Genomic DNA, 57,671 nt, shown 5'->3' with positions numbered 1-57,671 from the left:
CCCAGCAACGTCTCCACCCCAACCCGTTGCATCCATCCTGCTGACCCGGTGTACCAAGACCATCCCCCACGACCGACATGCGGGTCAGAGGAATACACGTCTGCCACCACGGCATATGGTTCGACCTTGTAGCGATCCGCTGCCGCTTGATCCCTGGAATGGTGAACGGGATTGAGCGTAGCAAACATCTCGTGTGCCGCATCGCCGTCCCCTAGAAGGGCAGTCGCCATAACCGTCCAGAGAGCAGCATGCGTGTACTGACCGCCATTCTCCCGGATACCTGGCGGATAACCCCGAATATAACCCGGATCAGGCTCTGACGTATTGAAGGGAGGTGTCAAGACCATGATGATCTCCTTGTCCAGATCAACAAGCTGCTCCTGAACGGCCCGCATGGCCTGTCGGGCTCTCGCGGGAGATCCGGCCGCTGAAATTACTGCCCAGGACTGAGCAATGGCATCAATTCGCCCCTCGCTGTTTGCATGACTACCTAGAGGGCTACCGTCGTCAAAATAGGCGCGCCGATACCAGGAGCCGTCCCACGCTGCCTCCAGCGCACTCTCAAGTTCTGCCATGATCCGTGTCCACTTCGTGACGTGCTCAGTATCCTGCCGAGCTCGGGCCAGTGGAAGAAATGCGGACAGCGCAGCATGCGTGAACCATCCCAGCCAGACGCTTTCTCCGCGCCCGGCTTCGCCAACGCGGTTCATCCCGTCGTTCCAGTCGCCGGTTCCCATAAGCGGGAGGCCATGCGCGCCTCTTTGCAGGCTGTGATCGAGCGCAAGAACGCAGTGAGCATAGAGAGACGCTGTTTCGTCCGTGACTTCCGGCTGGAGAAAACGCTCATGCTCTCCATCTGCCAGAACTGGAGCCTCCAAAAATGGAATTTCCTCATCCAGAACAGTCGTGTCACCACTCACGCGAACGTAGTGCGCAACTGTGTAGGCCAGCCAGGCACAGTCATCAGAAATCCTTGTCCGAACACCATTTCCCTTTTGGGGAAGCCACCAGTGTTGGACGTCTCCTTCAGGAAACTGTCTGGATGCAGCCCGAAGAAGATGCTCACGCACCAGTTGAGGAGCCGATAGAACAAGAGACATCCCATCCTGAAGTTGGTCCCGGAACCCATAGGCGCCGCTGGCCTGGTAAAAGCCCGCCCGTGACCAGATGCGGCTGGACAGGGACTGATACAACAACCAGCCATTCAGCATGATATCCATGGCGCGATCAGGTGTGTGGACCTGTACGGCCCCCGTGATCTTGTCCCATCTGCGATGAACTGCATCCAGAACCATATCCAGATTTTCTGTTCTATACTGCCGAACCAGTTGACGGGCATGCTCAGCATTTCGTCCCTGACCCAGCAGGAAGACAATTTCCGTGCTTTCCCCCGGCTCAAGCGTAATGAGAGTCTGCAATGCAGCACAGGGGTCAATACCTGCCCCGACAATACCCTCAAGCGGGCCTCCACGGACAATGGCTCTCGGGGCAGAAAGAGTGCCATTGCGACCGATGAATGTACGCCTGTCATCCGTGCTTGAAGTCTGCTGACTGGCCAGATCCGCAAATGCGATCTTTTCCCCAAACGTCTCGCCCCACTTGTTCCTGACAAACAGCGCGCCCGTGTCAGGATCCTGCTCGGTAAACACAAAAGGTGCCGTCGTGCTGCGAGACTGCCCTAAAACCCACTCGGTATAGGTGGTCACCCTCAAAGTGCGGGACCGTGAGGACGTATTGGTCAGTTTCAGTCTGGAAATTTTTACAGGATCTTCAAGCGGAACATATTGCAGCAGGCTCGCGGCAATCTCGTTGGCATGACGATCAAACCGGCTATATCCGCGCCCGTGTCGGCAAACATAGACAGCATTGTCATCAGAGCAGACGGCGGCCAAAGGGGACCAGAACTGACGACTTTCTTCGTCGCACAGATAAAAGGCCTCGCCAGTCGGGTTAATGACCGGATCATTAGACCAGGGTGTTAGCTGATTTTCTTTGCTGTTTTCAGCCCAGGTGTAACCGCTACCTTCCGCCGAGACCTGAAAGCCAAAATGAGGACTGGAAACAACATTGATCCAAGGGGCAGGGGTCCGGGTTTTTCCGCGGATGATAACAGCATATTCCTTGCCGTCTGACGTGAACCCTCCATATCCGTTTGCCAGTTCAAGCTGGGGTGCTTCAGGCGCTTCCTGTGGTCCATGGTAGGCTTTGCAGGGACGTACAGCAGTCTGCACAACTTTTGTGCGCTGCATCATCTCGATATGGGTTATCTGATGTTGCAGGTTTCCGCCTTTCCCCGTCAAAACGACGTAGGCCACCGAGAACAGAAGCTCCCTGACTGTCTCTGACATGAGACTTCCGCGCAGAAGACGAACCGTTCCAGTCTGCCCGGATGATCGAACAAGCGCTTCGAGAGCATGTTGTAAATCCTGGGCATAAGACGTCGGATGGTCATTCAGAATGACGAGATCAAACGCCAGTCCCTTGAAATTCAGATAGTCATGCGCCGTGAGAAGGGTACGGGCGAGATCGAAATCCTCGTTTTCAGTGATGACCAACAGCAGGATCGGCAAATCACCCGAAACGCCCTGTCCCCATAGGTCTGCCTGTTTACCTGCGCCCCGTTTGATACGGACAGCAGATGAGCGCAGGGTGGGCCCCGGAAACAGAAGATAACCCCCAAGCTGCTGAAACAGGTCTGCCTGTACGGGCTGGATATCGAGATGCCTCAAGTGAACCTGAGCATGCGTCCAGGCCAGTGTCAGGGCACGATCGAGATCAGCTTCACTCTGGTGACGCTCAATACTCTGCATGAGCGCCTCACGTGTGGACGCAACGATTGTCCAGAATGACACATGCCGAGTAGAGCGTGCAGGAATTGTCAGCTTACACCGAGCAGAGAAAATGGGATCCAACACCGTTCCGGTTGATCCAGAGAGCGGGCCTTCCTGAATTACGGCAATCGGCGCCCGCAAATCCCGTCCACGGCCAATGAAACGAGAGCGATCAGTCTCGATGGAAAGAGTGTTACCCCCAACAATCAGATGCGCGGCCCAGATCTCCGCATCAGAGGGATTTCTTTTTCGCCGGGTTGCAATGATTGCCCGGGAGGAAGGAAGATATTCCGTCTGTACAAACATCTTGGCAAACGCAGGATGGCTGATGTCCATACCAGGTGGGCACAAGGCAAGTTCAACGTAAGAGGTTACGTTGACTTCAACTGTTGATGTACCGGAGTTCCGCAACGAAACACGCCGAAGTTCTGCGTCGTCTTCCGCTGAAACCAACACCTCCATCGTCGTCGTCAGTTTGTTGTCTTGCCGCGTATAGGTGGCACGATCTTCCCGGAATTCGATATCGTAGCTTTCGGCTTCTGCTCCGGAAGGCTGTAATCCCGCGGTCCAGAAGTGATTGTTTCCGGGGCTCTGGAGGTAAATATAGTTCCCCAGGTTATCGAGTGTAGGGTCCTGTCTCCATCTCGTAACAGCCTGTTCACCCCACTTGCTGTATCCGGACCCTGCGGCCGTCAGCATCACGCTGTAGCGTCCATTCGAAAGAAGATGAGTCACAGGAGCGCTTGTGTCTGCTGTCCGCAGATGACGACCTCCAGACTGGACCTGTACAGTCAGCGCGGCAGGCGCGAACTCTTCTTCCTTCAATGGTGTTGTAATCGCACCGCCTGTTGGTGCGCGCTCCTGAAGCAGGAGCTCCGCAGCCCCGATAATAGGCTCCGCATGGAAGCGGGATCGCATGAGGCCCTTCAGAACCGTGTCAGCTATTGCAAGGATCGACATGCCCTGATGATGGGCCATGTAAGAGTGAATAATTGCGACGGTCTGATTGGGTTGCAGGCGGGCCTTTGTATAATCCAGTGCCTCATAAAACCCATAGGTGCCCTGAGCTCCAGCCGCCTGCAAAACCCGAAAATTTTCCGTAGCCAGCCGTGCATCAACCATAGTGGCCAAGGCAGTGGCGTAAGGAGCGATGACCAGATTTTGCGCCAGTCCTCTTTTCATTCCTAATCCGGGGACGCCGAAATCGGAATATTGATAATTATAGTCCAGATCCCGCGCATTGTAGGCAGATTCCGAAATACCCCAGGGTACACCGCAGAACTGGCCATACTCAATCTGACGACGGACAATCTGGCGGCTGGTTTCTTCCAGAAGACTGTCAAAGGGGGCTGCCATAATCAGGGAGGGCATAAGATATTCGAACATGGACCCCGACCAGGACACCAGAGCCTCCCCATGGGCGACTGCGGCGAGGGGCCTTCCCAGACGGAACCATTCCCACGCAGGGATATCGCCTTTTGCAATGGCAAAAAAGACAGCGAGCCTGGCTTCCGAAGCCAGCAGATCGTAGCAGTTATTGTCGAGAGTGCCTTCATTGACGACAAACCCGATTGAGAGCAGTTTCCGGTCGGAATTTCTGAGAAAACCAAACTCCATTTCCAGTGCCATGGTTCTGGCGATCTGTGCAATTTTACGGAGTTCGTCATGAAGTAAAGGATTGTTCTCCAGATCCTTGCGTTCACTCTGAATGCAGGTTTGCGCAGCGTGCAGCCAGAACAGAAGGTTTTCGGCTCCTGTGACAGACGAGCCTTTTCCCGCACTCCCTGCCATGGCACGCCTTTGCAGCAGATGCGCCAGTTCTTCCGCCTGACTGACAAGCATCTGCACTCGGTACGCAACCGTGATCTGGCTGGCATGACCTTCCTTCATATTCTGCAGAAGGGTCTCTACGAGTTGAGCGATTTCGGAAGAGCGGAAGGTTCCACTGCCTGACGTAGCTTCTTCAAGTGCCAGGTTGAGAGCATCCTGCACACCCTCCCGCCAGGTATCGGACTTCCTTCCTTTTTGAATCCACTCTTCGCAGGCACCAGCCAGCGTGATCAGATGGCCAGCAAGGTTTCCGCTATCGACCGTCGAGACGTAAATGGGAGGAAGCGGAGAGAGGTCAGTAGTACTGTACCAGTTATAGAAATGTCCCCTGAAACGAGGAAGCTTCAGCATGGTGTCAAGGGTAGCCCTTAGACGCGAGGTTGCGTCAGCAACACCGATCCATCCAAAATCGCATGCTGCGACGATTGCGAGAAGATAAAGTCCCATATTGGTGGGAGACGTACGATGCGCGACCAGAGGGGCAGGGGTTTCCTGGAAGTTATCTGGCGGAAGCATATGATCAGCGTCAGAAACGAATGTTTCGAAATACCGCCATGTTCGCCGTGCCTGCATTCGCATGAAAATGGTTTCGGCTTCAGTAGCCTCAAGCCTGCGAGCCGAAGGACGATACTGGCTGACCTTCCATGCAATCGCTGGTGACAGGCTCCAGGCAAGGGCAAATGGAAGAATGACGATCCAAACCCACGGCGCTGCCACGAACATGACGCCCACCGCAAGAAAAGCAGTCAGAACAGCCCCGCTCATCTGACGGCAATATCCCTGCATCTCTTCACGTGGAGCCTCTGCCGCCTGCGCGGCCGTCACCCATTGGAGAAGGTGCTTTCTGGTGACGAAAACACGTCCTAATGTTCGGGTAATGGCATCGCCCATCAGGCACGCCTGATCAGCCAGAAACGCAAAGCATAGAGCAGTTGTCAGAGCGGTACGTTTGAGATCGACTGTCAGAAGAGAAAAATAGCTCCGAAAAGTTTCTCCTCGTCTCCGCCTGATAATATCAACCAGAAGAGGTAAAGATGCCGGAATGGCGAGCGTCGAGACAATGCAGAGGCTCCAGACGACTGCATTATGTAGCCCGAGGAACCAGCCTGCAAACAGGGCGCTGACAGCCATGGGGGCTGAAAGGCTGCGACGTAGATTATCCAGCATCTTCCAGCGCGCAATGCCCGTGAGAGGGCGGGTTTTTATCCGAATGGTTGGAAAATAGCCCATCCATGAGAATATCCATGGAAGAAGCTGCCAATCTCCCCGCACCCAACGATTGAGACGGGCCACAGAGACCAGATAGTCCGTGGGATATTCCTCAATAACCTCAATATCGGTCACGAGACCTGCGCGGGCAAAAACGCCTTCGAAGAGATCATGGCTGAGAAGCGTTCCATCTGGAACCCGGCCAGCTAACGCAGCTTCGAAAGTGTCAATTTCGTAAATACCTTTGCCTGCAAAAGAACCCTCTGCAAACATATCCTGGTACAGGTCGGATACGGCGGCCGTATAAGGTTCTATTCCATTCGGGCTTGAGAAAACCCTCTGAAAAAGTGTGCTCTGTCGCGCTTCCGGCAAGGATGGCGTAACCCGCGGCTGGAGAACCGCATATCCCTCCGTGACGCGCCCTTCTTCTGGATCAAAACGGGCATTATTGAGCGGATGCGCGATCTTGCCGACGAGCCGCCTGACAACCTCATGTGGCAGACGTGTATCGGAATCCACAGTCACGATATACCGTACGTCCTGAGGGATGCTCTGACCGGACAGGGTTAGAAAACTGGTATCCGTTGCGCCACGGAGAAGGCGGTTCAACTCATGGAGTTTGCCACGTTTACGCTCCCATCCGATCCATTTCTCTTCGCTTGCGCTCCACACCCGCCTACGATGGAGAAGGAGAAATCTTGTCCCGGCAGGCCCCGCTTCATAAGTCTGATTCAGGCGCGCAATCTCTCGCGTAACAACATCAAGAAGATCCTGATCTCCTTTCCGGCTTTCTATGGGAGAGTCCGTCCAGTCTGTCAGTAGTGCAAAATAGATCTCACCATCGCGGCTGGAGAGATAATGCTTCTCAAGGCGGTTCACCATTTCCACGATGGAGGACCGCTTTGTCAGCAGGGTTGGGACGACCACCATGGTTCGCAGATGCGCTGAGACGCCTTCTTTAAGCTCCAGCGCAGGAAGCTCTGACACTCTGATGGCCCACATCAGGAAGCGGTTCACACCGGCCACAACAGCATCCGTAGCCGGAATAAATCCTAAAATAATCAGGATGAGAGCTGCATGACCTGAGAGGTTTCCGCTCATGAAGGACAGGAAGGCTGACAAGAGCAGGAGCGTCAGTAACGTAACGCCCAGGCTGTATCCTGTGATGCCCAGCTTGCGGCATGCCTGTCCGACTTGGACACGGAGGGGTGCGTGGAACTTCAGCTGCGCTTCGAGCCACGGACGCCCTTCTGCCAGAAGGTAATAGCCGGGGTCTGACCGACGAGGATCAAAATTCTTCTCCTCTTTCGCCATCGCCGCGAGAGACGTCACCTTCTGCGCGATTTCACATTCCGTATAGTTAGATCCCTTGGCAAGCGCCTCAACAGCTTTGCTGTATAAATTCCGGGTTGCAGCATCCATCTCGGCAAAGCCGGCATGTCGATAAAGTATTTGGCTTACTGCGCTAATTTTTTCGACAATGCTGTTCCAATCCAGCATGGTCGTTAGCCGCATACTCGTGATAATATTTCTGATAGTGGCGTTTAAAGAGCTTTGTTCTTGTAATTCTTCATGAACGATCTGATCCAGATCTGTTCCTTTTTCCTGCAATATTCCTTCCAGCCACAAAAATGCCGGATCTTTCTGTGGATCTCGCCCTTTCAAACGATGCGCAAATTGTACAAGAAACGCCGGGCTTAATATTTCCGTATTGATTTTGGAAAGGCTTTTAAGGATTTTTGCATTGCTGGCCTGAACATCAAGAAACAACATATTGGCAAGATTATCAGCCTGCTTCCGTTCTTTCAGGTTCTGACAGATTTTGTCTGCTACGCGCCGCAGGTTCTCAATCAGGACTATTCTGATCTGCGTGGGGATGGCCCAAAGCTCTCTGATTAAGAGAGGTCTGTTTTTCTGATAGGCACCCAAAAACTGACATATCGTTTTAGGCTCAATATGGCTGTCCGTATGAGCCACAAGCGCCCAGGCTATTTCGAACACCCTCGGTAAACCGGAGAATGGCCCAAGGGAAAGTTCAGGGAGGTCTTTGTAATATCTGGAGGGAAGATCAAATTTAATGGCCTGTATCTGGGCGTCCATCAGGTAATAATTGTCGATCAACCATCCTCCGGCGGGGGTAATCTGTTCCCCTCTCTCGGAGGCCTGAGATAAAATAATGTTTGATTCCAGAAGAACCTTGGCATTTTCGTCTAATCGGCCAGGCAATATATTGTCGTGCGTGGCAACAACAATATTTTCATGATTTTCTGCCAAGCTTTGAGCATGCTGCAACAGTCGATCACCACTAAAAAGATCGGACCGAATAATCCTTCCATCATGAAACCGAAACGAATTTGCGGCAGTTTTCCTGGAAAAAATAGCCATTTCTGCGGTTCCTTTAGGCGGGAAGCATCCAGCCATTGTTAAGACTGTGTTGCAGAGGTACTTCTAGGATGTATATTTTTCGTTATATTTCTGGTCGTTATGTATTACGAAATTAACAATTTTACGGAAGTTATGATTACCTAAAACGACACACTAAAAACATAACGCGCGATCAGGATGTTAGTTAGCGGTCTGAAAATATTTCCTGAGAAAACAGAAGCAGGCTCAGCTCACGCTCCTTCGATCTGACGAGGAACGCTGTTTCAGATCAAAAATATCAATTCCTGCTGGGCCTAAGTAATGCGGGAATAAAAGACCTGCAGACAGACAGGTTATGATCAGTGAGAGACAGCAGCTACATAAAACGTGTCGCTGAACCGTGTTATTTGATTTTTGACTGCCTCTTCTCTCTTTTGGGCCCATATGAGCCTAAAAGACTACAAAACTCAGCTTCCAGGGATGATAGGAAGATTGCGATAGCGGTGGCCTGTTGCATGAAAGATGGCATTTGCAATCGCCGCAGCAGTCCCACACATACCAATCTCTCCCACACCCTTGACGCCAAGAGGGCTCACTTCCGGATCGTTTTCCTCAACAAAGAGTACATCCATGTCCGGAATGTCTGCATGTGCCGGGATATGGTATTCGGAAAAGTTGTGATTCATGAAGCGACCGACGCGCTCGTCCATCAGGGATTCCTCGTGAAGGGCCATCCCGGTTGCCATCACCATGGCACCACGAACCTGACTGGCTGCCGTCTTGGGGTTCATTATACGGCCAGCCGCAACGGCATTGACCAGCCGGGTTACACGTATGATGCCGAGGTCCTCATCCACACGAACCTCGCAAAAGACTGCGCTATGGGTGAAACGGGCCTTTCTCATCTGGTTAAGAGTTCCGCGCAGTCCCGGTTTCGCAGTTTCTTCAACTTCGAGCATTTCTTGACCAGTCAAAGAAATGGCTTCCGGTAGGGAAAGTTTAAGTGTTTCACTTGCCTCTGCGCTTTGAAGGAACCCATCTTTAAGCACTATAGTGTTGTTCGACAGCCCTTCGGTCAGCCACGCGGAAGTACTCCCATTTTTGCTGAGCGTTTTGAACAGCTTCTCTCGCAAACTCTGACATGCAAGCCAGACCGCAGCGCCAGCCGAGGCGGCTGTCCACGAGCCGCCTTCTGTCGGGCACTCAGGGAGAGTTGAATCCCCCAGTTCAATATCAATTTTTTCGATAGGGATGCCGAACGCCTCGGAGGCTGTCTGAGCCAGGATCGTATAGGTTCCTGTCCCGATGTCAGATGCGGCTGTTGCAATACGCAGACGCCCATCAGCGGTTAGGGTGGCGCGAGCAGAAGTGGGGGAGAACATCGCATCCCAGATGCCTGTTGCCATACCCCAGCCGACCAATTCCTTGCCATCTCGCATGCTTTTGGGCGCCATAGGACGATCATGCCAGCCAAAACGGTCCGCGCCCTGAACCATAGCCTCTTTCAAGGCTTTGCTGGTCAACGGCATGTCATGCATGGCATCGACATCGGAATAGTTGTGCAGGCGGAATTTCAAGGGATCCATGGTGCAGGCATAGGCCATTTCATCGATGGCCATTTCAAAGAGATTAACCCCCGTGGCTGCACCCGGTGCCCGCATATCGCTGGATGTATAGGTATCCCGTGGCGCGACTTTGTAATCGGCTGTTGCATTGGGACATTTGTAATTGATCAAGCCCCAGACAACGAGATTTTCCATATTATGCTCAAAGCGGGAAGTATCTGTAACGCCTTGGACAATCATGGATTGCAGGGTTCCGTCCAGCGTGGCGCCGAGCGCAATGTCCATAATAGCCTCCGGGCGGAAGACATGCGTAAACATTTGCTGGCGTGTCAGGGAAACGCGTACCGAACGCTTCAGCATTTTCGCACCTAGTGCTGCCAGAAATACATTGTGCTGCGCACGTAGGCCTGATCCAAAAGCGCCTCCCACATAGGGATTACGAACGCGTACTTGATCTTTCGAGAGAGAAAGCGCGCTTGTCAGGTAAGCCTGTACGGCCTGCGGGCCCTGCGTTTTGTCCCAGACTGTAAACGTCCCATCGTCCTCGACAATAACGGTGGTAGCGTGCATTTCCATGGGATTGTGATGCTCAGGCGCCAGATGATAATGACCTTCAACCTTCACAGGGCTTAAAGCGTATGCCTCCGCTGCATTCCCGCGTGATTTGGGAGGCACGTAATTGCTACGAGGTTTCTCGGGCATGTATTTCTGATGCAGGGCGGCTTCGAAGTCCGCATTATGGGGCCAGCGCTCATAATCGACTTCCACGAGCATCGCGGCCTCGCGCGCGGCTTCGAATGTTTCTGCAAAGACCACAGCCACCGGCTGACCATTAAAACGAATTTCCCCATCGTGGAGGGGCCGGTAAGGCGAGCCAGGAACGCCAAGACCATCGACGTAGGATTTCTCGAAAAGAGCCGTGTGCGGTCTGTTAAGGTGGGTCATGATCTCCACCACACCCGGCACCGCACGAGCGGCTTCATCACGAATGGCCTCGATCTTCCCTCGGACAACAGGGCTGTTCACGATGAAGCCATACAGCATACCTGCAGGATGCGGTTCGGCAGCATATCTGGCTTGGCCTGTCACCTTGGCAAAGCCATCGATCCGAGAGACGGATTGTCCAATTTTTGCTGACACAAGAGTCATGTCTGGCCTCTTTCAGGAAATGCTTTTGTACGTCTGGGACTGGGGAGTGCCCGCGGCGGCCTGCAACAGAGCCCGGATGATCACACGGGGGGCCAGTTTGAGCTTTGCCGCGTTATCGCGATCTGTGACTGCACCTTGCAGAAGACATTCGGCCACATCCCGGAACAGGGAGGGAGACGGCACTTTCCCTTCAAGAAGTGTCTCCGCTTCGGGAACACACCAAGGTTTTGTGCCAACGCCCCCCATGGCAATACTGGCCTTCCGGATCGTATTGTTTTCAACTTGCAGACCCACAGCGACCGATACGATGGCAAAGGCAAAAGACAGGCGATCACGGACCTTGAGATAGGTGTGATTTTTGCCGAAAGAGATGGGCGGCAGATCTATGGACGTGACAATTTCGCCTTTACGCAGAACGTTGTCCTGCCACGGTGTATCTTCCGGAAGGCGATGATAGTCGCGTAAGGCAACAGCGCGCTCACCTTCCGGGCCGATAAGATTGACTGTCGCATTCAGTGCAGCCAAGGCGACGCACATGTCCGAAGGGAAGGTGGCAATACAGGCATCACTGGTTCCCAGAATGGCCATGATCCTGTTGCGTCCGCCCTTCGCAGAGCATCCTGTTCCGGGAGAACGTTTATTGCAGGCCATATCGGGATCATAAAAATAATGGCAGCGCGTTCTCTGGTTCAGGTTTCCGCCGTTCGTCGCCCGGTTTCGAATTTGCGGACTGGCCCCAGCAAGAATGGCAGACGCTAAAAGAGGATAGCGTTCTGTAACAAGCGGATGCGCCGCAGTGTCAGCATTGGTGACAAGAGCGCCGATACGTAGACCCCCGGCAGGTCTTTCCTCAATCTGGCTCATGGGCAAAGCATTGAGGTCCACGACATGCTCGGGCCGCTCAACGTCGGATTTCATGAGGTCAATCAGATTTGTGCCGCCTGCGAGATATCGCGCATGGTCAGGGATATGACTGGCGTTCTCGAAGGTCTCGGGACGAGAATAGGAGAAATGCCTCATGCTGCTTCTCCGGCTCGGTTCTGAAGCTGCTGCGAAACAACCTGTTCGATGGCATCGATGATGCCGTTATAGGCTCCGCAACGACAGAGATTGCCGCTCATGAACTCACGGATTTCTTCACGAGTTCTGACATGCCCTTCTTCCAGGAGCGCCACAGCAGACATGATTTGCCCTGGCGTACAGTATCCGCACTGAAAGGCGTCACGGTCGATAAAAGCTTGCTGCATAGGATGCAAATGACCGTCTGAACCAAGGCCTTCGATCGTGGTGATCTCAGCGTCCGGTATTGAAACGGCAAGGATGAGGCAGCTTTTCACGCGCTTTCCATTAACCAGCACAGTACAGGCGCCGCATTGCCCGTGATCGCATCCCTTCTTTGTGCCTGTCAGATCAAGACGCTCCCGGAGCAAATCCAGCAACGTCACGCAGGGTGGAAGATCAGCAGTGTGGCTCTTACCATTTATTTTGAGGCGACATGGGCTGGCGACAGACAGATCAGTCATTGGAAATCGCTCCGTTCAGCGTCAGTTTTTCGGCTGTTCAGAGTGTAAGAGTATGTGCTCCGGTGAGTTTCATATGAATTTCGTGCACCCGAAGCATGAAATCTTTATCGGCCCAAAATATAAGCTGATATTTGAGGGTAAACCGGCCTTTCGTGTCGATTAGAGATTTCTTTTTCTGTTTTTCCGTAACGTATCCGTGACTTGCTCGTTCATGATGGGAGCGATGGAGATCCAGTTTCCGCCGCTTTTTTAAAACACTTTGACTGGAAACATGGTGACGGAAAACAGAGCACAGACCCAACAACGAAAGGATGACCTTTCGCTAGACGGACTGAGTTTTCTCCTCGCGGACGTACAGGACAATCTGGGTAACTTCCTAACGGCTTTTCTGACGATCCATAACTGGCCTTCGAACCGGATCGGGGCCGCCATCGCTGCGGGTGGGCTGGGGGCGGTTCTGGCCCGTTCTGTAGGAGGCTGGGCTTTGGATATCGTCGCCTGCCGGCGCGCGATACTTGCCATCTGCTGTGGCGTGACTTTTGTCTCTGTCGCTATCATGGCCTGGGCTCCGGTCTTTTATCCTATTGTTCTGGCACATTTCATCGCCGGTGGAGCAGGAGCACTTTTTACGCCAATTCTGGCAGCAATCAGCCATCATACCGCAGGAGCCAGCGGCTATATCGGACGTATGGGCCGCAATGAATCTTTTAATCATCTGGGCAACGCGTCTTCCGGATTTTTGATGAGTCTTCTCGGAAGGATGTTAGGGCCGGTAGCGCCCTTATGGGGCGTTGGTGGCCTTGCGGCGGTCAGTCTTCTTCTTGTCGCTGGCTTTTCAGCTCAGGCGGACGAACCGTCAGGTCAATCCCGGGAAGCGGCATCCTTCAAAGAGACCTTGCATGCTATCCGCACGCTACTCTCAGAGCCGCGGCTGGCGATCTTCCTGACGACTTATCTTCTTTTCAATGTGGCAAATGGCGCCGTGGTCCCGCTTATGATCGAGCGTTACGCCTTTTTGCATCTTGGTGACCCTGCCATCGTCACAGCGATCTGTATCGTCGTCGCTCAGATCACCATGGCACCCATTGCTTTTCTCGTCGGCAAGAAGGCTCCGCAGTGGCCGCGCAAGCCTCTTTTTATTCTGGCACTTTCCCTTCAGCCCGTACGCGATGGCTTGGTGGTTCTGAGCGCAGGGTGGCCAACTCTTGCTCTTGTTCAAATTCTGGATGGACTGTCTTCAGGCATTATTCTGGTACTGTTCTACGCCATTCTTTCGGATATTGCTTCGGAAAGTGGACGACGAAATCTGCTGATCGGACTGGGATTGGCTCTGGGGACCATCGGCGCGCTTCTGTCCAATCTTGCAGGGGGTGCCCTGACGTCAGGATACGGATTCAACACAACTTTCCTGCTCCTCGGTCTTACGGGCGCGGCTGTAGCCTGTCTGTTTGCATGGGGCATGCCGGAAACCCATCGCACAGGTTCAGATCCCGCATGATGTGGTCTGTGCCGCTCATAGATACCGCACCCCAGCCCTCAAAAGAGTGACCGGGAGAGGGCTTTCGAATGGGGATCTCAGCCCAGCCGCCGAGCGTTGCCTAAAATGGGTTGTGCGGAAGGATACTCGGGCATGTCGAATTCAGGTCAGTGTTTCTCTGACGAAGGCCTTGTTGCTTTTCGGGCCACGCTGCAAGACCTCTTTAAAGACTGGAAAGACAGGCCCTTCAGTTCAACAGAAAATCTTTTCCCCAAAGACCTTTTGAAATCCCTTCAGGAAATCGGGGCACTGGATGCCCTTCTTCCTGCTGATGAGGGCGGCTTCGGACTGGCCCGCTCAGCGGAAGGACGTGGGGTTCTTCTGACGCTCCTTCGACGGACGGGCTATCTGAGCCTGTCTCTGGGGCGATGTCTGGAAGGGCATGTGAATGTTATTCGTCTTGTCACGCTGTATGGCACAAGGCAGCAGTGTCACACACTGAGCCAAACTCTGAAAAAAGGCGTTCTGGCAGGCATATGGGTCACAGACGGCAACCCTTCCGTGCTGATCAGCAAAGACGATGGGGGTTATAGGCTTTCCGGGATCAAAGGATTTGCCAGCGGCGTCAGTGAAGTCGGCTTAGCGCTGATCACGGCCACCACAGAGCAGGGCACGTCCGTCATGGTTCTTGTGCCCACCACTGACCCTAAACGCAGGCTCTCCGGGCCTGGCAAGCTTACCGGTATGCAGGCAAGTGGGACAGGCGCTTATGATTTCACGGATCTACCTGTGGCTGACGAGAATGTTCTGGGCGCTCCGGGAGACTATCTTCACCAGCCTGAATTTTCTGCCGGGGCATGGCGAGGATCAGCAGTTGCCCTTGGGGGCATGGGCCGACTGGTCGATCTGCTGAGACAGGAGCTTGTGGCGCGGGAGCGGGCAGATAATCCCCACCAGTTGTGCCGGATCGGAGAAGCCCTCATTCTGCAAAAAACTGCTGCCCTCTGGGTCGAGCAGGCGGCTCTCGCCGCATGCGGAGACGTAGCGATGAGACCGGAAGAAATCGTCGCGACGGTCAATCTTGCGAGACTTGCTGTCGAACGAGCAGCTCTGGAACTGATCACGCTTGTACAACGAGGTCTTGGACTCTCCGCTTTCGTGAAAGGCCGAGCGGTTGAGCAGGTCATGCGGGATCTGGCAACCTATCTGAGGCAGCCAGCCCCAGACGAAGCGCTGACCGAAGCCGCCGCCTGGTTTGTCAGACACGACTGGCCGGAGACACACTTATGAAAATCAAGGACATGCTTCGGCACTTTGCCACATTTCCAGTGACCTCTCTCGACAGGATGGCGCCGGGAACCACGCTTGTCCTCTCTCCCCATCCGGATGATGAAAGTTTGGGATGCGGGGGCTTCATCGCCACTGCAATAAAAGAGGGCAGGCCACCAGTTGTCGTCATCGTGTCTGATGGCTCTGCGTCTCACCCCGGTTCCGTGACGTGGCCACCCTTGCGCCTTGCAAGCCTTCGTCAGGAAGAAAGTAGACAGGCCTTAAAGGCGCTTGGCTTAGCTCCTGACCGACTAATGTTTTTAGGATTGGCAGATACCGCAGTTCCAACGGACGGACAGGACTTTGATGCTGCGATCCGTCATCTTCTTGAAATCGTCGGCCGGCATGATTGCCAGACGGTTCTGGTCCCTTGGCGTCATGACCCTCACTGCGATCATGAAGCCGTCTGGATCATGGGGCAGAAACTGAAAGCTTTGCGACCGCAACTACGAATACTCGCTTACCCGGTCTGGGGGCTGACACTTCCACCTGAGCAGGAGATCAAAGAAGAACCACCGACAGGATGGCGGCTCGATGTAAGGACCTTTCTGAACAAAAAACGGGAGGCTATCCGAGCACATCGAAGCCAAAGGGGACTGGTTGTAGAGGATGACCCGGATGGTTTTGTCCTGCCAGATCAGCTTCTCGAAAAAATGCTCCAGCCTTATGAACTCTTCATCGCATCATGAGCAACGAGACCTGGAAGCCGGAAGTCTTCGACAAGCTGTTTCAAAGCAACCCTGACCCATGGGATTTTGAAAACAGTCCATATGAACACAAGAAACTGGCACGGGTTCTGGACTGCCTGCCAGCCTCGCCGATTTCCTTTGCCGTAGAACTTGGATGTGCGATCGGCGTCAGTACACGCGCGCTTTCGAAGCACTGCAAACGCATTCTGGCGGTCGACGCGTCGGAGAATGCGCTTGCTATCGCAAGACAGCGCTTGGGAAAACAGGAAGACGTTTGCTTTCTCAAAGCTTTTTTGCCGACAGACTATCCGATCACTGAAGCGTCGGGTTGCGATCTTCTCCTTATTTCCGAAGTTCTTTACTTCCTTACGGCCAGCGACATTCAGCGCCTCGCGCTTATGGCTACGGAGAGCCTGACACCGGAGGGACATATCCTGATCGTAAATTGGACAGGGCAGACCGATACCCCTTGTACCGGCGATGAAGCTGCCGAATGGTTCATTCAGGCCTGTCGTGAAAGACACTGGCACCCTGATCTGTCAGAGCGAGGCGAGGGGTATCGTATTGATCGGCTGTCGCGGATTGCAGATTTTCAGGGACACGACGCTTCACTGTAGAAAGAAAGTTGAGAACACGTTCAGCACGTTCATAGTGTCTTTGCAGCTCATTACGACGAATACGGATAACGGGTAGTTCCGGATATGGCTGGTTAGACATGGATAACCGGCTTTCGCGCAAGTATTTGAGTTCTTTGCGGATACGAAGCAAACGTCTGGAAACCGGTTCGAAAATATCGTCGATACATTCGTCCTGTGCGATCAGTCTCCGGGCAAGAGTTTCCGCCATACCTCCTTGAGCGCGCCCCTGAAGACGCGCGGATACATACACTTTGACGTCCAAGGCATGGCGGACCGGAATCCCGTTCTGCCGCAATGCCTGATAAAATCCACGATCTTCTCCAGATGGGATGTGCGGAATCCCACCGACCTTGCTCCAGGCCTGGCGCGTGACGGCGATACTGGCTCCTGAATGTTCAAGATGCCGGGGCCAAGGGTCGTAAGGTTCAGGATTGAGCAGCAGCGCGATCTGTTCGAGAAGTGCCCCATAGGCCTGTTCTGCCTGCTCGTCCTCGTGAAGATGTGCAGGAATCTTCTTATATTCGTCTGGCAGGAGAAGCACCCGGCCAAAAACAGCATCGACCGGATACCGGACAAAAGCCGCAAGAATGCTTTCGATCCAGTCAGAGGCAACTTCACTATCGGCATCTGTAGTGAAAAGAATGGCATCGGACGAGGCGGCTCTGGCAGCATGAGCCATCGCATCCCGTCGTGCCAGACCTGCGCTTGCCAATGCCGCATCATAGAAGACCGTGACCGTTTCCAGTTCGAACGGCAGCTGATCAATCAGGGAACGCGCCCGCTGGCATGTGTCATCTGTGGTGTTGTTGATCCAGAGAATAACCTTGTCTGCCTTATATTTCTGTGCGGCCAACGCCAGAAGACAGGGAACAATATAGTCTTCCTCATTGCATACTGGGATCGCGACAACTCGCTGTTTTTTCCAGAGCAGCGAGTGTCTGCTTGCCGATGTAAGACTTGAATTGAGGACCGGGTTTTCTGGCCCGTAAGGACGTCCCAAAGGCTCCCCAGGAGCCGGAGTGTAAACTTTTCTCTTGGCCAAATACGATCTTTCAGACGTCTCTTCTTTGGGGAGATCATCCGTAGTCTTCGCTGTTGTCGGAGTTCCGAGGGCGGCGCTATTAAGAAAAGACATGTTCGCCTCCGTTGAGGAAACGAATCAATGGCTGAAGGCACCAAGAGTTCAGTTCAATTTAAAAAGATATGATTTATTCTTGAAACAACCGAGCACCCAGAAAATACGATCTTCGTAGCCGGTACCGTAATTTGAACTTCGTAGTGCCGGATTTGACGGGCACTTCTGAAGTTTATCACTCCATCCTGTTAATTCATTCGAACCGCAGGGCAATCCTTTTCTCGTATACCAAGGCTGGCGGGCCATTGGTTATCGTATCTGGATAGCCCCCAAAAAAAGCTTCTCTCGCAGCCCTGGCTGAAAAAAGCAGTCTTCAATGACTCTGTAATATCAGTTGTTAGACACTTCCTATGCGCGCCACCCTTTCGCTCCTGGGGTAGGGTTCGCATGCTCCGTGCGCCGTTCGCCCACGGATGGTGCAACATGCCGAGAAAGAGACATAGCAAGAAGCATCAACGCCACCAGCACGATGCACGTGACCAAGATAATCCATTTATGTCTCATGACAGGCTCCCGTTTTCATGTCTGGCTATGAGTACCAGAAAATAGGGCGTTGCGGGGCCTGTTGGTGACGGCGACAAAGCCACTCTGTGAGCAAGCTGATATGAGCCTGCCTGTGAAACGCTGGCGTCGGGCGAGTTATACGACGCCCTTAGAAGCCATGAACTCGCCCGACCTGTAAAAAACTCATCATCCGCTGCGTCTGAAGTCAGACCGCCCTTGATGGCACATTGCACGGACTACTATGCAAAGTAGAGAAAATCTTCAGACCATGGCAGCTTGAAGCTGAAGCAGGATATCGGCTCGTAGCTTCTGAAGGGAAGGGTCATCCCGATGGCGAGGTTGAGCCCCGTCAATGCGTATATCCGCTATGATTTGAGCAGGGCGCGGACTGAATATAATCACGCGCGTTGCCAGAAGAAGAGCCTCTTCAACGTCATGTGTGACCATCAGGGCTGTAAAGCCCTGGGAGCTCCAAAGACGATACAGTTCAGTCTGCATGGCCAGACGGGTCAGGCTGTCAAGTTTGCCGAGGGGCTCATCCAGAATGAGTAACCGTGGATGATTGATCAAGGCACGGGCCAGAGCAACGCGCTGGGCCATGCCACCAGAGAGCTGATGCGGCCATGCTGCGGCAAATTCTTCCAAACCGACAAGGCGAATGGCAGCGTCAATCGCCTCCGCATCTTTTTCCTTCCGAATATCCAGTCCAAGGGCAATGTTGCCACGCACTGTCCGCCATGGATAAAGCGTAGGGTCTTGGAACATGATGATGCGGCTGGGATCGGGGCCGGCAATGGGAACTCCATCGGCCAGAAGTGTTCCGGCATCTGGCGCTTCCAGCCCCGCCACCAAACGCAGAAGGGTTGATTTTCCGCATCCCGATGGTCCGATCAAGGCTACGAATTCACCCGGTGCCACATCGAGGCTCACATCCTCCAAGACAAGTCGCGAGCCTGACGGCAGATCGTAGCTGTGATGAACATGGGACAATGTCAGCCCAAGAGGCGCCTCTGAAACGGAGGAATTTACCATTTGAGCCCGTCCTTCTGCCACTTGAGAAGATGATCCCTTACCTTGAACAGCAATGTCATGAGCGTTGTGCACATCAGGGACATGACGCACAGAGCCGCATACATGTTCGGATAGGCCGCCCAGCCCTGAGCCCATTGCATGTAGAAGCCTAATCCTGATTTCACTCCAAGCATCTCAGCCACAACCAGCATGGCGAAAGACGCACCCAGCCCCATGAAAAGACCGACAAAGATCTGTGGGGTTGCGGCCGGGAGCGCGACACGAAGAACCAGAAAGCGATTTCGGGCTCCCATGGTTCTGGCAACATCATAATAGGCTGGATCAACAGCCGACACGCCTGACCATGTCAGAACAGCCACTGGAAAACCTGCTGCGAGCGCCATGAGAGCCTCACCCGCCAGTCGTGTTGAGGGAATAACGACAAATGCCAGGGGAAGAAGAGCTACGGGTGGCAATGGCCCAATAACCCGCATAATCGGTCGAACCCAGTAGCGGATGTGATGGGAACGACCTAATGCGACACCGACAATAATTCCAAGGATGGAACCAGAAACATATCCGCCTGCGAGAAGCAGCAAGGAATGAAAAAGGCTGTCTCCGAGGCGTTTCCAGTCCGTCAGGAACACATCAAGCAGATCCTGGGGTGTTCCGAAAAACGGTCTCGGCAGCAGCAGAAGCTTTGCCTGTACCGTTTCCCACACCCCCAGTCCGAGCCCGAGAACGAGTGCCCATGGTGCGCGGTTCTGTAAGCGGCCAATCGCGGCAAGAACAATCACAAAAAGGCCTACTGCCGACAGGAGCGCTGCGAACTGGTTTGTCGCCGGGAAATCATCCGCATCAGGCCACTTCCACGTTACCAGCGCAGCGAGCAGCCATGCTGGACCTGCGCCCCATCGCCAGAAAAGAGAGCGTGACAACACTCTTGTTTGTGTTGCATCCGGTGGGTTTAACGATTGCGATTGCGGCGCTGCAAAGGACGTCTCGCTCATCAGCTGAACAGGTCCTGAGTGACGCGCTGTGCGTAGCGATCCGTATTCAAAGAAGGGCGAAAAACCCCAATCTGTTTGAGAGCTTCCGCATAACGTACGATTTCCTGCCTGAAATTTCCTGTCAGGGTCTGATGGTGATGGCCCTGCATCTGGAGCATTGCGGCCAGATCCTTGACACTGACTTTCGGAGCATAAGGCTGGAAAATGGTAGCGGCTTCTTCAGGGTTGCAGGCCAGCCACGCGCCAGCTTCCATAATCGCGCGCGTTACTGCCGCAGCGACCTTGGGCTCATTCCGAATAAGGCTCCCTCGCAGGCCTATAACGCAGCAGGTCAGGTGAGCCCATTCGCCTTTCATGTTATTATCAATGTCCAACAGGCCGAATTGACGACGTTGCGGATAGGAGAACGGGTCAGCATCCGAGATGGCCTGGACCTCTCCACGTTGCAAAGCCAAAGGCAGCAGATCCGCCGGGAACTGTCTCCACTGAACGTCTGTTTCCGGATCCAACCCGGCTTCTTTCAGGCGAATGCTGAAAAAATTCCGATCCGGGCCACCAATATCCGTCACGCCGACGGTTTTACCTTTCAGGTCGGCAAGCGTTTTGATCCCGGTGGAAGGAGTGGTCATGAGGTACATGCATCCTGCGTGCAGCCCCGCCACAAGTTTGACGTCAAAGCCTTGCTGAAGCGGCTTGAGCCAACGGAGAGCCATACCAGGTGCGCCATCGGCCTTGCCTGTTGAAAGCGCCTCCAGCAGCTGATCGGTCGCTCCTGCAAAATTCACGTAATCGATGTTCAGATTGTATTTTTTGAAAAACCCTTTTTCCTTGGCCACGGGAACGGCGGCTGTGCAGATCGAAGCTTCGTTCCATGCAATTGTCAGGTTGCGAGGCGGGTCGGGAATGGGTTCGACAGTGGCGGGGCCCGCGGCCTGACACTGATTTTGCGCTCCTCCCATGTCCATGTGGTCCATGGATTGTGCGAAGGCACGGTGTCCGTGAATTCCCAGAGCAGTTACACCGGCCAGAGAGCCAGTCAGGACAGTGCGGCGCGAGGGATGGAGCGCATTGAGCATTATTCTTTATCCTGAAAAATCATTCAGGCCCGCTTGACGGGCAGATGGTGAAAACCCCTGGAAAACCAGGCGAGACCGTGGTTGGCGTCTGTGCTGGTGGAAATGGATTTGACGGCACAGAACAGAACATCGTGGGTGCCTGCGCTTTGAATGGCGTCAATCTCACAGTCGAGCGTGACGAGTGCGTCTGACAGCAGTGCGGATCCGGTTTCACCAAGAACCCAGTTGCCGTGAGCAAACTTCTCGTCAGGTTCCACGGATCGGCTCGCAAAAACCCGCGCCAATTCATGATGGACTGGTGAAAGAACACTAATTCCAACCACCCCATTCTTCAGGAAGGACTGATGAGAGCGGTTACTACGATTAAGGCAGACCAGGACCGTCGGGGGTGTGTCGCTGACGCTGCTGATAGCGGAAACGGTCAATCCCTGACGTCCTCCCGGTCCATCCGTCGTCACCAGCACAACAGGAGCACCGAGCAAACTCATGGCTTCACGAAACAGTTCCTGGCTGACGGCAGGCGTATCGAGAGTGTTCTGTGGAAATAGGGTGACGGTATTATGCGGCATGAGAGACGCCTCTGTTTTCAAGCCCGAGGGCTTTCAGGATGGTTGGAGTTTCAGTTCGGCGCATCCAGTCTGGGGAGATATCGATAAATCTCACCACCCGTCCGGGGCTAAGAACCAGAACCGTTGGTTTGGGAAGCTCCCAACTGGATGTACCATTCAGAGCTTCACTGCGACCGCCTTTGGAAATGGCAGCTTCCCGCGCAGCGTCATCAAAGACATAGGTAATGCCCAGAGCCCGGGCCAACGTCAGGCCTGCATCATTCAGAACCGGGAAAGACAGGGCATTTCGCGTTCTGATGCTAGCGAGTTCAGGAAAAGGCTGGGAGGATACCGCAACCAGCGGAATGCCTGCGGCCTTCAGAAGGGGCGCTAGGGTTTCTGAGTAGTAGGGCAAAGCCACGTTACAGGCTGGACAGCCTGCGAACCTGAAAAAAATCAGGACTGCTGGCCCTGACGAGACCAGATCATCCAGTGAAATCGTGGAACCATCTGCATCCGAGAGAGTATGCGGAGACAGAACGTCCCCGGCTTTTGCGTGCGCTGTTTGAGAATGAGACCGGACAAGAGCGTCCCGCTGAGCAATATTTCCAGCCAAAGCTTCAGGAGACCACACTCTGCGACGTTCGGCCTCAAGAGCTTCATAGCGGCTTTGAAGGGAAGATGTGGAAGTGCTCATGCTTAATATACCCCGAGGGTGACCTGATCGGTGCACCATGCGGGATAATTGAACACGGATTCCAAAGAGTTTTTCTTATGTGGCAATTTGCGCGCGATCATTGATCTGCTGTCGCCTGAGCCAGCAGTTCGGCCAGATCCTGTGCGGCATCCGGCAGGCCATTTCTCTGAACGAGAATGGTCTCGATCTCTGGGACTTCCGGTAAAATACCCGTCGGCAGGATGGAAAGCCCTTCCGCTGTCGCAAAACGCCGTGTCCGGCAACTGGCCCCCAAGCCGCTCCGGACACCAGCACGCATGGCGGGAAGGTGAGGAGTTTCCAGCACAATGCGGTAATCTCTGCGGGCCTTTGCAAGGGTTCTGAGGGCCGCTTCCCTGAAACGGCAGGGAGGTTCCAGCAGAACAAGCGGGATTTCAGACTGATCCAGAACGCCGGGATCACCAATCCAGACCATTCTGTCATGCCCGACGATACGCCAGGACGAATTGGGACGATCCCCATGCTGGCCAAGGCACAGCACGATATCCAAGCGGGAGCGGTCGAACATTTCCAGTAGTTCCGCTGATCCACCAACCCGGACGGTCAGCCTGCAACGGGGATGTTCGAGACGGAAACGGGCAAGAACATCAGGCAGGATAGTATCAGCAAAGTCCTGCACCATGCCGATCGTGATCGGTTCCGGTTCTGAAACATCGCCAAGTTTGTGCATGATCCGGTCATTGAGGGCGAGAAGCTGCCGCGCATAGGCCACGAGTTCTTCACCCGCAGGTGTAAGAACCAGCTTTCGCCCATCCCGTCGAAAAAGCTTCTGCTGGAGCACGTCTTCCAGTCGCTTCATCTGCAGACTCAGGGCGGACTGGGTCAGAAAGATCGTCTCTGTTGCCTGCGCCATGGAGCCGGCCTCCACGATCGCGACGAAAGACCGCAGAAGTTCAGTCGGAACATTGCGTGCCATGCGCTGGGGAAGGGACGTGTGGGACATAGCAGCGCTCCGTGCTGGAGGCATGGCAGTATATTTAACCATGCAAAAGTGTGGCATTTGTGTTTCTTGCTTGAATTATGACGTGATAAAATGAGTATATTGTCAATACAACAATTTATTATAGTCTTTTAGGGGCTTAGCCATGCCTGTGGAATTCATCGGGTTCGTGAGCAGTCAGAACCATTCTGAGATCATTCCGCCGGCGGAGCCGGTCATTGATCTCTCCCATATCGAAACTGCCGCCAAAATTCATGAGAATGGCGGTTTTGATCGGGTGCTGATTGCTTTCCACTCTAATTCGCCCGAGAGCATCCTGCTTGCCCAGCATGTTGCTGCCACGACGCGGACGCTTGGCCTTATGGTCGCACATCGCCCCGGGTTTACGGCACCGACTCTGGCCGCTCGCCAGTTTGCAACGCTTGACCAGATCAGTCGGGGCAGAGCTGCGGTGCATATCATCACAGGGGGAAGTGATACGGAGCTTCAGGCTGATGGTGATCATACCGTCAAGACGGAGCGATATGAACGGACCCGCGAGTACCTTGAAATCGTGCGCCGCGAATGGAGCAGCCAGAAGCCATTCGATTATCAGGGTAAATTCTATCGCGTTCGAGGTGCCCAGTCCCGGGTGCTGCCGTATCAGGGTGATGCCATTCCGGTTTATTTCGGTGGCTCCTCGGAGGAAGCCATCGCAGTAGCAGGTGAGCAGGCTGATGTTTATGCTCTATGGGGTGAAACCTATGAGCAGGTTCGTGAAACTATAGCCCGTGTTCGCGCTGCGGCGGAAAAGGCCGGCCGTAGCAATCTGCGGTTTTCGCTCTCTCTTCGGCCAATATTGGCTGAGACAGAGGAAGCCGCCTGGGCCAAAGCCGATGCCATTCTTGAGAAGGCCCGGGCTCTTCAGGAAAAGACGGGCTACACCCGCTCCACTATCATTCCGAATGAAGGATCACGTCGCCTTCTGGCTGCGGCCGAACAGGGCTCAAGGCTGGACAAGCGTCTCTGGACGGGCATCGCCGCACTAACAGGCGCCAAGGGAAATTCGACGTCTCTTGTAGGAACGCCGGATCAGGTGGCTGAAGCACTCCTTGATTATTACCGTCTGGGAATTTCGACGTTCCTGATCCGTGGGTTCGATCCGCTGGTGGATGCCTACGACTATGGGCGCGATCTGTTGCCACGCGTTCGAAAACTGGTTGCGGAAGAAGATCAACGCACCGGTCTGAAGGCTGCCTGACACATGAGAGACGCCTCCGTACCCTTGACGGTCATCAACCAGATCGGACCTGAAATCGGGAAACTCCTCACCGGACTGGACCACCGTGTTCGGGTCATCACTCAAAACAGGGATGTCCCCGATCCATGGAATACGGGTACGGCTGATATCCTGCTGACTGGCCCGTCAGTAGCATGGCGAAATGCTCCTGCGAGCCCACCACCGAGCTGGAATTCTTCCCTGCGCTGGGTGCAGATTGCTTCGGCTGGAATTGACGGTTTTCCAGAATGGCTGCTTCAGGGGCGAGAGATTACGACAGGTCGCGGCAATGCGGCTGGCCCAATTGCTGAGTACGTCCTTCTTGCCCTTCTGGCCCAAGCCAAGCGGTTCGAAACGTTCAAGCCCTTATCTCCCGAGGATTGGGGCCAGCAGGCTTCCGTCGTCAAGAATGAGACGCCATTGGGATCGTTGGCAGGGCAGACACTTGGTCTTGCGGGGTATGGGGCCATTGGGCAGGAAATTGCCCGTCTGGCACGGAGTTTCGGGATGTCCGTTCTCGTCTGGCGCAGAAGCACGTGGACAGATGGAGAAGCCGTCCGGGAAGATGTGCAGCCTGTAGCTGATCTCGGGACGCTGTTTGAACGCTCCGATCATCTGGTGCTGGCTCTGCCGCTGACTTCAGAAACGGACAGGATCGTGGGAGCGGCTGTTTTGGCGCGAGCAAAGCCCGGGCTGCATCTCGTCAATGTGGCGCGTGGAAAGCTGATAGATGAAGCAGCGCTTCTCAGCAGTCTGGATCATGGACGTGTCGCGGCGGCTACGCTTGATGTTACGGCGCCGGAGCCGCCTCCTGCGGGGCATCCTTTTTATACTCACCCCAAAATTCGGCTGACGCCACACATTTCCTGGTCCGGGCCAGACGTGTTGGCCAGTCTGGGGCAGCGTATTACCCGGAATTTCGAAAATTTCCTTCAGGGACGCCCACTGGAAGCCCGGTTGGATCTGAGCCGTGGATACTGATTTCTCAAGGAAGACTCTCATGAGTGCGACACAGCATAACATCTCGTCCCTGCAGGAAGTCCGTGCACGGACTCACCGTCTTCAGCCCCGCAAGCCTGCAGCGACGTTTGAAGAGGAGCGGCTACACCGTAAGCAGCGTCTTGCCGCGACTTTTCGGCTATTCGGACGCTATGGCTTCGATCAGGGGCTTGCGGGGCATGTGACAGCACGTGATCCTGAGTTCCCCGAGCGGTACTGGATCAATCCGCTGGCTGTGCATTTCTCGCAGATCAAGGTTTCCGATCTTCAGCTTGTAGATCATGAAGGAAATATCCTGATCGGGGATCGCCCGATCAATACGGCTGGCTTCACCATTCATTCGGCTCTGCACCGTGCGCGTCCGGATGTGGTCGCTGCGGCGCACACCCATTCCACATATGGCAAGGCGTTTTCTGCCTTAGGGACCGAATTGCTTCCCATCACGCAGGATTCCTGCGCTTTTTACGAAGATCATGCAGTCTTCGATCCTTTCAGTGGGGTGGTTCTGGATGACAGTGAAGGCGACCGTCTGGCCGCGACGCTGGGAAACCGGAAAGCTTTGATCCTTCAGAACCATGGTCTTCTGACCGCCGGGCCGACCGTTGAGGCCGTGGCATGGTGGTTCCTGGCTATGGACAACGCCGCCCATACCCAGCTTCTGGCGCAGGCCGCCGGACCGCTGAAGCCTATTGCGCCGGATATTGCACGGCTGACCGCCAGCCAGGTCGGAACCGCACAGGGCGCCTATTATTCGTTCCAGCCTCTTTGGGACTGGATCGTCGCACTTGAGCCAGATCTGCTCGATTAGGGACTGCTAAATCAATGACGAGTATTGAGCCATTACGAGAGTTCGTTTCCGGATTTACGCGGCTTTTCGAAACACATTCGGACGCGGCGTCCATCCAGAAAGCGGGTGCAGAGCTTCTGAAAACCCTCGTCTCGCGAGATGACTGGTTGCCCGAAACTTATACCCGGCCACATCCGGAACGCTATAGCCAGTATCTCCTTCACTGTGATCCACTGGAGCGGTTTTCTGTCGTCAGTTTCGTCTGGGGGCCAGGACAGAAAACACCTTTGCACGATCATCGTGTGTGGGGCCTGATCGGGATGCTGCGGGGCAAGGAAAGTGAAACTCAGTTCACACGAAAGGATGACGGAAGCTTTGAAAAAGGCGAAACCGACTTCCTCGAACCGGGTGAAGTCGCGTTTCTGGCGCCGGGGGTGAACGACTATCATCTCGTGGCAAATGCCCTGCCAGATAAGACGTCGATCTCCATCCATGTGTACGGTGCCAATATCGGTGGGGTTTCGCGCGCCGTCTACGATGAGACCAGCGGCACCGAGAAGACCTTCATATCCGGATATTCGAGCGAGGATGTTCCCAATCTCTGGGATCGTTCCAGGAGCAAAGCTGCATGAACAGCATTACAAACCTTCTGCCAGTGACATCTTCGGAAGACGTCCGGCAGAGCCTGAAAAACGGGGCTGAAATCGCGCTGCTGGATGTTCGGGAAGAGGGGCCATTTGCCTCGGCGCATCCGCTCTTTGCGGTCAATCTGCCTGTTGGTCGCATTGAGGAGCGCATTGCCGGGCTGGTGCCCCGCAAGGATGCACCCATCGTTGTTTATGATAACGGGGAAGGCCGTACAGCAAGAGCTGTTCGACTGCTCCAGTCCCTTGGATATTCGGACGTCTCGGCGCTGGAGGGCGGTCTGGAGGGCTGGAAACGCTCCGGGGGTGAGATCTTCATTGATGTGAACGTCCCGTCCAAGGCGTTTGGCGAACTCGTCGAGCATGTCCGTCACACACCATCCCTGCCAGCGCGTGAGGTTCATGGCAGAGTCAAGCGCGGCGATGATCTTGTCATTCTCGATGCACGCCGGTTCATCGAATACAATGTCATGGCCATCCCTGGCGGTCGTTCAGTTCCGGGCGGCGAACTGGCGTTGCGGGTTCGGGATATTGCGCCTTCGCCGGAAACAACCGTCATTGTGAACTGCGCGGGGCGGACAAGGTCCATCATTGGCACGCAGTCCCTCGTCAATGCTGGAATACCCAACCCGGTTTTTGCGCTTCGAAACGGTACGATTGGCTGGACGCTGGAAGGGCTTTCGCTCGAACATGGGGCCTCCCGTAAAGGAACAGAAGTCTCAGAGCAGAACCATCAGGCGGCCCGAGCCCGTGCGGAACGGCTGGCAGACAGGACGGGCGTCCGCTCCCTGACTGCGAAGGGACTGGAAGAACTGCTGGCCGATCCCAAACGCACTGTCTATCGACTGGATGTTCGTTCTCCTGAAGAATACGCGGAAGGTCATCTCAAGGATTTCCGTTCCGCACCAGGCGGCCAGCTTGTGCAGGCTACGGACGAATGGGTCGGAGTGCGGCATGGAACCATTGTTCTGACAGACGATGATGGGGTCCGGGCCAGAATGACGGCTCATTGGCTCCGACAACTGGGATGGAACGAGGTTTACGTTCTGGAAGAATGGAACGAACACCCCCTCGAAACTGGTCCGGAAGCCCCCTTACTCTCACGGCCATTGCCGGAGGTGAAAACGCTTTCCCCTGCAGAACTGCATAAGCGCCTCGAGGCTGACGACGTTCTGGTTCTGGATCTCGCCACCAGTCCAGTTTTTCGCAAAGGACATATTCCGGGCGCGAGATTCGTCATCCGCCCGGATTTGGTATCTCATCCTGTCATTCGGCAGGCCAAGGAAGTTGTTCTGGTCTCACCGAATGGTATTGCTGCTCATCTGGCAGCGCCGGACATTACCGGAGAAAATCGTCAGGTCCGGGTTCTAAAAGGGGGGACGGAAGCCTGGCAGGCTCATGGTTATGGGCTTGAAACAGGGCTTGATGACGCACAGGCTCTCTCAGCTTCCGATGATGTTTACAAACGTCCTTACGAGGGAACGGACAACGCATCAGAAGCCATGCAGGCTTATCTGGACTGGGAGTTCGGACTGGTCTCTCAGCTTGAGAAAGATGGAACCCACGGTTTCAGGGTTCTAGAAGACATCTGAACTTCGCTCAGATCCTTCTGTTTCCCGGCGACAAAGAAGTCGCCGGGCTTTTTTATCCCTGAATTTTCAATGCCTCACGGCCTGCTGCCAACAGGGCACTATCTCCCTGCGGTGTATGGATGCGCCCGCACAGAACATTCCGATAATGCCGCTCAAGCGGATTATCTTGGCTCAGACCGGGATTCCCGATGGCGGCAACCGCTTTGCCTACAGCTGTAATGGCATTTTCCGTGACAACCTGTTTGACAAGCCCGGCGCGGGCATCACTTTCTGTGCCCTGTTCCGAGAGAGCGATCGCATGGCCAATCAAAGCTTCGTTCGCCAGAAGGAGAGCATCGATCTCCCCCAGCAAAATCTGAAAACGAGGCAACGTTGCAAGGGATGCCCCGAGATTGGACGGTACGCGGTTATGAAGAAATTCAACCAGCCAATCCCGCGCTGAAATGGCGATGCCATTATAAAGCCCCGCAATGACAACGGCATGCCAACTTGCAATCGCGACGGGACCACTCTTTTCTGCAGGAGAAGGCGCCAGCAGACCCAGATACCGTTCCGGGATCTCCACATCATCGAAGATGATCGTGTGGCTTCCCGTAGCGCGCATTCCGAGCTGATGCCAACTTTTCTCGATCCTTACACCTCTCAGGTCCAGAGGAACGAGAACCGGCCCGACTTTTGGTTCGGCGTCATCAGTTTTCGCCCACACTACACCCCACTGAAGCGCTGTAGACCCTGTTGAAAAAATCTTGCGCCCATTGATGCGCCATGCCGAGCCATGACGGCTAACTGTGGTGTCAGGCACTCCACCACGGGCAGGGGTTCCCAGTTCCGGCTCTACACGCAGCGCATTGATCAGCGCGCCTTCCTGATGAATGCTTTCGAAGAGCTCCTGTTTGACATCCTCTGACCACTGAGACGAATGAGAGAACGCGCCGGATTGCAGATATTGCATGGCCAGAATGAGAGCAGTTGAGGGGTCACCCTGCGCAAGGCGGCCGATAATCTGCGTCACTGTCCGTAGAGAAATGTCCTGGCCTCCAGCAGTCTTCGGCAGTGCCAGGGCAAGAAAGCCGGCTTCATGGAGATCGTGCAGGTTCTCAGTCGCAATGTTGCCGCTGCGATCATAACGTGGTGCGCGCTCCGCAAAGACCTGAACCAGTTCGTCGAGCGTCTTGTCCGTAGCGGCAGGATTGGTTGCGGGGGAAAATGGACTGTCACCCATGACGTTTCTCCGTCTTTCCTCATCTGGCAGATACTAGAGCGTATTTATTGGGGTGTGGAAACCGTCAGGTCGAAAGCATCTTCGAGCTTCCCTGCATCAGTCAGGAAACCGCCCGAACGATAAGCGTCTAAGGTTGTCTTCTCCTGTTGAATGATTTCTGGAGTTAAGGGCGCAGGAGAAGCGATAAGACGTTTGGCTACAGCCGCAGCAACAGGAAGAGGTAAACCCGTCTGTCGCGCGAGAATAGCCGCATACTCAACCTGATGTTTTGCCCCCCATGCATAGGCGGCCGTCACGCGCTTATAGAAATCTGCCAATTGAGCGTGTTTTGTCACCAGGGCTTCGTTAGTGGCGACAAAAAAGCTGTTGTTAGGCATGACATTTCGACCGTCCACGATGTTCCGTGCATGACCCTGAATGACAGCAAGTGAGACGTACGGCTCCCAGGTGGACCATGCATCAATCTGCCCTGTATCAAGCGCGGCCTTGGCCTGAGCAGGAGCAAGAAACACGATGTGAGGCGCGGGGGCAGGGATAGCACCGGAGGCAATCAGCCGCAGAAGGAGGAGATGGCCGATTGATCCTTTGCCTGTCCCAATCCTTTTCCCAGCCAGATCTGCCGCAGTGTGAATGGGGGAAGATGGCCCGGTTACCACCGCAGTTGACTCTCCCCCACCTCTGGGAGGCACCAGAAAGGCGGCTTTGATAGGGAGATGCGCGCCCCAAGCAAAAAGAAATGGGCCATCTCCTGCAATTCCTGTGTCAACAGCATTTGCGGCGAGTGCCTGCAAAAGGGGAGCGGCAGCTTCAAATTCGGTCCATCGAAGAGTGTAGGGCAAGTTTTTGTCTTGTCGGGCGGCTTCGAGAAGGGCTCTCTGCTGCCCTTTCTGGTCGGCAACGATCAGGGTCTCTTCAGCATGCGCAAACGAGGCTCCCAACAGAACCGCAGCCATAAATGGCAGGAATTTTCTCGCAGAAGCCATGAAAAACAACTCGTTCAGATCTGGGAAATGGACCCTGCGTATAACAGGAGAGCCTGTAACCTGACGGCATGTTTCTCCAGGCACAATTAAATCACGTCAAACATTGGTATTTAGAATATTAACCTGACACATACATGTAGAATAGGGAAAGGTGTCCATCCATTGCTGCCTGTGAGAGGACGCCCGATGTCAGATACCATCACACTGACTGGAACGTACAAGACTGCCGAAACCAAGAGAAAGGCTCTGAGTTTGCGGAGGCTTGTTTCCATAAGGCGCTTTGCATCTCCTCTTGTGCTGGTCTGCCTCTGGCAGGTCGCGTGCTCCCTTGGGTTTCTTTCAACACGACTGGTCGCATCTCCGATCCAGATTGCGGTAACAGGCTGGACGCTGGTGCGTGACGGGACGCTTCCTTTCAATCTTGGCGTTTCGCTTTTACGGGCAGGAAGCGGTCTGGGCATTGCCATCAGCGTTGGCGTGGCTTTAGCGCTTGTTTCGGGGCTGTCCCGTGTCGGGGAAGACGTTGTTGATGCCCCCCTGCAAATTTTGCGGACGTTGCCCGCTCTGGCGCTCGTTCCATTGTTCATCCTGTGGTTCGGCATTGGTGAAACACCCAAGATCCTGCTTGTTGCCCTTGGGGCGACATTCCCGATCTATCTGAACCTGCATAAGGGCATCCGGTCCATTGATCCGAAACTCGTGGAAATGTCATCCACGCTTGGCCTGTCACGGTGGCAGACGATCAGGGATGTTTTCCTTCCCGGAGCATTGCCTGATTTCCTGACCGGACTGCGGTATGCCGTGGGGGTCTCCTGGCTAATGCTTGTGGTGGCCGAGCAGGTAAATGCGGAAAGTGGCATTGGACACATGATGATGGACGCTCAGGACTTTCTGCGCACGGACATCATTCTTGTGGGGCTACTGGTTTACGGTGTGCTCGGCCTGATATCGGACCAGATCGTGCGCTTTCTGGAAAGCACCCTGCTGGCCTGGCGGCCCGATGGACGGAAAGGGCGTACGGCATGACACACGCACAAGCGTACTCGAAGGCTGATCGCGGTACAGCAGTGATTGTGGAGCAACTGACGCGACGGTTCAACAATGGCCCTCCTGTTCTGGATGGACTGGATCTGGCGATTGCTCCCGGCGAGTTTGTTGCTCTGCTGGGGCATAGCGGTTCTGGGAAGTCCACGTTGTTGAGAACGCTGGCCGGACTTGACCCGGTAACAGACGGAGCTGTGACCAGACCTCGTGACGTTTCAGTCGTGTTTCAGGAGCATCGACTTCTTCCATGGAAACGCGTGTGGAAGAATGTTGTGCTGGGGCAGGAAGACAAAGGCATCCGACAGCGTGCGGACGCCGTTTTGGAAGAGGTGGGGCTGGCTCATAGAAGCAACGCATGGCCGCTTACGCTCTCCGGCGGCGAAGCCCAACGTGCAGCGCTTGCCCGTGCGCTTGTGAGAGAGCCCGCATTTCTAATGCTGGATGAGCCATTCGCAGCTCTGGATGCTCTAACGCGGCTAAAGATGCAGCACCTTGTCGCAGATCTCTGGAAAAAACACAGGTGTGCGGTTTTGCTCGTAACCCACGACGTGGACGAGGCTCTTCTGCTTGCCGACCGGGCTGTGGTGCTTGAACGCGGGCGCATTCGCGTAGATGTTCCCATTACCATACCGCGTCCTCGACGACACTCTGATCCAGCGTTCGAGGGGCTGCGTAGTCTGTTACTCAATGCGCTGGGCGTGCATGCTGCATAAGTCCGTATTTCTGATAAGGCCAATTCCATGACGACTGCCCCTGACCGTGCTCCGGAGTCTTCTATCCTGCCGGTTATTCTCAATCGCTGGTCTCCACGGGCCTTTCAGCCTGAGGAAATTGATCCGAAAGACCTGCAAGTTTTTCTGGATGCGGGACGTTGGGCACCTTCAGCTTACAATCTCCAGCCCTGGCGCTTCATTCACGCACGCCGGAACACGCCGGACTGGGAACGGTTCCTGTCATGGCTGATCCCGTTCAACCGAAGCTGGGCCGAAAATGCCTCAGCGATCATTTACATAGTGTCCAGAACAATCACCATCTCTGATAGAACAGGTGAACCTTCTCCGGTGCCGACGCATGCTTTTGATGCCGGTGCCGCTTCTGTTCTCATACAGCTTCAGGCCTCACAGGCGGGATGGGCCGTTCATCCGATCAGTGGCTTCGACCACGATCTGGCTCAGGCAGGACTGGAACTTCCGGAGGATTATGAGGTGCATGCAGCTCTTGTGATTGGCCGTCAGGCCGATGCCGCCGCCCTGCCGGAAGGGCTCCGTCAGCGTGAACAGCCTTCCGATCGCCTGCCGCTTGAGAAAGTCGCTTTTGAAGGACGTTTCAGCCCTGACGGTCAGTAAGACAAAGACCGCGCCTTTCCTTCTTTAGGGAGGGCGCTTTCGTCCAGTTTTTCTAATGAATATCCTTTTCCGAAATCACGATTATTTCGAATATTTTTATTTTACGATGAAGAGATAATACAAATGGAGAATCGTTATGGTTAACTTCATCGGTTATATTGGTTTCAATAATAGATCTGAAATTCATGCAGGCGTGCGCGATCGCGCGCTGGATCTTTCCTACGTTCGCGAAGCCTTGCAGGTTCAGGAAGAGGGCGGCTTTGACCGCGTCCTGATTCCGTTTGGCTCCAATTCACCCGAGAGCCAGCTTGTGGCAGCTTATGGAGCGGCTTTAACCAGCCGGCTGGGTTTTCTGGTCGCACATCGCCCTGGCTTTACGCAGCCTACACTTGCCGCTCGGCAGCTCGCAACGCTTGATCAGCTTTCGCAGGGCCGTGTGGCCGTTCATATCATCACCGGGGGCGCAGATACTGAAATGGCCCGCGACGGGGACGTCGGTACAACCAAGGCGGAACGTTATGTCCGCAGCGACGAATATCTCGATATTCTGAAGCAGGAATGGAGTGCTTCCACACCGTTCGATCATGACGGGCGTTTCTATCATATTCGGCAGGCACAGAGTTCCATTCACCCGCAGAATCTTCCGGTTTTCTTCGGTGGCACTTCTGCTGAAGCTCTGGATGTCGCGGGAAAACATGCTGACGTTTATGCAACGTGGGGGGAAACGTTGGACGCAACCCGCGAAATCGTCAGTCGTGTACGGTCTTCTGCTGCTCGCCATGGTCGAACAATTGGTTTTTCCCTGTCTCTGCGTCCAATTATCGCGGATACGGAAGATGCTGCCTGGAAGCGGGCAGAGGAGGTCGAAAATCTTGTGCGTGCAGCCCGAGAACAGTCTGGACTGCCCGTCACAGGTCATCAACCGCCGAATGATGGTTCACGCCGCTTGCTGGAAACGGCGACTACCCGCCGGCGGGATGAACGTCTCTGGACGGGGGTTGCCAGCCTGACCGGCGCTGCCGGAAATTCGACCGGGCTGGTTGGGACGCCTGAACAGGTCGCAGACGCTCTGGTGGAATATTACAAGCTGGGTATCGACAACTTCCTGATCCGGGGATTTGAGCCGCTGGAAGATGCGCGACGTTACGGTCGTGATCTTATTCCGCTTGTCCGGGAGAAAATTGCTACTCTTGAAGCACAGCCATCACGCGCTGCCGGATAAAAAACAAAAGGGGAGACCTTTGTCTCCCCTCAATGGGTCTCAGGGTGATCTGGCACGTCGAAAGACATCTTCCATACGCCAGTGCTGATTTCTCAGCTCTTCATGAACTGACCACTCATCCCAGCCAGAATTCCGGCGATACTCTCCCAGCAGGCCTGATGCTTCCAAAATCTCCGCATTCTGTGGATGCGCCTGGGTGGCGTCTGGATGAACGTAAATGGCGTCTGTTTTGCAGTAAAGCTCGCACAGGAAACAGGTCTGGCAGTCTACCTGATAGGCAATGATGGGCGGCTGTCCTTCGCGAGGGCTTAAAACATCGCGTGGGCAGACCTCCACACAGATATTGCAGGCCGTGCAACGGGTCTCAACAATCAGTTCAATCATGAGGGTACTTTCGCTGGGACCGAGCGGGTCCACGGTTTTGCAAGGCCGCCGCTCAGAATATGGGCGGGCATGGCTACACTTTCAGCATCACAGCGATAGTGAAGTCCCCGGCTTTCCTTCCGGGCCAGAGCGCTTGCCGTACACCAGCGCGCAACCGCCGTGAGGGCCTTCAATTCCTGATGTCGAAGCCGTGCGCGCGCTCCTGCCTGATGGACATCGCCAAGCGACAGACGCTCCCACGCGTCTTCCAGTGCCTGAGACGACTGTTTCAGGGATGATGCTGTTCGGAAATACTGTTTATTTGGAGACAGCATTTCACGCTGAACAGCGTGTTCGACGGCCGTGGAATCCCCGGCAATGGCTTCGTATTCTGGCAGTGTGACGGGCTCTTTCAGGGAGCGTCGCTGCCTGCGTGTGTAAGCAACAGCAGCCTCTGCTGCGATGCAACCGGAAGACAGGGCCCAGGCCGCATTGACGGCACCACCTCCTGATATGGCCCCAGTTACAGGTTCTCGCGAAGCTACATCGCCAGCGACATAGAGCCCCGGAACCCCACAGCCACTGTGCCTGTCCATGACGCGGATGCCGCCGACGCCACGAATTGTTCCTTCACCCACCAGAGAAACGGGGAATTTTTGGGAAAAAGGATCTATTCCAAGGCGCTGAAAAGTTATCGGCACATTTGGAGAAATCTGCGGCAGTTGTCTGCGAATGTCCTCTGGGACGCCCGAGAGATCACAGAAGACCTGCCCCTTTTTCAAAGCTCTGGCGAGAAAGCTATTGTCGTGTGAGCCAGGCGGTCGTTCAAGTTCATGACCGGCAGCATCATAATATCGCGCAAAACTATAGATCATGGTTCGGGCCATTGTCGTGTTGGCCGGAACGATCGTGAAAAAGGCCGAAAATTCCATTCCGGAGAAACAGGCCCCAGCGTCAGCGGCCATCAGAAGCCCGTCTCCGGTATTGTTTGCACTCCCCAGAAGGTGGGATCGAAAAGCACACCCTCCGGTAGCCAGAATGGTAGCACCAGAACGGACGATCCATTGATCATGTCCTGATTTCAGAGATACCCCCGTAGCGCCCGCGATACTGGTATCCCCATGGCGAAGCAGGGCCAGGGCAGGGCTATGATCCAGTACAGTGACACCACAATCCAGCGCCTTCTGGCGAAGAGCGCGAAGATATTCCGGGCCACGCAGGGCATGGTATCTGACCTTCCCGTTATCATCCTGCGTATAGCGATAATGGCTGGCAATGGTGGGCAGGGTTCGGAATGTCCGGTCAATAATAGTTTCCATCCAGTCCGCATCGCCCAGTCCCTGTGCGGTTTCAAGGCGCCGGGCAATAGCATCGCGGCGAAGGGTTCCGTCAGGAGGGATGAACCAGTGCCCTGGGCCAGCAGAGGCTGCTACCCCTGCGGTTCCACAATATCCTTTTTCAGCAACAACAACTCTGGCGCCCGTCTGAGCTGCGGTAATGGCCGCCCAGCATCCTGCCAGCCCGCCACCGATAATCAGAACGTCTGCCTCCAGCCGAAGAGACGACGAGAACTTCACAGACGGGAACTCTGGCGATCCAGCGCATCGGAGAGAACAGGAGAGAAGATTGACGCAGGATCTGTTCCAGGGGGAAGGAAACCGCTTCTGACAAAGGTGTTTGCTATCTCCTGCGCCGAGGTAATGTCGTTTTTATGCCAGGAGCGCAGATAATAGGGGCGGTTCTGGTTTTGCAGATAGTTCAATACCAGAGGTTCAGGCACCTGAATCACGGGGGATACAGCGTGCGCCCAGCGCGGCTTATCGTGACTTAAGATGGAATAAGCCTTGTTGAGCCGCCCAAGATAATCTGCTGCAGCGGCGCGGAAGGCCTGATCTTTCAGACGGAGCGGATTGGCACCAATGAAATAATGGCCTGAAAGAATGTCAGCAGCACTTTGCAAGATGCGAGCCGTTCCGTCAGATTCCAGCATCTGAATGGCATATCCATATGTTGCCCATCCATCGAGGCTGCCTGATTTCATGGCCGTCAGCCCTTCGCTGATGCTGAGCGCGACAGGCGTGATGTCGTGCCAGGAAAGACCATGCTGCTCCAGCATCCGGATCAGAAAGTAATGGGCTGTTGTGGCCTTGATATAGCCAATTCTCTTGCCTTTAAGCTCCTTGATTGATTTCGCAGTCGACTGTGTCGGAACAAGCAGAACCTGATCGGTTGTCGGCCCCTCCAGCGTTGCAACAATGGAAATCCGTGCTCCGGATGTAGCCGCAAAGACCATCGGAATTTCGCTCCAGCCGCCGATATCCAAGGCATCGGCATTAATGGCCTGAGCAATGATGTTTCCTGAGTTGAACTCGCTGAAACTGACCTTGTAGGGAAAGTCATCAAGTCTCGTTTCTTTAAGAAGCGTCTGGTCCGCCCCGCGGAACGTGGCCGCTCTCAGCGTAATGTGGGAGATGTCTTCTGTCTGAGCCGCCAGCCCCTGGGGCAACAGTCTCGAACCCGCAGCAGCAGATGCGAGGCCAAGAAAACTACGACGCTTTACGGCAGACGAAGACAGGGACATGAAATCACACCTAAATATTATTGCTTGTGCACGTTGAAATTATTATTTAAACCAAACATAAAAATGCATTGATTAAATTTCCAATGATAAAAATTAATCAATGCATTTTATTATTCTGAATAAAGATATTTTCCCCTACCTATAAACCTCCTGAACCAAGATTTTTAGGTAGGGTTATTTCTGCTAGAGGGTAAACTTCGCAGTCACATAGATTGTTCTTGGGTCAGCAAACTGTGCCGATTCATAAACGGGCACGCCCCCTCCCTGAACAAACGTTGTGCTTTGCAGATACCGCCGATCAAGCAGATTTCGGGCAGTAGCCTGCAGGAACCAGCGCTTGTCAGGGCTGGTCCAGCTTGCCATGGCGTTTACATAAGTCTGCGGCGTCAGACGGTTCTGCGGATTGGTTTGAGAACTGGTGTAAAGCGCAGTCTGGAATGAAACATCCGCGCCAATACGGAATACTCCGGGCAGCCGAACCGGAATTTTATAGGTTAGAGATCCCATCGTCTGGAACCGTGGGGAGTAAGGGAGGGGAGCGCCTGCATACGGCGTATTGTTATAGACCTGACCGCTAGCAAGAACCGTCCGGCTAACGCGTCCACGGAATTTATCTAACGCAGAATAAAGGTAAGACGCTGTGTAATGCAGATCCAGATCGCGAGTGATCTGGACAAAAGTCTCTGCTTCGGCGCCTACGGAATGACCCTTTCCTGCATTAAAACGCCGCGCAAGCCCATTTGATGGATCTGTGGTGGTTAGCTGGATGTCGTCAAACTGGTTCCAGAAGAGAGCCCCATTGAAATGGACCCGACCGGGCAGGGGATCACTTTTAAGGCCCACTTCGTAGGTTGTAACGATCTCCGGATTATAGGGTGTGGAGGCCTGAAGGCTTCCGGACGCCGTTGGGCTCTGTGCCCGAAAATCATATCCTGCTGATTTCCCACCCTGGGAGATGGAAGCATATGTCATCAGGTTTGGACGAACCTGATAAGTCAGCGTGCCTTTCGGGAGAAGCTGGATCCAGCTTTTACGATCTGAAACCTGCCAGGCCAGATCACCCGGCACTCCCCAGAGAATATAGGAAAGCTGGTTGGCCGGCGTTGACTGGTGCGAAGGACCTGGCGCCAGATAATTCAAAGTCTCAGAATTTGAATGGTTCTCCCAGTTAAAGCGCAGTCCGGCAGTGAAGGTCAGGGCACGCGTGATATGATAATTCGCTTCCCCATAAAGCGCCCAGTTTCGTGTGACCTGATCAATGACGGCATAAACTGGTGCATAACGGATCTTCGCCGGATCATTGGTTGCCGTCCCCGAAGAATTATTGGCCCAGCGTTGAGTGAACCAGTCTTCATACATGAAGTATGCGCCGACATTAAAATCAACCTTGCCGTAATCTCCGTGAAGCTTCAGCTCCTGAGAATACATTCTATCCTTGTAATAAAGAGGCTGGGATGTCCGGGAATAATAATCACCAGTGTTGTCGTAAATTCCTTTGTCGTCGTATCCTCTGATACCCGTGATGGAATAGAGCTTCAGATGTGGGGAAAGCGTATATCTCACGTTCCCGATGAAACCAGCTTCACTGTAGTTATTTTTCGGAAAAAGCTGATTATAATTCCCGTAGATATAAGGGTTCAGAAGGTTTCCGACACCCTTGTTGGTGCTGCCATCTATTGTGCCATCGAAAGCAAGGGTAATGTCCAGGTCCTCGTTAGGCGTGAAGCGTAGCTTTCCGCGGGCCTGGGTATAATCGATGTTATTGGTGTCTTTCCCAACCGTATAGTTATGATCGATCCCGCCTCGGGCATGACGGCCAAATGCTATACTTCCGTAGACTTTGTCTTTTACGAGAGCACCACTGGCTGCAACACCAATCTGGTACTCGTTATAGGTTCCATATCCAGTCTGCGCGACGAAGCGCCTCTGATTGGTGGGAACGAGGGTATTGATCCTGACCGCTCCTCCCTCCGACTGATGTCCGGAAAATACGACAGGACCACGGTCTACTTCGATGTCAGCCACATCAAGAAGTTCCTGCATGTTGCCCATGTTTCGAGGAAGGTAGACCCCGTCGAGATAGGTGCCAACTGAGGGTTCACCTTGTGGATCAATCTCACCAATGCCTCGAATGAAGTAATTCAGAACTGCGTAGCCTGGCATATTGTTCGGAATATAAAGATTGGGTGTGAGCCGGGCGAGTTGCTTGGTATTCTGAACGCCCAATCGTTCGAGCTGTGATGCAGACAGCAAACTTGCCGATTGTGGCGTCTTTTGCAGGGCTGCGGCTCGTCGCGCGGCGTAAGACCGCCCGTGAACTGAAAACGATTCACCTAAGCCTTTGGCTTGCACTATCGCGGGGCGACTGGGCGAAAGCCGCTGTTTTTGATGCGTTTCTCGTGATGACGAAGCAGGATGCTGTGTCCTATGGAGCGATCGGGAAGGGACGGTCGCAGCATGAGCCTGGTGGATAATGACGCCCATGAATGCTGCGATGCCGCATGTTGTCCCCAAAAGGGAAGGCAGAGAATTCCTACCTGTAGCAGGAAAAAGAAGATTTTTTTCAGAAAGAAAAGGCATGCCTCAGAAACACCTACAAAACGCAAGAATGTCCCTGAAATTCTATTTCTTATCCTGTCAATAAGCATACAATTAAAATGTAGATTTATTCAAATGTATTGCTTTTTTCTGATTAATTGATTTAATTTTGCACTTCTAAACTGCAATATTATAAACAAAAATATTTAATATCCTTATCTTATGGTTTTTTATTCGAAATATTCCATTATCGCATTTTGTGGGTCCAACAAGACTGACATGGAACGTGGAAACATTTCATATCTTCAGGACTAAGGTTTCCATTTTTAAGATTTATGAAAATAAAAAGTAATTAAAATGAAATCACTTTCAAATGGAGTGGTTTATGCCTGTCGAATTCATTGGTTACGTCAGTGCGCGTGAACAGACAGAAACTCTGGACCTTCCTGGGCCTGCTGTTGATCCCGCATACATTGCTGCAACGGCGTTACTTCATGAGCGTGCCGGTTTTGACAGGGCATTGGTTGCGTTCCATTCGACCTCTCCTGATAGCGTTCTGATTGCCCAACATGCAGCATCCGTAACATCCAGGTTGGGGCTGCTCATTGCGCATCGTCCGGGTTTTACAGCCCCCACATTGGCCGCAAGACAGTTTGCAACATTGGATCACCTCAGTAGAGGACGGGTAGCTGTCCACATCATAACGGGCGGGAATGATCGCGAACTCGAAGCTGACGGAGACCATCTGTCAAAACCAGAGCGCTATCAACGAACTGCGGAATATCTGAAAATTCTTCGCCGAGAATGGGCGGGGGGATCACCTTTTGATCATGATGGAGAATTCTATCGTCTGCGTGGCGCCTCTTCGGCTGTGCTGCCCTACCAATCGAACGGCATCCCCTTATATTTCGGTGGGGCCTCCGAGGAGGCGATCAAGGTCGCAAGCGAACTCGCCGACGGATATGCCTTATGGGGAGAGCCCCTGGCCAGTGCTGCAGAACTCGTTGGAAAAGTACGCGCGGCTGGTCAGAAGTATAATCGCTCCTTGCGGTTCTCCATCTCGTTTCGTCCAATCATTGCAGATACGGAAGAAGAAGCATGGGAACGCGCTGCGGTCATTCAGACGCAGATTGAAAAATGACAGGCAGCCATTCTGCCAACACAAAGCGGAATAGCCCTTGACCACGCAGGCGCACGCCCAACGGCCGACAACCTTCCAACAAATGAAGGGTCCCGGCGACTACAGGCGATTGCTGCGAAATCTGCACGACATGACGAACGCCTCTGGACAGGTGTGACGCAGGTTACTGGCGGTCGATGGAATTCCACGTCTTTGGTCGGAACGGCGGAACAGGTCGCTCAGAGTTTACTCGAATACTATCGTCTCGGGATTGAGACCTTTCTCATCAGGGGTTTCGACCCCCTGACGGATGCCATTCGGTATGGCCGGGATCTCATTCCCAAGGTTCGATCTCTGGTGGAGCAGGAAGACAGGCTCCGTCGCACTTCAGGCTGAAATTTCAAATTTTTCAAGGATATACTTGTCATGCGGCGTTTTAGCCTGCGCGCTCTTCTGCTTGTTACTTTGCCCGATCTATCGTCAGCCGCGACGATCCATCACGCCCTACGGAAACAGGTACAAACACATAATCATTCGACCATTCCCTCCATAGCGAGTGCGCCGCCACAGCGGGCTGTGCCGCATGATATTCGAAGTCAGACACAGGAATCCGTGACGGTTCATGTCACCCGTCATGCGCCCAAGTTGGCGCGTAAAGTCCCTCTGGGGGCATTCGGGACCAGATCTGAGTTCGATACGCCTTTTTCAGTCAGCACAATCTCTGCCGATCGAATTGAACAGATGCAGGCTTCGGATATCAATGACGTCATGCGGTATGAGCCAGGGGTCCAGGCGAATTCAAACGGCTCCTCCACGGCGTCCGGGTCCAGCGTCAGAGTTCGTGGCCTCAACCTGGACTGGACGAATGGTTACAAGATTGATGGTCTGGCCATTCCCTACTGGTACATTGACCTACCGTTGGCCAATTTTGATCATATCCAAGTGATCAAGGGTGCTTCAGCATTTATGTACGGGTTTGGCTCACCAGGCGGTGTGCTTGATTACCAGTTGAAAGCTCCGGTTGAGACACGAAAGCTGACGCTTGAAGCAGGTTATCGCTCCGATGCGGTGTTTCGGCAGATGCTGGATGTTGGAGGGTCTCTCGACAATGCCCATCGCATACAGACGCGATTTGTTTTCGCCAGCGAAGTCGGGAATCAGGTGAATGACAGCTTCCTGCGCAATCTGTCCTTGTCTTTCACAACGAACGTCCGGATTACGAATAATCTGCACTGGCATTTCAACACGTTCTATCTGAATACCCTTCAGAAAGGGATGGTGAATACGATTGCATCTGCCAACGGGGTCGGAGCCGTACGGACGATGAGCGGTCGCGAGGCATTTGGCGCCAAAGACTCCTGGAAAACCAATGACATGAAGCGCTTTAGTACGGGCTTCGACTGGGATTTTTCCCGGAACTGGAGCGCTCATCTAACATACGGCTACACCCATCTCGATGAAAAATTCCCGTCCAACCAACTGACGTTTACGGGAACAAACGGCGATTATATGAGCCGCGCTTTCGAGATGGTGCGTGTGCTGACTTACCATCAGGTGGATGCGACCACTCAGGGACACTTCGAGACAGGGCCACTCCATCATGATGTAATTGCCGGCATCACCTGGCTGCGGCAGATGTTTGATGCAGATGCCAATTCAGGGGCTAAAAATCCTGTTGAATACGGCAATATCTTCCGTGATCGCCCTACATTGACGAGCGCAAGCAACTTTAATCCTCGCATGTATCGCTACATTGATTACCAACAGGTGGCTCCGTTCTGGAGCGACACAATCACTTATCATCGCTGGTCTCTCATGGCAGGAGGGCGATATACGAACTATCTGGAAAACGACTTTTCGACGTCAGGCCAGCAGACAGCCGCCCACAGAAATAATCCCGTCACGCCATTGGTGTCTCTCAGCTACAAAATCACCCCGGAGATAAACACCTATTTTAGCTGGGTGCAGGCCATGCAATCTGGAGGGCAGGCGGGGGCCTCCAACGTCAATTATATGCAGGTTTTCGGGCCAATCCGTAGTGACGAGTATGAGCTAGGAGTAAAAATACAGAAGAAAGCATGGAATGGAACGCTCGCAGTGTTCCGCATGGACACGGGAGCGGCTTACACCAACGCCCAGAATTATTATGTTCAGGACGGACTGTCCCGCTATCAGGGGGTTGAAGCCGCTGGCTCCTGGTTGGTAACGCGCAATCTGAATATCAACGGCAGTATTGCGTATCTGGATGCGCGATATGTTCAAGCCACCGCAGGCTACCAAGGGCATAAACTGGAAGCTGTTGCTCCATTTCAAGCCGCATTCAATACGGAATATCGCCTGGAAGCCATCAAAGGCCTAAGCGTCAACGCAGGCTTCAATTACGTTTCCCGGAGTTGGTTAGATGCGGCAAACACGATTAGGCTACCGTCTTATATTGTGGGGAATATAGGTGCCGCTTACAGCACAAAAATTGGCAATCATCATGTAGTTCTAAGGGCAACAGTAGAAAATATAGGAAATGTTCGTTATTGGCTCAGCCGTGGGAACAGAAATTTATTTCCGGGAGCGCCCAGAACAATTTCTCTTAATGCTCGCTTTGATCTCTAAGTTCTGGCTTTATAAAAGACACATAACGAATGACACATCGCGAAATGATAGGGCGCCTGCTGCCATAAAGACGCTGGAAAAAGCCTCTCCAGATCCGTGACACCACGGAGATTTATGCTGCTGGTGCCTTTAGCGAGCCCGGTCATGTTGCCCTGAGCCCTTTTGATTGCCCTGCCTTTTGAGTGCTACGACAGGATCTGGCTCGAGACGAGAGTGCTAACGTCAATGCCGAGCAATTGTAATTCATCACAATCCCAGAAAATTCTCTTGCCTACCCGACACTTCATAGATTTCTGCCGCTATTTTTGCATACGCAAGCTGACCCAATAGCACCGTCCTGCTTGTTAAATTGGTTACTGTCTTTGGGGGAAGATAAATACCTTCGAGTGTATGAAAGAGTTGCGACACCGCGCCGCCCGTCAGATGAAGTCAGGCGTAAGGGCATTCTTGGAGATCAACTCACTGGCTTCGGCTGCGCACCACACAGCATTCATAACTGATTCTTTCAAAGGGCGGTGCATGATGAGATATCTTGACCAGATTATGACCCGCCACACGCGAATCATGCCATGTTGAGATCACACTGGAACTCAGAAGTTCAGCGCGAGGGAAATTCTATTGCTCTTCTCAAATAAAAGTGGAAAAAATGTCTTCAGATCATCGGAGGTCATATGAAAAAAATAGTTGGAGCACTCATCGGCGCAGCCTTCATCTCGTTCTGTATCAAACAAATTCCTTCGTATCTCATTGCGGAATTTGCAGAGGAAGCAACAGCGAATATCCTTGAATGGTGCATGATTGTAAAACACCGCCTCACCCCAAAGGGTGCGAAATAGAAGCTCTACGACTTCCATTCGCGCAAAAGAGGCGGGGAAACGCCCTCTGGAATGATGGCAAGACTGGCACTCACCTTAGACCACACGGCCAATAAAATCCGGCTAACTGTACGATTGCTGTAAGTGTAGACCAGATTAAGCTTAGGTCACGTTGACAAAAGACTTGTCGGTCTGAGGCAATATCTGATTCACTGGCTTCCTCAGTAAAGGCAGGGTAGTAAAGGGGTATGGCCCGAGGCGATCAACGTTATTGGTACGCTTCTGCCTCCTGAGGGCGAACGGTTGAGCATGACCCGCGGGAGATAACCGCCGGTTTCTCAATGGTATGCTGCATGACTTGCGCGTCGTTTGTCCGTGGCGAGACATGCATGAACGCTACGGCAAGTGGAACTTCGTGTATGCCCAGTTTTGTCATTGAGCCGTCTGGAGGCGCTCTATTGCAAACCTGTATGGATCTGAGGCTGGCTGATGACTGGGCAGCATACGGTCGACAGCACGGTGGTGCCGGCCCCATTCATAGGCCACAGACGCAAAAGCGGGGCCCATACGGAAGCATTTAGTCGCCCACGCAAAGGGGCCGAAGTGCCGCCTCAGAAAGCAGACTGGTAGCCTTACCGCAACCGCATCCAGCGGATGTTCAACAGACACAAGCAGATGCGCCGTATCGCAATCCGCTACGACAAAACTGCCCTGTCGTTCATGAACTTCCTCGGCCTCGCCGCCGCAAGGCTCGGGGCTGAGCATTTTGTCAACGTGACCTAGTCAGGCAACGACAAGGCTACGTTGGCGCTCGGGATGTCCAGAAATCAGTACAAGGGGAACAGCATAAAATTCGCGATATTCCCTTTCGAAGCCCAAAAGAAAGTGGCCGCATATTTCATTTTTTAGACCTAGTCCTCTCCATATGACATGATAAAACTTAATTGTAAGAAAAAGATACGAATCGTTATAAAATACTGGAGAGAATATGATTGCCCCAGATGGTGACTCAGAAGAAACAATGACTACAAATCATCCAGAAAAATTAGATATAGCGATAGAAAAAGAAACCGAGGCAGGAATACTAAAAAAATTAATCGACGAAACCGTATGGCTTTACGGGACTTCATCCGGGCATATTTTCGGTTCTTTTTTCAAATTTAATGAAAATGGCACCATCACGGGTTATCAGCACCCGATTGAAACATCTTGGGGAATAAAAAACGGAAAAATTGCTATTTTTAGCGACCGTGGTGAGACAAGCATTCTTTTAGACGTTCTTATAGAAAGCGGATCTATAGTAGAGCTTTCTGGAAAATTTTTGTTGCATGACGAAGGTAACGAATTAAGAGTATTCAGAAAATCCGAACACATCGTGAATCATTATCCTGTAATGATATCATGGACAAAAGAAATGGAAGATTTCTGTTTTGAGAAAAGGATATTTTTGGCGCCAGGATTTAATATTCGTGGTGTAATACCTTTTGGATCAAGCATTAGGTTTGATCATAAAATTCTTGTAGAGCCCTATGCTTCTCTTCCACGAGATGGCTTTTGCAGTATGGGAGCATTTTCTTACACCGAAAGTAAACTTGCGCAGAACTTCGTTATAGGACGATATTGCAGCATAGCTGAGCGTGTTCGTCGAATGGGGGACGATCATCCGTCCAAGCGTTTGACTACAAGTACTTTTACATATGGTAATATCTGGGAAAAACTTGCTCGAGAGGACTTCGGAGCGGATTTTAAAATAGAAGACTACCCTGTTGAGCATCCCATTTGTGCTAGAATTGAAAATGATGTTTGGATAGGTTCGGGCGTATCAATTAGAGACGGTGTGACGATTGGGACAGGGGCAATTGTTGCCTCCGGAGCAGTGGTTACAAGGGATGTTCCTCCTTACGCAGTCGTTGGGGGTGTTCCTGCTAGAATTATTAAGATGCGTTTCTCAGATGCACTGATTGAACGTCTCCTCGCTTCCAATTGGTGGGAATATAAATTTACCGATATTCCTGCATGTTGGTCCGATGTCCCGCGGACCTTAGACGAATTGGAAGAAAAAATAGTTAAAGGCGAAATCGGAAAATTTCTTCCTGAGAAAATCGATTTGGTAAGTGAATTTGTACGTATATCATTAGCCTGATGACTTATTGACCTAGCTTCGACTTGTTGGATAACGCAATGATAGTAAAAAACGTTGTCCAATAAGCATAGAGTTGCGATAATCCTCGCATGATCTTCCTTTATCTCGTCGTGGCTGCGGCCTGGTGCTTCTTCTGGGCGGAAGGGGAGGCTTTGCCGGCACCTGCTTTTCTCGCTGTAGCCACACGTACGATGACGTCATTTTTCATCATGTAGAATACGGTTCTGACTACTGGATAAGCACTGTTCTGTTGGCTGTAGCATTCTTCATGCCTTACACCATTCGCCGATACCGCGCGGAAAAGACGGATCGGTTTCTAAATGGCGTTCGGTTCGATTATCGAGACTGACTCAATAGGGGATTAATAACCTTCTGTTCTGCCTGTTCCATCTTCGTCAAGCGACGATTGGCGAAGGCGTGATTGGAAAGGTGATTAAAACCGTGGAATAGGGCACCAGAAACTGCTCCAACACCAGTTCCTCCTTCATGCACCCCAGCAAGACCTCCTGCGGTGCTAAGAACAGCACCCGCATTCCCGCCTCGGATTTCCTTCTGGCGCTGCGTCATCCCTGCCTTGAAGGTCTTTGACCCCACGGATCCGCCCGCGTCTCGCATGGTGCGCTCTGCAAGCATGTCACGGTAAAGCGTCCGAATGCGCGCTTCCTGCTCAGGCGTGACGGCATCCGTCCCTTTGGTCGCAACTGAAACCTCGTTCTTGTCGATCTGCTTGATGAGGTTCTTCAGCGCCGTGTAATTCACGCTCTCACCCGTCGGAGCATTTGTCGAAGGCTGCATCAGGCCGCGCGACTGAAGAAAGCGCAGGCTGTCGATGGTGCCTGAGCGCTGCGAATAACCTGCCAGATAGTCATGAAAGCCCGGTGCGCCCTGGTCGATATGGTGTGCAAGGTCATCCATGAAGGGAGAGAGACGCGCAGCCGCTGCACGCATATGCCCGTCTTCACCGGCTGCGGCTTTCTGAAGGCCATAACCGATGGCCTTGCGGACATTCCAAAGATCAGACGGATTTGCCCAACGAACAGGGTCTTTCGGCTCATTCCAAAGGGTATGTGTAGGCGACGGATTTTCTTTGGCGAACGTCACTTCCTCAAGCGCCTTCTTGGCTTTCATGATGGCCTGACGAACGGGCTCATTGCCTTTATTGGCAGAGATGTGGCTATCCAGTATCGAATGAAGCGCGCCCACCGGCACGGCTTCTTCGTTTTCGAAAGCCTTGGTTCGCTGTGCCTCTTCGAAGGCTGAACGCTCGGCTTCCAGATTGTGGATCTGCTCCGGCGTGCCAATCGTCTCCCGCAGATGCTGCGTGTAGGCGTGATCATTTGCGCTATCGAGCGTCTTGAACGCATCTGGGTAAAGATCGCGCAGGTTGTTTTCCAAGCCCGCCATTTTGGCATCCTGTGTGCGTACCGCAGTCGTGTGGAAGACACCCGGAACCTGCGCCTGATAAAGCCGCGTTCCATCCTCACTCGTGAAGGCCTTCATGATGGCATCTGCGGCTTTCTCCGGGTCACTGAAGGCACCAACCTTGGAGATAGCCTTGATCTGGGCTTTCTCTTCCGCCTTCTGTACCGACGTGCTGGCAGGCCGCCCAATTTCTGTAGGGGCTTCTTCTACTCCTCTGGCAGCCGCGCCTTGCGGGTCCAGATAATCCCCGGCACGACGGAGTGCCGAAGAGGCCCGATCCGTGACAGGCGAAAGGACTTTGCTCCCAAGCTTTCCAGCCGCACCGAGGCCAAGCGTCAGGGCTGCTGCGTCTTTCCAGTCCCCGCCTGCGAGACCGGTCTGCACACCTGCCGCAATAGCGTTATTCGCGTACTTCATCGCAGACGGACCTTCGCCAGTCAGCGCATTTGCGACAACACGACCGGCCCTCGTTTCATCAAGCGCCGCAGCAGCAGGGCGCACGGCACGGCCACCAAGCGCGGTTGCCAACCCCGCGCCAAGCATCGTCCCGGCTGCATCCGTGTAGGGAGCACCATAATCATTCTTGCGCGCCGCTTCGTCGCCATCTTCCTTGGAGGCAACCCAATCACCCACGTCATGCGCCACACGTGAAACTGGATTGTCCATGTGATGACCAAGAGACGTGGCCCAGCTCACAAGGTGAGGGACGCCAACACCGAATGTCCGGTCGATCTCCCGTCCTGCGGAGTTCACCGTGTCATTGACGAATGTCCAGGCTTCCGTGTTGGCGAGATCGTCCGCACGCACCGCGTTCTGTTCGCGCACGGCCCGCGATGCCCCATATGCGGCAGCCGGGTCAGCGGCCATTGTAGCACGGGCCTTGGCATAATCTGTACGGCCGTCCGGGCTTGTGGCGCCGAGCAGGGCATTTCCCTGCGCCATATCGGCATCATACTTCGCCTGCTGGATTTTATTACCGAGTAGCGCATTGCGAACACCGATCGCCTGGGTTGCGAACTCAAGCAGATTGGTCTGCTGCGTGAGCGGTGTCGGCAGAGTGCGTTTGTGTTGAAGCCTGCCATTAATAGAACCCTCCGACACCAATTGGCGTGCCGCTTTCAGTCCCCTTATCAGCCTCCGTGAGTGTGCTGGCCGATGCAGGGGAAGCTGTACTCCTGCCGCCCAGAAGGGCATTGTAAAGGCTGTATTGGCTGGCTGTATTTCCAATAGAACTCAGCCCACTGGCCAGCGCATTACCTGCGCCAACCGTCGTGGCCATGGCGCCATTCGCGCCTTCCATACGGACCTGAGCCGCATTGTTCGCGGCCATCATGGTGTTGTTGCCCTGCTGGTTGAGGGCGTTGTAGCCCTCCTGCGCCAGTGCGTTCGTGTCGTTGAACTGGTTCTGATACGTACTGTCAGCGAGGCCCGAGACAAAGCCGCCGCACCCTTCTGGGCTGCCCCACTATTCGCCAACCCTCGGGCGGCGGCGCTGTTCGTCGCAGCCTGTTCGCCTTGCTGAAGGTTGAACTTGTATCCAAGAGTGGCCTGAAGCTGGCTTTCTGTCAGCCCATTCGACAGCGCGTTGATCGCGGAGTTACCTGCGGACGCATAGTTTCCAAGCAAAGCGTTGGCGGAGGTGGCACTGTCCGTGATCGTCGGCGCGACTTCCTTGGCCGTGTTGACGGCAATCTCGCGCGCCTGCTTCTCGGCATTGACCTGCATGGCCGTAGCAGCCACCGTACCAGCAGCGGATAAACCGCCCCCGATAGCGGCTCCTGGATCAAAACAAACCCCCGGCAAGTAATCAGCCTGAGCAACGGAATGGCGGATCATGGGCGTTTCATCCTGTAATCGGCGGTATTGCGGACAGTCCCGTCCGGCCATGTGATGGGGGTTGTGTTGACGCGCTCCAAGCCAAGCCGAGCCGCGCTGTACCGGGCGTACAGATGCTCTGATTTCATAACCCCAATCAGTTCCTGAACCTCGGGGTGATCCGACCAGAATTCGGAGAGGGATGCTTTGCCACGCATGGCCTGGGCAGCTCCGCAATGGACCTCCCAGACAGACGGCGTGATCGGCAGAAGCATCCCGACTGCATCGCCGTCCCGGTAGAGGATCGCGTTCTCCGGAGGTACAGCGCCCAGGATTTCAGCATCCGTCATCACGACATGGCGTAACCATTCACGATGCAGACAAGCCCTGCACCCGAGGCGGGCAAGACGTCGCCATTCGTCAGGACAAGGCTCGACAGCTCGGGAAGCAGATCCGTGCCATTGGCCTGGATAGATCGGGACGGTACGACATCCAGAGCCGCGCCGCCTGAGCGCTAGACCTGTATTGTAAACGACACCGCAGCCGTAGTTGGATTGGACAGAACGCCGCTTGTAATGACTGTCGTTCCTGCGCCTGCCGTCAGGACGGATGCAGTGGAAGCGGTCAGGGTTGTTCCAGGCTGAAGGGATTTCGCGACAACGGACATCAGGGCTTCATGATCGCAAAGATCATGCTCTCATCGGGAGATTGTGCCGCCTGAGCGTTACCGCGTGCCGTGACTCAGAGAATAGCGGAATCGTCTGAAAATTCCAATGCTTTTGCTGCCTCGGTGCGAATTGACGTTGCCTGCAAGAGAACCTGTTGGGCCAGTTCAAGTGCAGACTTCGCTTCAGCCAGAGCCGCATTCGCCACGCTTTGCGCCTGCGCAGCAGAGAGAAGGGCAATGTCAGCCTCAAGCGCCGTCCACGCGCTATCCGTTCCGAGCGCATATCCCGTGCGCTCCCAGAGACGACGCAGGAACGCTTTACCCTGCGCAGTCAACGTCCCGTCCTGATTGTAAATTTGGATCGGAAGCGGGCTATTCAGATCCTTGGGCTCTGTGCTCATGACCGTACAGGCTCCAGATCAAGAAAGACGCCCATCAGCGCCGTATTCCCAGGGTCAGTCCATGTCAGCCGGTAAACGCGGTCACGCGCCATTCCGAGACGCCAGAGCGTTGGCCAGCCGTTCCCGCTCGCCCCAAGCGCAACTGTCTGCGCTGCGTTGAAGGTTGCGCCCCTATCATCAGACCAATCCACTTCTATGGACTGAGAAGCGCCACTCTGCATGTCGAGCGTAAGGCGTCGGTGTATGCCTCGCGTCCCGTTTGTCAGCAGGTGAGGGAAGGCGCGCTGGCGCTTAATGGCCATGCCGTTATCGGTGAACGTATCGAGATCAGCCTCATAGATTGTGCCACTCTCGTAATCGCCAGCAAAGACTCTGCCGTAGGCCGAAGCCCAGCAATAAGGACGATACTGGCTCTCATTGCCAGAAGCATCGAGAGAGCATCGTTCATGCCATAGGGTCGTGGAAACGTCATAAACTCACGAAGCCGCTTGCCCTGGGATCATCAGGACATAGAAGATATGGCCTTCCTGCTGATAGACGCTCGCCACAGAGAGAGAGATCGGGCATATCCTGCAACGCACCCTCAACCGGGAATGTCGAGACAGGAGCCGCAGACTCAACGGCGCCCAGATAGACGCGCGCGTAGCCGTTTCGATCCTGACCCAGCCACATCAGCGCACCATTCAGTGTGCTTTGCGTCGAGGGTATCTTTGCAATCGTGTACGGGCTGATAAGGCTGGCCTCAATCGTAACGCCCGAACTGCGCCGAAACGGAAAATCAGACGCTCCGCTATCGTACCAGATTTCAATTTGCCACCGACCAAAAATCCATATGAACTGACCAATAACGGCCAACCCCATAATCGTACCCAGGCTCGTCGCATCGCTTGCGACATAGAGGCTATCAAATGGTGTCTGGTTCTCGTCAGCAAACTGCGCCGGAGACGTGTACCAGTTCGTTGTGTTCGGGTTCACGAACAGAAAGAACGTGTCCAGAATATCGATGGTCGGCGAGCCGTAAAACGCGTCATCACTGATCTTCACCAAAGCGCCATAGGGGTTGGGAGAGGATGTCACAATCGAGACGGAGGCCGCAGCATCGATATCAGCCGTCGTCGCCTGCGACAGGGTGAGCGTCGTAATGTCTGCGTCCGGATCGGCCGTGGACAGGATCGTGAGAACGGTATTTACGGGTGTATCCGCCGAGGTCGGTGCAGAAAGTTCCATATCGGTGTAACTGGAATTCGCGGCATTGGCTGACGTCGCCAGAATGGTTGTTCCGGCCGCAATGCCTCCACCAACGATCGCGCAGCCGCCGACGTTAGAGACGACGCTTTGAACGGTAATCGTCTGCGTACCTTCTGCCGCATCTCCGGACGTGGTGGCGGACAAGGCAGACGACACGCCCGTGACTGTCGTTCCGTCAGCAATCCCAGTACCAGACAGGGTGTATACATAACTCGCAGACAGCGTAAACGCGCTCATAATCGTCAGAGACTACGAGCCCGAACGGGTCGCGCTATTCACGGAATAACTGAATGTGGTTGTGCTACCTTTTGAGCTACCTGGTGAAGACGGCATGGAACAGAACCACCCATTTCCTGAGCTTCCATCCACGATGAAACGGCACGTTCCGTTATCGCTCATTCGGACAGGCGTTGATCCGGGCGAAATGGTCCCGATTGAGGTCAGTGCGCCGTCCTTGTACAGGCGCGAGACCTGACTGCCCGCGACAACAATCAGATCGCCTTGCGTCGTTTGGTAAAGGCATCGGATCGCACCCGTCATCTGGGCAATTTTCCGCAGCCCGGGTGTCAGATAGTAGGCAAACCGGACTGGCTCGCCCTCCTCAACAGGAACAGGCTCGCCATACAGGTTCAGGCAGCGTTGTGCCGCCACCGAGACGGCCCGCGCATCATACGAGCCACCGGATAGATTGAGGCGTTGCAAGGCCATTACTGGATCGCCTGTAGTGCAACGATTTTGTATTTTCCTGTACTGATGCAGACATACAGATTCAGATCGTCCGCATGCATTTCACCAGGAGTGCAGGTCGCTGATGCGCTCTCTCCCGTACGGTTTGTATTGATCAGGCCTGCGACAGTTGCAGCGCCGCGCTTGTCAACAGCAGCAAGAATATTGCCATTCTCATCATACCCCCGGAAAAAGAAGCCGGTATCGGTAGCTGATGCACGCGTTGCAACGAAATCATCAGCATTTGCCGCACGAGCACTGAATGCGGGATTTCCTGTTGCCATGGAGACAAAGCCGACCGCTTTTGCATAGCCGTTCTTATCGACCTGCCAGAGTGTATTCCCGGACTGATCGAAAGCCTGCTGGAAAAACCCGGCTTCACCAGCACTGGCTTTGTACTGCTGGATCTGATTGGTCGCCTCACGAATTGAAAGCCCCGTCGTCCAAGGCAACCAGGAACCATCATAAGCGGCATGCATGATGGACAGCGCAACGGAGTTCACGTTCGTGCCCGCAGCGCCGCCACCTGTCAGAAAGAGCCCGGTCGTCCACTGTCCATCGGTCACTGCCGCATTGAAGTTGGTGTCAATCTCGAAGGCCAGACCGTGGTTCCCGGAGACGTTCAGGACCCAGTTCTCGACTTCGGTACTGATATCAATCGATGTCGTGCCACCAGATCCCGTATCTGCCCCGACATACCGGCAGGCAATCCAGTTGCGGTTCACGTTCGTGTTCTGGCTGTTTACGCGATTTGGAAGACATTCAACGCTTTCCGCCGCCGTCGCGCCTGTACTCGGTTGCGGGATTGCGGCCGGGTCATAGACGGATTTCCGATCTGTCGCGATCAGGTAAGGGTTCGTATAGGGACTGATGAGTGTCCCGGTTCCAGCACTCGGAACGCCGATCGCATTGCCTGTGATCCGGTTGCCATTCAGCAGCCACGTCCCAATTTCCTTACCCGTATAGACGCCTGAATTGATCGTGTAGCCATACGCTGAATACGGAAAGTAAACCGGAAAGCGGTTTGCCGCGGTCGAAAGTGCATTCTGAACGGCTGTTCCGCTGTCCGTGCCGCCTGCGACTGCGCCATAGTTCACAACGTTGATCTGCTGGCCCAGAAGAGATGCGAGGGACTGCGTGATGCCGCTCGTGGTCGTGATGCTCTGGGCACCATCAAGCGTGCCGCCCATGATATTTGGAGATTTCAGGGGGCCATTACTCACGTCAGCCTTGGTCGCAAGGGCTGATTTCATACCCGTCGGACCCGAAAGCGTAACGGGGGGCGAGAGCGTCGGAACAGACTGTGCGGATGCAAGGCCCGGTGCACCGACGAAGAGGGCGAAAGCCAGAATATAACGATTCATCATAGTCTCTGGATCTCCAAGCCGCGCCAATAGACTGGGGAATTAACGGGGGTAAGAATTGTTGGAACGCCCAATGTCGGAGCGCGGAAATTGGCCGTTCGGATCGTATTCACGGCCGCACGTGCAAACGTTGCTACGGTGGGAGAGGCTTCCTGTCCATATGATGGAGCCAACCAGGCAGCGGGGCACTACATCAAGGCGTCCCAGTATTCAGGCGGAAGATTTATGGGGTCTCCTGCCTTTGTGGTCGTGGCGCGGATCTCAGCCGGGAATGAATCATCGATGCGGCGTCGTCCGGTGTGTGGGTTCACTGCGTCCTAGACGGCCTTACGCGCCTGGCTCGCCTCGGGAAGCATGTGCCAGTAGTTACCGACCTTCGTGAGCGCAGAGACAACTCCCCCCCCCAGTTCAGGGCGACGTCATCCTTGCCCCACCGACGATGTGCGACCTAGTAAGCGCGATTCCCGCCATTCTCAAGATAGGTTCAAAGCCCCGCCTGGTAATCACGCGGAAGGCAGCCACAAGCCGGGATATAAAGCTCAGCCATCACTCAGCTTGCGAATGACAATCTGGAAAGGCTGTCCACATTCCGCGTTCTCAAGTGCCACTGTGTCCTTTGGTTTACCCCAAGCGCGGTCGGGCAGGGCATTAGCAGCAGATACGCGCGCTTTCAGGTACGGTTGCTTTGCCTACGATCTGTGCCAGCGCTTCGATGGCCGTGAGGGTGTGAGACCGCGCAAGCTCGACAACCTCTTTCAGAGCCTTGGGTCGCCCTGATGGAGCCGGATTGTCCTTTTTGGAATGGCTTGCCTGCTGGCGGTTTTCTCCGCTTCTTGCCGCTGTTTGCAGTGGGTTCGGTCATAGTCCCAACCTATCATCAGGCCCCAATCAGCACAAGCGAAACCGGTATCAGGATACCACAATAGATTTCAGAGACCTCATGCTGGGACAGAACACTCTTTTCCTGTTGGAATGAATGCCAATTTGCATAGGGATTTATGGCTCGAAAGTCTTATGGAGTATCGCCGAGTCCGGCGCGGGATCTCAAGGCTTTCGGCATGCAGGAATCTTAGTACAGACGAGGGTGGCTGTACAAGGAGAAAACTGCTGTAATCGTGGATGAATTCATGCCTTTACAGTGAAATGGACGCGTGATGTTAAACGATATTTATAAGCTACCCGGCATAATGAAGACGTGGGATCATAAAGCTCGCTATGCGATTGACGCCGCCCATAAATACGAAGGCTCTCCTGGGCTGGTAAATATTTTCTCAAGCGAGAAATCAAGTGCCGCAGAAGCTGCCAACGAATTAGCCAAAAGGTTCGGCTGTGTGCGTCTCTATGAGTGGGGAAAATACGTCACCGACAAAGGAAATATATCGGCTCCGTGCTGGATCGCCTATTGGTGGAATGACGTGGATTATGTTGGCGACAAGCCAACTGGCTCAGGCTACGGAATTCCTGATGGAAACCTTCAGCCGGTTCCTTACAGCCCAGTTACTCCATAATGACAAAATCAGGATGGGCGTACGACTGCTGCGATTAGAGCTCCGAAACGGAAAAGTCGGGGCTCAGTAGATCTGGCCCCGACTCACAAGACTAATTTTTAGCTGTGTAGATCATGCTGCTTGCCGCGGAATGAGCTGTATCGGAATTAATAACTGCAATCCCCGGTGCGGAACTCAACGACACATTAGGGTCATACTGCGCGGTGGACGAAGAATTCTGGGCAGAAGATGTGCCAAGAATATTCTGTGTTCCAGCAGACTTGGACTTGCTACGGTTATGTGCCGGTTGACTGAGCGTTTTAAGCTCACATCGGGAGACATATGAGACCATGGCAGTGACGCACACAGAAGAATTTCGCCGTGAGGCGGTAAGGATTGCCTTGAGCAGCGGTTTGTCACGGACCCGCGTGGCGGCGGATCTGGGGATTGGAAAATCGACATTGGGACACTGGGTTTCGCAGTATCGGACCGCTGATCTGTCAGTGCCTGAACCGCAGGCCGATCTGGTCCGGGAGAACGAGCGCCTACGCCTGGAGAACCGCGTTTTGCGGGAGGAGAGGGAAATCTTAAAAAAAGCCACACAGTTGTTCGCGAGCCAAAAGATATGAGGTTCGCCTTCATCCGTGAGCATCCATCGTAGCCGTTGGTCGATCGAGAGCCTGTGTCGTGTGCTGCGTGTATCGACACGTGGTTATCGCGCCTGGTTTTCCAGACCCGTTTGCCAACGCCAGCGCACCGATTTGAAGGTTCTGGCGCATATCCGTGAGCATTTTGTCCTGAGCAACTCCACCTATGGTCGTCCTCGGATGACCATGGAACTCAAGGAGGCGGGGCTCGATGTCGGCGAACGTCGTGTGGGGCGGCTGATGAAACTCAACGGGATCCGCCCAGTGCGCACCCGTCGCCACAGGGTCACAACTGACAGCCGTCATTCCCTTGGTGTTGCAGCCAATGTTCTGGACGGCGACTTTCTGGCCAACGCACCCAACCGAAAATGGGCAGGCGATATCAGCTCTATATGGACCACCGAAGGATGGCTCTACCTCGCCGTGGTCATCGACCTGTTCAGTCGACGCGTCATCGGCTGGGCGGCAAGCGACCGGATGAAAAAGGATCTCGCTATCGGGGCGCTCGATATGGCGGTGCGACTGCGCGATCCATCGCCTGGCTGTATTTTCCACTCTGATCGTGGCAGCCAATATTGCTCACACGATTTCCAGAAGAAACTGACGGAATACAGAATGATGCCATCCATGTCCGGCAGGGGAAACTGCTTCGACAATGCAGCCGTAGAGACCTTCTTCAAGAGCCTGAAGGCCGAAATACTCTGGCGACAGACATGGCCCACTCGGCAGCAGGCAACCGCCGCCATCTTCCAGTACGTCAACGGCTTCTACAACCCGCGACGGCGCCATTCATATCTCGGCAACATCAGCCCTCTCGCTTTCGAGGCTAAAGCCGCCTAACAGGATCACATACCGGCACATAACCGTAGCAAGTCCAAAAGCGAAAAAACAGTTTTCATGCAGATTTCAGGCCGCGCTTCGTTGCTGATCTAGGACCGACAATAGGCGTAAGCGGACCTGCTGCTTCCGCCTCAAGTGAGACATCGAAGTGGGGATGTTGGCTGCCCGAAAGCAGACGTTTTTAGGTGAACCGCGATAGACCGCATTTGGAACTTTGGTGGGGGGC

At 54.0% G+C, this 57,671-nt stretch carries 46 protein-coding genes and 3 pseudogenes (1 of these 49 running past the window's edge); 21 read left to right on the top strand and 28 right to left on the bottom strand.

What is annotated here, in order from left to right; translation table 11 throughout:
- The 4 genes from JN414_RS12905 to JN414_RS12890 all read right to left on the bottom strand — a co-directional run.
- Positions 1–7,991, bottom strand: partial view of a GH36-type glycosyl hydrolase domain-containing protein gene (locus JN414_RS12905; protein ID WP_237390059.1) — the 5' portion only. Its footprint begins 265 nt before the window's first position; 7,991 of the gene's 8,256 nt are visible here — the first part of the coding sequence; the start codon lies at positions 7,989–7,991; its stop codon lies off the left edge, out of view.
- A 710-nt stretch (positions 7,992–8,701) separates the two neighbouring features.
- On the bottom strand, positions 8,702–10,948 hold the full coding sequence (locus JN414_RS12900; protein WP_202208284.1) for a xanthine dehydrogenase family protein molybdopterin-binding subunit: 2,247 nt from the start codon (positions 10,946–10,948) through the stop codon (positions 8,702–8,704).
- Positions 10,949–10,960: 12 nt separating this feature from the next.
- Complete coding sequence (locus JN414_RS12895) at positions 10,961–11,968, bottom strand: xanthine dehydrogenase family protein subunit M (protein WP_202208282.1); 1,008 nt, start codon at positions 11,966–11,968, stop codon at positions 10,961–10,963.
- Positions 11,965–12,471, bottom strand: a complete 507-nt coding sequence (locus JN414_RS12890; protein WP_202208280.1) for a (2Fe-2S)-binding protein — start codon at positions 12,469–12,471, stop codon at positions 11,965–11,967. The genes JN414_RS12895 and JN414_RS12890 overlap by 4 nt, the downstream gene beginning before the upstream one ends.
- A 271-nt stretch (positions 12,472–12,742) precedes the next feature.
- Between JN414_RS12890 and JN414_RS12885 the strand changes: the two genes are divergently transcribed.
- From JN414_RS12885 to JN414_RS12870, 4 genes are all read left to right on the top strand, one after another.
- The gene (locus tag JN414_RS12885; RefSeq protein WP_202208278.1) at positions 12,743–13,969 is read left to right on the top strand and encodes an MFS transporter; all 1,227 of its coding nucleotides are present in this window, start codon (positions 12,743–12,745) and stop codon (positions 13,967–13,969) included.
- 132 nt (positions 13,970–14,101) lie between these two features.
- Complete coding sequence (locus JN414_RS12880; RefSeq protein ID WP_202208276.1) at positions 14,102–15,238, top strand: acyl-CoA dehydrogenase; 1,137 nt, start codon at positions 14,102–14,104, stop codon at positions 15,236–15,238.
- A complete protein-coding gene (locus JN414_RS12875) occupies positions 15,235–15,966 on the top strand; it encodes a PIG-L deacetylase family protein (RefSeq protein ID WP_202208274.1) in 732 nt (243 codons plus the stop codon). The genes JN414_RS12880 and JN414_RS12875 overlap by 4 nt, the downstream gene beginning before the upstream one ends.
- Entirely contained in the window at positions 15,963–16,583 is a 621-nt protein-coding gene (locus JN414_RS12870; protein ID WP_202208272.1) for a class I SAM-dependent methyltransferase, read from the top strand. The genes JN414_RS12875 and JN414_RS12870 overlap by 4 nt, the downstream gene beginning before the upstream one ends.
- Here the strand turns inward: JN414_RS12870 and JN414_RS12865 are convergent.
- The 7 genes from JN414_RS12865 to JN414_RS12835 form a co-directional block, all read right to left on the bottom strand.
- Complete coding sequence (locus JN414_RS12865; RefSeq protein ID WP_202208270.1) at positions 16,465–17,739, bottom strand: glycosyltransferase family 2 protein; 1,275 nt, start codon at positions 17,737–17,739, stop codon at positions 16,465–16,467. The two genes, JN414_RS12870 and JN414_RS12865, sit on opposite strands and share 119 nt — an antisense overlap.
- A gap of 765 nt (positions 17,740–18,504) precedes the next feature.
- Positions 18,505–19,275: an ABC transporter ATP-binding protein gene (locus JN414_RS12860; protein ID WP_202208268.1), complete on the bottom strand. Its 771-nt coding sequence runs from the start codon at positions 19,273–19,275 to the stop codon at positions 18,505–18,507.
- Positions 19,269–20,264 carry an ABC transporter permease gene (locus JN414_RS12855; protein WP_202208266.1) on the bottom strand — a complete coding sequence of 332 codons (996 nt, stop codon included), beginning with the start codon at positions 20,262–20,264 and terminating at the stop codon, positions 19,269–19,271. Before JN414_RS12855 ends, JN414_RS12860 begins: the two co-directional genes overlap by 7 nt.
- Positions 20,264–21,340 (bottom strand): ABC transporter substrate-binding protein, encoded by a 1,077-nt coding sequence (locus JN414_RS12850; RefSeq protein WP_202208264.1) that lies wholly within the window; start codon positions 21,338–21,340, stop codon positions 20,264–20,266. The genes JN414_RS12855 and JN414_RS12850 overlap by 1 nt, the downstream gene beginning before the upstream one ends.
- 23 nt (positions 21,341–21,363) lie before the next feature.
- A complete protein-coding gene (locus JN414_RS12845; RefSeq protein ID WP_202208262.1) occupies positions 21,364–21,909 on the bottom strand; it encodes a flavin reductase in 546 nt (181 codons plus the stop codon).
- On the bottom strand, positions 21,899–22,585 hold the full coding sequence (locus JN414_RS12840; RefSeq protein WP_202208260.1) for a peroxiredoxin-like family protein: 687 nt from the start codon (positions 22,583–22,585) through the stop codon (positions 21,899–21,901). Before JN414_RS12840 ends, JN414_RS12845 begins: the two co-directional genes overlap by 11 nt.
- Positions 22,586–22,682: 97 nt before the next feature.
- Positions 22,683–23,567 (bottom strand): LysR substrate-binding domain-containing protein, encoded by an 885-nt coding sequence (locus JN414_RS12835; protein WP_202208258.1) that lies wholly within the window; start codon positions 23,565–23,567, stop codon positions 22,683–22,685.
- Positions 23,568–23,709: 142 nt separating this feature from the next.
- Here JN414_RS12835 and JN414_RS12830 point away from each other — a divergent pair, with 142 nt between their 5' ends.
- The 5 genes from JN414_RS12830 to JN414_RS12810 are packed head-to-tail and all read left to right on the top strand — an operon-like array spanning position 23,710 to position 28,844.
- Positions 23,710–24,804, top strand: coding sequence for an LLM class flavin-dependent oxidoreductase (locus JN414_RS12830; RefSeq protein ID WP_202208256.1), 1,095 nt, complete (start codon positions 23,710–23,712; stop codon positions 24,802–24,804).
- A 3-nt stretch (positions 24,805–24,807) separates the two neighbouring features.
- Positions 24,808–25,803, top strand: a complete 996-nt coding sequence (locus JN414_RS12825) for an NAD(P)-dependent oxidoreductase (protein WP_202208254.1) — start codon at positions 24,808–24,810, stop codon at positions 25,801–25,803.
- Between the two features lie 19 nt (positions 25,804–25,822).
- Positions 25,823–26,629: a class II aldolase/adducin family protein gene (locus JN414_RS12820; RefSeq protein WP_202208252.1), complete on the top strand. Its 807-nt coding sequence runs from the start codon at positions 25,823–25,825 to the stop codon at positions 26,627–26,629.
- Between the two features lie 14 nt (positions 26,630–26,643).
- Positions 26,644–27,240 (top strand): cysteine dioxygenase, encoded by a 597-nt coding sequence (locus JN414_RS12815; protein ID WP_202208250.1) that lies wholly within the window; start codon positions 26,644–26,646, stop codon positions 27,238–27,240.
- Positions 27,237–28,844, top strand: coding sequence for a rhodanese-like domain-containing protein (locus JN414_RS12810; RefSeq protein ID WP_202208248.1), 1,608 nt, complete (start codon positions 27,237–27,239; stop codon positions 28,842–28,844). Before JN414_RS12815 ends, JN414_RS12810 begins: the two co-directional genes overlap by 4 nt.
- A 52-nt stretch (positions 28,845–28,896) precedes the next feature.
- Here the strand turns inward: JN414_RS12810 and JN414_RS12805 are convergent, their stop codons facing one another.
- On the bottom strand, positions 28,897–30,066 hold the full coding sequence (locus JN414_RS12805; protein ID WP_202208246.1) for an acyl-CoA dehydrogenase family protein: 1,170 nt from the start codon (positions 30,064–30,066) through the stop codon (positions 28,897–28,899).
- A gap of 44 nt (positions 30,067–30,110) precedes the next feature.
- Complete coding sequence (locus JN414_RS12800; protein ID WP_202208244.1) at positions 30,111–31,049, bottom strand: ABC transporter substrate-binding protein; 939 nt, start codon at positions 31,047–31,049, stop codon at positions 30,111–30,113.
- 186 nt (positions 31,050–31,235) lie between these two features.
- Between JN414_RS12800 and JN414_RS12795 the strand changes: the two genes are divergently transcribed.
- The 4 genes from JN414_RS12795 to JN414_RS12780 all read left to right on the top strand — a co-directional run bounded on the left by JN414_RS12795 (position 31,236) and on the right by JN414_RS12780 (position 34,661).
- Entirely contained in the window at positions 31,236–32,075 is an 840-nt protein-coding gene (locus tag JN414_RS12795; RefSeq protein ID WP_202208242.1) for an ABC transporter permease, read from the top strand.
- Positions 32,072–32,806, top strand: coding sequence for an ABC transporter ATP-binding protein (locus JN414_RS12790; RefSeq protein ID WP_202208240.1), 735 nt, complete (start codon positions 32,072–32,074; stop codon positions 32,804–32,806). Before JN414_RS12795 ends, JN414_RS12790 begins: the two co-directional genes overlap by 4 nt.
- A 27-nt stretch (positions 32,807–32,833) precedes the next feature.
- Positions 32,834–33,439: a nitroreductase family protein gene (locus tag JN414_RS12785; RefSeq protein ID WP_202208238.1), complete on the top strand. Its 606-nt coding sequence runs from the start codon at positions 32,834–32,836 to the stop codon at positions 33,437–33,439.
- A 136-nt stretch (positions 33,440–33,575) separates the two neighbouring features.
- Complete coding sequence (locus JN414_RS12780; protein ID WP_202208236.1) at positions 33,576–34,661, top strand: LLM class flavin-dependent oxidoreductase; 1,086 nt, start codon at positions 33,576–33,578, stop codon at positions 34,659–34,661.
- A gap of 39 nt (positions 34,662–34,700) precedes the next feature.
- Here the strand turns inward: JN414_RS12780 and JN414_RS12775 are convergent, their stop codons facing one another.
- From JN414_RS12775 to JN414_RS12760, 4 genes are all read right to left on the bottom strand, one after another.
- Entirely contained in the window at positions 34,701–35,045 is a 345-nt protein-coding gene (locus tag JN414_RS12775) for a ferredoxin family protein (protein WP_202208234.1), read from the bottom strand.
- Entirely contained in the window at positions 35,042–36,601 is a 1,560-nt protein-coding gene (locus JN414_RS12770; protein WP_202208232.1) for an FAD-dependent oxidoreductase, read from the bottom strand. The genes JN414_RS12775 and JN414_RS12770 overlap by 4 nt, the downstream gene beginning before the upstream one ends.
- On the bottom strand, positions 36,598–37,605 hold the full coding sequence (locus JN414_RS12765; RefSeq protein WP_202208230.1) for an ABC transporter substrate-binding protein: 1,008 nt from the start codon (positions 37,603–37,605) through the stop codon (positions 36,598–36,600). The genes JN414_RS12770 and JN414_RS12765 overlap by 4 nt, the downstream gene beginning before the upstream one ends.
- A 183-nt stretch (positions 37,606–37,788) precedes the next feature.
- Positions 37,789–39,858 (bottom strand): TonB-dependent receptor, encoded by a 2,070-nt coding sequence (locus tag JN414_RS12760; RefSeq protein WP_237390058.1) that lies wholly within the window; start codon positions 39,856–39,858, stop codon positions 37,789–37,791.
- Here JN414_RS12760 and JN414_RS16950 point away from each other — a divergent pair.
- From JN414_RS16950 to JN414_RS17255, 5 genes and pseudogenes are all read left to right on the top strand, one after another.
- The gene (locus JN414_RS16950) at positions 39,846–40,079 is read left to right on the top strand and encodes a hypothetical protein (protein WP_237390057.1); all 234 of its coding nucleotides are present in this window, start codon (positions 39,846–39,848) and stop codon (positions 40,077–40,079) included. The genes JN414_RS12760 and JN414_RS16950 overlap by 13 nt on opposite strands.
- A 449-nt stretch (positions 40,080–40,528) precedes the next feature.
- Positions 40,529–41,659, top strand: a pseudogene (locus JN414_RS12755) (LLM class flavin-dependent oxidoreductase).
- Positions 41,660–41,689: 30 nt separating this feature from the next.
- Complete coding sequence (locus JN414_RS12750) at positions 41,690–43,870, top strand: TonB-dependent siderophore receptor (protein WP_237390056.1); 2,181 nt, start codon at positions 41,690–41,692, stop codon at positions 43,868–43,870.
- Between the two features lie 671 nt (positions 43,871–44,541).
- A complete protein-coding gene (locus tag JN414_RS16945) occupies positions 44,542–44,706 on the top strand; it encodes a hypothetical protein (protein ID WP_237390055.1) in 165 nt (54 codons plus the stop codon).
- A 313-nt stretch (positions 44,707–45,019) separates the two neighbouring features.
- A pseudogene (locus JN414_RS17255) lies at positions 45,020–45,124 on the top strand (IS5/IS1182 family transposase); the annotation flags it as partial.
- On the opposite strand, the gene JN414_RS16940 reads toward JN414_RS17255, so the two are convergent.
- Complete coding sequence (locus tag JN414_RS16940; protein WP_237390054.1) at positions 45,118–45,450, bottom strand: hypothetical protein; 333 nt, start codon at positions 45,448–45,450, stop codon at positions 45,118–45,120. The pseudogene JN414_RS17255 and the gene JN414_RS16940 sit on opposite strands and share 7 nt — an antisense overlap.
- A gap of 223 nt (positions 45,451–45,673) precedes the next feature.
- On the opposite strand from JN414_RS16940, the gene JN414_RS17200 reads away from it, so the two are divergent.
- Positions 45,674–46,828 carry a CatB-related O-acetyltransferase gene (locus JN414_RS17200; protein ID WP_304599243.1) on the top strand — a complete coding sequence of 385 codons (1,155 nt, stop codon included), beginning with the start codon at positions 45,674–45,676 and terminating at the stop codon, positions 46,826–46,828.
- Between the two features lie 336 nt (positions 46,829–47,164).
- Here the strand turns inward: JN414_RS17200 and JN414_RS12730 are convergent, their stop codons facing one another.
- The 10 genes from JN414_RS12730 to JN414_RS12685 all read right to left on the bottom strand — a co-directional run bounded on the left by JN414_RS12730 (position 47,165) and on the right by JN414_RS12685 (position 54,474).
- Positions 47,165–49,351 carry a hypothetical protein gene (locus JN414_RS12730; protein ID WP_202208223.1) on the bottom strand — a complete coding sequence of 729 codons (2,187 nt, stop codon included), beginning with the start codon at positions 49,349–49,351 and terminating at the stop codon, positions 47,165–47,167.
- Positions 49,332–49,583, bottom strand: a complete 252-nt coding sequence (locus tag JN414_RS12725) for a hypothetical protein (protein WP_202208222.1) — start codon at positions 49,581–49,583, stop codon at positions 49,332–49,334. Before JN414_RS12725 ends, JN414_RS12730 begins: the two co-directional genes overlap by 20 nt.
- Positions 49,580–50,086, bottom strand: a complete 507-nt coding sequence (locus tag JN414_RS12720) for a hypothetical protein (protein ID WP_202208221.1) — start codon at positions 50,084–50,086, stop codon at positions 49,580–49,582. The genes JN414_RS12725 and JN414_RS12720 overlap by 4 nt, the downstream gene beginning before the upstream one ends.
- The gene (locus JN414_RS12715) at positions 50,083–50,418 is read right to left on the bottom strand and encodes a hypothetical protein (protein ID WP_202208220.1); all 336 of its coding nucleotides are present in this window, start codon (positions 50,416–50,418) and stop codon (positions 50,083–50,085) included. The genes JN414_RS12720 and JN414_RS12715 overlap by 4 nt, the downstream gene beginning before the upstream one ends.
- A gap of 161 nt (positions 50,419–50,579) precedes the next feature.
- Positions 50,580–50,732 (bottom strand): hypothetical protein, encoded by a 153-nt coding sequence (locus tag JN414_RS12710; protein ID WP_202208219.1) that lies wholly within the window; start codon positions 50,730–50,732, stop codon positions 50,580–50,582.
- Between the two features lie 74 nt (positions 50,733–50,806).
- Positions 50,807–51,133: a hypothetical protein gene (locus JN414_RS12705; RefSeq protein WP_202208218.1), complete on the bottom strand. Its 327-nt coding sequence runs from the start codon at positions 51,131–51,133 to the stop codon at positions 50,807–50,809.
- A complete protein-coding gene (locus JN414_RS12700; protein ID WP_202208217.1) occupies positions 51,130–51,435 on the bottom strand; it encodes a hypothetical protein in 306 nt (101 codons plus the stop codon). Before JN414_RS12700 ends, JN414_RS12705 begins: the two co-directional genes overlap by 4 nt.
- A 166-nt stretch (positions 51,436–51,601) precedes the next feature.
- The gene (locus JN414_RS12695) at positions 51,602–52,618 is read right to left on the bottom strand and encodes a hypothetical protein (RefSeq protein WP_202208216.1); all 1,017 of its coding nucleotides are present in this window, start codon (positions 52,616–52,618) and stop codon (positions 51,602–51,604) included.
- A 12-nt stretch (positions 52,619–52,630) separates the two neighbouring features.
- A complete protein-coding gene (locus tag JN414_RS12690; RefSeq protein ID WP_202208215.1) occupies positions 52,631–53,089 on the bottom strand; it encodes a hypothetical protein in 459 nt (152 codons plus the stop codon).
- Positions 53,089–54,474: a hypothetical protein gene (locus tag JN414_RS12685; protein ID WP_237390053.1), complete on the bottom strand. Its 1,386-nt coding sequence runs from the start codon at positions 54,472–54,474 to the stop codon at positions 53,089–53,091. The genes JN414_RS12690 and JN414_RS12685 overlap by 1 nt, the downstream gene beginning before the upstream one ends.
- A gap of 1,151 nt (positions 54,475–55,625) precedes the next feature.
- Here JN414_RS12685 and JN414_RS12680 point away from each other — a divergent pair.
- Together JN414_RS12680 and JN414_RS12675 are read left to right on the top strand one after the other, a co-directional pair.
- Positions 55,626–55,979 (top strand): hypothetical protein, encoded by a 354-nt coding sequence (locus JN414_RS12680; RefSeq protein ID WP_202208214.1) that lies wholly within the window; start codon positions 55,626–55,628, stop codon positions 55,977–55,979.
- A gap of 329 nt (positions 55,980–56,308) precedes the next feature.
- A pseudogene (locus JN414_RS12675) lies at positions 56,309–57,445 on the top strand (IS3 family transposase).
- Positions 57,446–57,671: the final 226 nt, after the last annotated feature.

Origin of the sequence: Gluconobacter sp. Gdi (genome assembly GCF_014132155.1) — a bacterium.
In the GTDB taxonomy this organism is placed as follows: Bacteria; Pseudomonadota; Alphaproteobacteria; order Acetobacterales; family Acetobacteraceae; genus Gluconobacter.
The sequence above is the reverse complement of the archived record's forward strand: the minus strand, read 5'-3'. Positions and strand labels throughout refer to the sequence as shown.

Coding starts and splice junctions, on each gene's coding strand:
- JN414_RS12785 (WP_202208238.1), top strand. CDS start 32,834: ATGACGACTGCCCCTGACCGTGCTCCGGAGTCTTCTATCCTGCCGGTT.
- JN414_RS12880 (WP_202208276.1), top strand. CDS start 14,102: ATGTCGAATTCAGGTCAGTGTTTCTCTGACGAAGGCCTTGTTGCTTTT.
- JN414_RS12720 (WP_202208221.1), bottom strand. CDS start 50,086: ATGATCCGCCATTCCGTTGCTCAGGCTGATTACTTGCCGGGGGTTTGT.
- JN414_RS12815 (WP_202208250.1), top strand. CDS start 26,644: ATGACGAGTATTGAGCCATTACGAGAGTTCGTTTCCGGATTTACGCGG.
- JN414_RS12900 (WP_202208284.1), bottom strand. CDS start 10,948: ATGACTCTTGTGTCAGCAAAAATTGGACAATCCGTCTCTCGGATCGAT.
- JN414_RS12790 (WP_202208240.1), top strand. CDS start 32,072: ATGACACACGCACAAGCGTACTCGAAGGCTGATCGCGGTACAGCAGTG.
- JN414_RS12805 (WP_202208246.1), bottom strand. CDS start 30,066: ATGGGTGACAGTCCATTTTCCCCCGCAACCAATCCTGCCGCTACGGAC.
- JN414_RS12705 (WP_202208218.1), bottom strand. CDS start 51,133: ATGAGCACAGAGCCCAAGGATCTGAATAGCCCGCTTCCGATCCAAATT.
- JN414_RS12840 (WP_202208260.1), bottom strand. CDS start 22,585: ATGAGCACTTCCACATCTTCCCTTCAAAGCCGCTATGAAGCTCTTGAG.
- JN414_RS12865 (WP_202208270.1), bottom strand. CDS start 17,739: ATGTCTTTTCTTAATAGCGCCGCCCTCGGAACTCCGACAACAGCGAAG.
- JN414_RS12700 (WP_202208217.1), bottom strand. CDS start 51,435: ATGGCCATTAAGCGCCAGCGCGCCTTCCCTCACCTGCTGACAAACGGG.
- JN414_RS12825 (WP_202208254.1), top strand. CDS start 24,808: ATGAGAGACGCCTCCGTACCCTTGACGGTCATCAACCAGATCGGACCT.
- JN414_RS12680 (WP_202208214.1), top strand. CDS start 55,626: ATGTTAAACGATATTTATAAGCTACCCGGCATAATGAAGACGTGGGAT.
- JN414_RS12885 (WP_202208278.1), top strand. CDS start 12,743: ATGGTGACGGAAAACAGAGCACAGACCCAACAACGAAAGGATGACCTT.
- JN414_RS12725 (WP_202208222.1), bottom strand. CDS start 49,583: ATGATGGCCGCGAACAATGCGGCTCAGGTCCGTATGGAAGGCGCGAAT.
- JN414_RS12685 (WP_237390053.1), bottom strand. CDS start 54,474: ATGATGAATCGTTATATTCTGGCTTTCGCCCTCTTCGTCGGTGCACCG.
- JN414_RS16950 (WP_237390057.1), top strand. CDS start 39,846: ATGCAGACAGCAAACTTGCCGATTGTGGCGTCTTTTGCAGGGCTGCGG.
- JN414_RS12690 (WP_202208215.1), bottom strand. CDS start 53,089: ATGGCCTTGCAACGCCTCAATCTATCCGGTGGCTCGTATGATGCGCGG.
- JN414_RS12710 (WP_202208219.1), bottom strand. CDS start 50,732: ATGTCCGTTGTCGCGAAATCCCTTCAGCCTGGAACAACCCTGACCGCT.
- JN414_RS12870 (WP_202208272.1), top strand. CDS start 15,963: ATGAGCAACGAGACCTGGAAGCCGGAAGTCTTCGACAAGCTGTTTCAA.
- JN414_RS12845 (WP_202208262.1), bottom strand. CDS start 21,909: ATGCCGCATAATACCGTCACCCTATTTCCACAGAACACTCTCGATACG.
- JN414_RS12875 (WP_202208274.1), top strand. CDS start 15,235: ATGAAAATCAAGGACATGCTTCGGCACTTTGCCACATTTCCAGTGACC.
- JN414_RS12895 (WP_202208282.1), bottom strand. CDS start 11,968: ATGAGGCATTTCTCCTATTCTCGTCCCGAGACCTTCGAGAACGCCAGT.
- JN414_RS12765 (WP_202208230.1), bottom strand. CDS start 37,605: ATGTCCCTGTCTTCGTCTGCCGTAAAGCGTCGTAGTTTTCTTGGCCTC.
- JN414_RS12750 (WP_237390056.1), top strand. CDS start 41,690: ATGCGGCGTTTTAGCCTGCGCGCTCTTCTGCTTGTTACTTTGCCCGAT.
- JN414_RS12855 (WP_202208266.1), bottom strand. CDS start 20,264: ATGAGCGAGACGTCCTTTGCAGCGCCGCAATCGCAATCGTTAAACCCA.
- JN414_RS12795 (WP_202208242.1), top strand. CDS start 31,236: ATGTCAGATACCATCACACTGACTGGAACGTACAAGACTGCCGAAACC.
- JN414_RS12800 (WP_202208244.1), bottom strand. CDS start 31,049: ATGGCTTCTGCGAGAAAATTCCTGCCATTTATGGCTGCGGTTCTGTTG.
- JN414_RS16940 (WP_237390054.1), bottom strand. CDS start 45,450: ATGCTCAGCCCCGAGCCTTGCGGCGGCGAGGCCGAGGAAGTTCATGAA.
- JN414_RS12780 (WP_202208236.1), top strand. CDS start 33,576: ATGGTTAACTTCATCGGTTATATTGGTTTCAATAATAGATCTGAAATT.
- JN414_RS17200 (WP_304599243.1), top strand. CDS start 45,674: ATGATTGCCCCAGATGGTGACTCAGAAGAAACAATGACTACAAATCAT.
- JN414_RS16945 (WP_237390055.1), top strand. CDS start 44,542: ATGAAAAAAATAGTTGGAGCACTCATCGGCGCAGCCTTCATCTCGTTC.
- JN414_RS12830 (WP_202208256.1), top strand. CDS start 23,710: ATGCCTGTGGAATTCATCGGGTTCGTGAGCAGTCAGAACCATTCTGAG.
- JN414_RS12860 (WP_202208268.1), bottom strand. CDS start 19,275: ATGGTAAATTCCTCCGTTTCAGAGGCGCCTCTTGGGCTGACATTGTCC.
- JN414_RS12820 (WP_202208252.1), top strand. CDS start 25,823: ATGAGTGCGACACAGCATAACATCTCGTCCCTGCAGGAAGTCCGTGCA.
- JN414_RS12835 (WP_202208258.1), bottom strand. CDS start 23,567: ATGTCCCACACGTCCCTTCCCCAGCGCATGGCACGCAATGTTCCGACT.
- JN414_RS12890 (WP_202208280.1), bottom strand. CDS start 12,471: ATGACTGATCTGTCTGTCGCCAGCCCATGTCGCCTCAAAATAAATGGT.
- JN414_RS12775 (WP_202208234.1), bottom strand. CDS start 35,045: ATGATTGAACTGATTGTTGAGACCCGTTGCACGGCCTGCAATATCTGT.
- JN414_RS12850 (WP_202208264.1), bottom strand. CDS start 21,340: ATGCTCAATGCGCTCCATCCCTCGCGCCGCACTGTCCTGACTGGCTCT.
- JN414_RS12810 (WP_202208248.1), top strand. CDS start 27,237: ATGAACAGCATTACAAACCTTCTGCCAGTGACATCTTCGGAAGACGTC.
- JN414_RS12695 (WP_202208216.1), bottom strand. CDS start 52,618: ATGAGCGCGTTTACGCTGTCTGCGAGTTATGTATACACCCTGTCTGGT.